Annotated in this window: 48 protein-coding genes and 1 tRNA gene (2 of these 49 only partly in view); 36 read left to right on the forward strand and 13 right to left on the reverse strand. The window is 73.1% G+C overall.

Annotation, left to right across the window (positions count from 1 at the left end; translation table 11 throughout):
* Both ACW14Y_RS32935 and ACW14Y_RS32940 read right to left on the reverse strand, forming a co-directional pair.
* Nucleotides 1-1,272: the 5' portion of an APC family permease gene (locus ACW14Y_RS32935; RefSeq protein ID WP_456984524.1), read on the reverse strand. It extends 426 nt beyond the left edge of the window; only the first 1,272 of its 1,698 coding nucleotides appear in the window; the start codon lies at nt 1,270-1,272; its stop codon lies off the left edge, out of view.
* A 271-nt stretch (nt 1,273-1,543) separates the two neighbouring features.
* Nucleotides 1,544-1,631 (reverse strand) — tRNA-Leu (locus ACW14Y_RS32940).
* A gap of 399 nt (nt 1,632-2,030) precedes the next feature.
* Here ACW14Y_RS32940 and ACW14Y_RS32945 point away from each other — a divergent pair.
* Entirely contained in the window at nt 2,031-2,474 is a 444-nt protein-coding gene (locus ACW14Y_RS32945) for an ATP-binding protein (protein ID WP_380299420.1), read from the forward strand.
* Between the two features lie 68 nt (nt 2,475-2,542).
* Here the strand turns inward: ACW14Y_RS32945 and idi are convergent, their stop codons facing one another.
* Entirely contained in the window at nt 2,543-3,196 is a 654-nt protein-coding gene (idi, locus tag ACW14Y_RS32950; protein WP_456984526.1) for an isopentenyl-diphosphate Delta-isomerase, read from the reverse strand.
* Between the two features lie 348 nt (nt 3,197-3,544).
* Here idi and ACW14Y_RS32955 point away from each other — a divergent pair, with 348 nt between their 5' ends.
* The 15 genes from ACW14Y_RS32955 (at nt 3,545) to ACW14Y_RS33025 (ending at nt 21,576) form a co-directional block, all read left to right on the forward strand.
* The gene (locus ACW14Y_RS32955) at nt 3,545-4,300 is read left to right on the forward strand and encodes a phosphocholine cytidylyltransferase family protein (protein WP_380386800.1); all 756 of its coding nucleotides are present in this window, start codon (nt 3,545-3,547) and stop codon (nt 4,298-4,300) included.
* Nucleotides 4,288-5,361, forward strand: a complete 1,074-nt coding sequence (locus ACW14Y_RS32960) for an iron-containing alcohol dehydrogenase family protein (protein ID WP_380299411.1) — start codon at nt 4,288-4,290, stop codon at nt 5,359-5,361. The genes ACW14Y_RS32955 and ACW14Y_RS32960 overlap by 13 nt, the downstream gene beginning before the upstream one ends.
* 88 nt (nt 5,362-5,449) lie before the next feature.
* On the forward strand, nt 5,450-6,187 hold the full coding sequence (locus tag ACW14Y_RS32965) for a CDP-alcohol phosphatidyltransferase family protein (RefSeq protein WP_340632584.1): 738 nt from the start codon (nt 5,450-5,452) through the stop codon (nt 6,185-6,187).
* 56 nt (nt 6,188-6,243) lie between these two features.
* Nucleotides 6,244-7,155, forward strand: coding sequence for a glycosyltransferase family 2 protein (locus ACW14Y_RS32970; RefSeq protein WP_456984528.1), 912 nt, complete (start codon nt 6,244-6,246; stop codon nt 7,153-7,155).
* Nucleotides 7,156-7,322: 167 nt separating this feature from the next.
* Nucleotides 7,323-8,270, forward strand: coding sequence for an ABC transporter permease (locus tag ACW14Y_RS32975; protein WP_380299413.1), 948 nt, complete (start codon nt 7,323-7,325; stop codon nt 8,268-8,270).
* Nucleotides 8,271-8,334: 64 nt separating this feature from the next.
* Nucleotides 8,335-9,111, forward strand: coding sequence for an ABC transporter ATP-binding protein (locus ACW14Y_RS32980; protein WP_380299421.1), 777 nt, complete (start codon nt 8,335-8,337; stop codon nt 9,109-9,111).
* A 369-nt stretch (nt 9,112-9,480) separates the two neighbouring features.
* Nucleotides 9,481-10,446, forward strand: a complete 966-nt coding sequence (gene hpnC, locus ACW14Y_RS32985; RefSeq protein ID WP_456988316.1) for a squalene synthase HpnC — start codon at nt 9,481-9,483, stop codon at nt 10,444-10,446.
* A 41-nt stretch (nt 10,447-10,487) separates the two neighbouring features.
* Entirely contained in the window at nt 10,488-11,345 is an 858-nt protein-coding gene (gene hpnD, locus ACW14Y_RS32990; protein WP_051742930.1) for a presqualene diphosphate synthase HpnD, read from the forward strand.
* A gap of 166 nt (nt 11,346-11,511) precedes the next feature.
* On the forward strand, nt 11,512-12,948 hold the full coding sequence (gene hpnE / locus ACW14Y_RS32995; RefSeq protein WP_380438520.1) for a hydroxysqualene dehydroxylase HpnE: 1,437 nt from the start codon (nt 11,512-11,514) through the stop codon (nt 12,946-12,948).
* Nucleotides 12,949-13,118: 170 nt separating this feature from the next.
* Nucleotides 13,119-14,207 (forward strand): polyprenyl synthetase family protein, encoded by a 1,089-nt coding sequence (locus ACW14Y_RS33000; protein WP_380299423.1) that lies wholly within the window; start codon nt 13,119-13,121, stop codon nt 14,205-14,207.
* A gap of 64 nt (nt 14,208-14,271) precedes the next feature.
* Nucleotides 14,272-16,305 (forward strand): squalene--hopene cyclase, encoded by a 2,034-nt coding sequence (shc, locus tag ACW14Y_RS33005; protein ID WP_380299424.1) that lies wholly within the window; start codon nt 14,272-14,274, stop codon nt 16,303-16,305.
* Nucleotides 16,302-16,997 carry a 5'-methylthioadenosine/S-adenosylhomocysteine nucleosidase family protein gene (locus tag ACW14Y_RS33010; protein WP_380386794.1) on the forward strand — a complete coding sequence of 232 codons (696 nt, stop codon included), beginning with the start codon at nt 16,302-16,304 and terminating at the stop codon, nt 16,995-16,997. Before shc ends, ACW14Y_RS33010 begins: the two co-directional genes overlap by 4 nt.
* A 2-nt stretch (nt 16,998-16,999) precedes the next feature.
* Nucleotides 17,000-18,025 carry an adenosyl-hopene transferase HpnH gene (gene hpnH / locus ACW14Y_RS33015; protein WP_266273340.1) on the forward strand — a complete coding sequence of 342 codons (1,026 nt, stop codon included), beginning with the start codon at nt 17,000-17,002 and terminating at the stop codon, nt 18,023-18,025.
* Nucleotides 18,026-18,164: 139 nt separating this feature from the next.
* Nucleotides 18,165-20,165: a 1-deoxy-D-xylulose-5-phosphate synthase gene (dxs, locus tag ACW14Y_RS33020; RefSeq protein ID WP_456984532.1), complete on the forward strand. Its 2,001-nt coding sequence runs from the start codon at nt 18,165-18,167 to the stop codon at nt 20,163-20,165.
* Nucleotides 20,155-21,576, forward strand: coding sequence for an aspartate aminotransferase family protein (locus tag ACW14Y_RS33025; RefSeq protein ID WP_380438525.1), 1,422 nt, complete (start codon nt 20,155-20,157; stop codon nt 21,574-21,576). Before dxs ends, ACW14Y_RS33025 begins: the two co-directional genes overlap by 11 nt.
* Before the next feature lie 156 nt (nt 21,577-21,732).
* Here ACW14Y_RS33025 and ACW14Y_RS33030 read toward each other — a convergent pair whose 3' ends face one another.
* The gene (locus ACW14Y_RS33030) at nt 21,733-22,005 is read right to left on the reverse strand and encodes a DUF6343 family protein (protein ID WP_266273337.1); all 273 of its coding nucleotides are present in this window, start codon (nt 22,003-22,005) and stop codon (nt 21,733-21,735) included.
* A gap of 228 nt (nt 22,006-22,233) precedes the next feature.
* Between ACW14Y_RS33030 and ACW14Y_RS33035 the strand changes: the two genes are divergently transcribed.
* Complete coding sequence (locus ACW14Y_RS33035; RefSeq protein ID WP_380299418.1) at nt 22,234-22,422, forward strand: I78 family peptidase inhibitor; 189 nt, start codon at nt 22,234-22,236, stop codon at nt 22,420-22,422.
* Between the two features lie 292 nt (nt 22,423-22,714).
* Here ACW14Y_RS33035 and fabG read toward each other — a convergent pair whose 3' ends face one another.
* Nucleotides 22,715-23,482 (reverse strand): 3-oxoacyl-ACP reductase FabG, encoded by a 768-nt coding sequence (gene fabG / locus ACW14Y_RS33040; RefSeq protein ID WP_030392182.1) that lies wholly within the window; start codon nt 23,480-23,482, stop codon nt 22,715-22,717.
* Nucleotides 23,483-23,998: 516 nt separating this feature from the next.
* On the opposite strand from fabG, the gene ACW14Y_RS33045 reads away from it, so the two are divergent.
* Nucleotides 23,999-24,895: a MarR family winged helix-turn-helix transcriptional regulator gene (locus ACW14Y_RS33045; RefSeq protein WP_051742929.1), complete on the forward strand. Its 897-nt coding sequence runs from the start codon at nt 23,999-24,001 to the stop codon at nt 24,893-24,895.
* A gap of 213 nt (nt 24,896-25,108) precedes the next feature.
* Here ACW14Y_RS33045 and ACW14Y_RS33050 read toward each other — a convergent pair whose 3' ends face one another.
* Nucleotides 25,109-25,972 (reverse strand): aldo/keto reductase, encoded by an 864-nt coding sequence (locus ACW14Y_RS33050; protein WP_456984535.1) that lies wholly within the window; start codon nt 25,970-25,972, stop codon nt 25,109-25,111.
* Nucleotides 25,973-26,242: 270 nt separating this feature from the next.
* On the opposite strand from ACW14Y_RS33050, the gene ACW14Y_RS33055 reads away from it, so the two are divergent.
* The 11 genes from ACW14Y_RS33055 (at nt 26,243) to ACW14Y_RS33105 (ending at nt 37,201) form a co-directional block, all read left to right on the forward strand.
* Nucleotides 26,243-28,057 (forward strand): ABC transporter transmembrane domain-containing protein, encoded by a 1,815-nt coding sequence (locus ACW14Y_RS33055; protein WP_456984537.1) that lies wholly within the window; start codon nt 26,243-26,245, stop codon nt 28,055-28,057.
* Nucleotides 28,058-28,148: 91 nt separating this feature from the next.
* A complete protein-coding gene (locus ACW14Y_RS33060; RefSeq protein ID WP_380393828.1) occupies nt 28,149-29,921 on the forward strand; it encodes an ABC transporter ATP-binding protein in 1,773 nt (590 codons plus the stop codon).
* A 150-nt stretch (nt 29,922-30,071) separates the two neighbouring features.
* Complete coding sequence (locus ACW14Y_RS33065) at nt 30,072-30,317, forward strand: lipopolysaccharide assembly protein LapA domain-containing protein (RefSeq protein ID WP_030392187.1); 246 nt, start codon at nt 30,072-30,074, stop codon at nt 30,315-30,317.
* Between the two features lie 74 nt (nt 30,318-30,391).
* A complete protein-coding gene (locus tag ACW14Y_RS33070; protein WP_323182252.1) occupies nt 30,392-31,111 on the forward strand; it encodes an amino acid ABC transporter ATP-binding protein in 720 nt (239 codons plus the stop codon).
* Between the two features lie 10 nt (nt 31,112-31,121).
* Entirely contained in the window at nt 31,122-32,009 is an 888-nt protein-coding gene (locus ACW14Y_RS33075) for a glutamate ABC transporter substrate-binding protein (protein WP_380307950.1), read from the forward strand.
* A gap of 14 nt (nt 32,010-32,023) precedes the next feature.
* Nucleotides 32,024-32,668 carry an amino acid ABC transporter permease gene (locus tag ACW14Y_RS33080; RefSeq protein ID WP_266273330.1) on the forward strand — a complete coding sequence of 215 codons (645 nt, stop codon included), beginning with the start codon at nt 32,024-32,026 and terminating at the stop codon, nt 32,666-32,668.
* Nucleotides 32,665-33,534: an amino acid ABC transporter permease gene (locus ACW14Y_RS33085; protein ID WP_380307947.1), complete on the forward strand. Its 870-nt coding sequence runs from the start codon at nt 32,665-32,667 to the stop codon at nt 33,532-33,534. Before ACW14Y_RS33080 ends, ACW14Y_RS33085 begins: the two co-directional genes overlap by 4 nt.
* 138 nt (nt 33,535-33,672) lie before the next feature.
* A complete protein-coding gene (locus ACW14Y_RS33090) occupies nt 33,673-34,587 on the forward strand; it encodes a LysR family transcriptional regulator (protein WP_045943776.1) in 915 nt (304 codons plus the stop codon).
* Between the two features lie 167 nt (nt 34,588-34,754).
* Nucleotides 34,755-35,321 carry a cysteine dioxygenase family protein gene (locus ACW14Y_RS33095; protein WP_030392193.1) on the forward strand — a complete coding sequence of 189 codons (567 nt, stop codon included), beginning with the start codon at nt 34,755-34,757 and terminating at the stop codon, nt 35,319-35,321.
* Between the two features lie 7 nt (nt 35,322-35,328).
* On the forward strand, nt 35,329-36,387 hold the full coding sequence (locus ACW14Y_RS33100) for a YeiH family protein (RefSeq protein WP_456984540.1): 1,059 nt from the start codon (nt 35,329-35,331) through the stop codon (nt 36,385-36,387).
* Between the two features lie 106 nt (nt 36,388-36,493).
* Nucleotides 36,494-37,201 carry a spermidine synthase gene (locus tag ACW14Y_RS33105; RefSeq protein WP_456984541.1) on the forward strand — a complete coding sequence of 236 codons (708 nt, stop codon included), beginning with the start codon at nt 36,494-36,496 and terminating at the stop codon, nt 37,199-37,201.
* 232 nt (nt 37,202-37,433) lie between these two features.
* Here ACW14Y_RS33105 and ACW14Y_RS33110 read toward each other — a convergent pair whose 3' ends face one another.
* The 4 genes from ACW14Y_RS33110 to ACW14Y_RS33125 form a co-directional block, all read right to left on the reverse strand.
* On the reverse strand, nt 37,434-39,740 hold the full coding sequence (locus ACW14Y_RS33110) for a glycosyl hydrolase family 18 protein (protein WP_456984542.1): 2,307 nt from the start codon (nt 39,738-39,740) through the stop codon (nt 37,434-37,436).
* 350 nt (nt 39,741-40,090) lie between these two features.
* Complete coding sequence (locus ACW14Y_RS33115) at nt 40,091-41,971, reverse strand: hypothetical protein (protein ID WP_456984543.1); 1,881 nt, start codon at nt 41,969-41,971, stop codon at nt 40,091-40,093.
* A gap of 144 nt (nt 41,972-42,115) precedes the next feature.
* Nucleotides 42,116-42,853 carry a TetR/AcrR family transcriptional regulator gene (locus tag ACW14Y_RS33120; RefSeq protein ID WP_380390523.1) on the reverse strand — a complete coding sequence of 246 codons (738 nt, stop codon included), beginning with the start codon at nt 42,851-42,853 and terminating at the stop codon, nt 42,116-42,118.
* 271 nt (nt 42,854-43,124) lie between these two features.
* Entirely contained in the window at nt 43,125-43,634 is a 510-nt protein-coding gene (locus ACW14Y_RS33125) for an NUDIX hydrolase (RefSeq protein ID WP_266273324.1), read from the reverse strand.
* Nucleotides 43,635-43,720: 86 nt separating this feature from the next.
* Here ACW14Y_RS33125 and ACW14Y_RS33130 point away from each other — a divergent pair, with 86 nt between their 5' ends.
* The gene (locus tag ACW14Y_RS33130; RefSeq protein ID WP_380306161.1) at nt 43,721-44,941 is read left to right on the forward strand and encodes a serine hydrolase domain-containing protein; all 1,221 of its coding nucleotides are present in this window, start codon (nt 43,721-43,723) and stop codon (nt 44,939-44,941) included.
* A 37-nt stretch (nt 44,942-44,978) separates the two neighbouring features.
* Here the strand turns inward: ACW14Y_RS33130 and ACW14Y_RS33135 are convergent, their stop codons facing one another.
* From ACW14Y_RS33135 to ACW14Y_RS33145, 3 genes are all read right to left on the reverse strand, one after another.
* On the reverse strand, nt 44,979-45,302 hold the full coding sequence (locus tag ACW14Y_RS33135; RefSeq protein WP_380306163.1) for a nuclear transport factor 2 family protein: 324 nt from the start codon (nt 45,300-45,302) through the stop codon (nt 44,979-44,981).
* A 284-nt stretch (nt 45,303-45,586) separates the two neighbouring features.
* A complete protein-coding gene (exaC, locus tag ACW14Y_RS33140; protein WP_456984545.1) occupies nt 45,587-47,110 on the reverse strand; it encodes an acetaldehyde dehydrogenase ExaC in 1,524 nt (507 codons plus the stop codon).
* Between the two features lie 288 nt (nt 47,111-47,398).
* Nucleotides 47,399-48,346, reverse strand: a complete 948-nt coding sequence (locus tag ACW14Y_RS33145) for a terpene synthase family protein (RefSeq protein ID WP_051742927.1) — start codon at nt 48,344-48,346, stop codon at nt 47,399-47,401.
* A 293-nt stretch (nt 48,347-48,639) separates the two neighbouring features.
* On the opposite strand from ACW14Y_RS33145, the gene ACW14Y_RS33150 reads away from it, so the two are divergent.
* The 6 genes from ACW14Y_RS33150 to ACW14Y_RS33175 all read left to right on the forward strand — a co-directional run.
* A complete protein-coding gene (locus ACW14Y_RS33150) occupies nt 48,640-51,735 on the forward strand; it encodes an ATP-binding protein (RefSeq protein WP_380438537.1) in 3,096 nt (1,031 codons plus the stop codon).
* 211 nt (nt 51,736-51,946) lie between these two features.
* Nucleotides 51,947-53,032, forward strand: a complete 1,086-nt coding sequence (locus ACW14Y_RS33155; RefSeq protein ID WP_456984547.1) for an aldose epimerase family protein — start codon at nt 51,947-51,949, stop codon at nt 53,030-53,032.
* A gap of 309 nt (nt 53,033-53,341) precedes the next feature.
* Complete coding sequence (locus tag ACW14Y_RS33160) at nt 53,342-54,619, forward strand: extracellular solute-binding protein (protein WP_380306171.1); 1,278 nt, start codon at nt 53,342-53,344, stop codon at nt 54,617-54,619.
* Nucleotides 54,620-54,730: 111 nt separating this feature from the next.
* The gene (locus ACW14Y_RS33165; RefSeq protein ID WP_030392207.1) at nt 54,731-55,735 is read left to right on the forward strand and encodes a carbohydrate ABC transporter permease; all 1,005 of its coding nucleotides are present in this window, start codon (nt 54,731-54,733) and stop codon (nt 55,733-55,735) included.
* Between the two features lie 36 nt (nt 55,736-55,771).
* A complete protein-coding gene (locus ACW14Y_RS33170) occupies nt 55,772-56,686 on the forward strand; it encodes a sugar ABC transporter permease (RefSeq protein WP_456984548.1) in 915 nt (304 codons plus the stop codon).
* Between the two features lie 56 nt (nt 56,687-56,742).
* A protein-coding gene (locus ACW14Y_RS33175) for a glycoside hydrolase family 13 protein (protein ID WP_380306175.1) crosses the window boundary here: on the forward strand, nt 56,743-57,671 show its 5' portion. The gene runs 778 nt beyond the window's last position; 929 of the gene's 1,707 nt are visible here — the first part of the coding sequence; it begins with the start codon at nt 56,743-56,745; its stop codon lies off the right edge, out of view.

Consider the following 57,671-nt stretch of genomic DNA (forward strand, 5'->3'; position numbering starts at 1 on the left):
GAGCGAGCCGAAGATCATGGCGATCGGGGCGATCACCGGCATCGCGCGCAGCCGGACCGGCCGGGGCAGCTCGGGGGCCAGGCGGCGCAGCGCCATCACGGCGACCGGTCCGGTGATGTAGGAGATCACGGTGGCCACCGAGACGATCTCGGCGAGCGAGCCCCAGCCGCGGAAGACCGCGAGGAAGCAGAAGGCGACGACCAGGTTGAGCACCAGCGCCGGGCGCGGGATGCCGGTCTTCGGGTCGACCCGGCCGAAGACCTTCGGCAGGTGGCCGTTCTCCTGGACGCCGTGGATCATCCGGGAGGTGGTGGCGGCGTAGATCATGCCGGTGCCGCTGGGGGAGACGAAGGCGTCCGCGTAGAGCAGCAGGGCGAGCCAGTTCAGGCCCCAGGCGATGGCCAGGTCGGCCAGCGGCGAGGTGTAGCCCAGGCCGCCCCAGCCGTTGGCCAGGTCGGCGGTCGGGACGGCGCCGAGGAACGCGATCTGCAGCGCGACGTAGATCACCAGGGCGATCAGGATCGAGCCGATCACGGCCTTGGGCAGCGACTTGCCGGGGTCGCGGGCCTCACCGGCCAGGTTGAGCGGCGACTGGAAGCCGTTGAAGGCCCAGACGATGCCGGAGACGGCCACCGCCGTGAACACCGCGCTCCAGCCGTTCGGCGCGAAGCCGCCGTGGTCGGTGAAGTGCGCGGTGTCGAAGTGCGCCAGCAGCAGGGCGCCCGCGGTGAGGGTGGGGACGACGACCTTGAACACCGTGATCGCCGTGTTGGTCTTGGCGAACAGCGTGATCGCGAACCAGTTCAGCGCGAAGTAGACGAGCAGCAGCACACTGGCCACGGCCACGCCGCTGACGGACAGCTCCTGTCCGTCGAAGAGGCCCTTGGCCCAGCCGAAGTCCCAGGAGCTCATGTACTGCACCGAGGCGGTGGCCTCGCCGGGGATGACCGAGACGATCGCGATCCAGTTGGCCCAGGCGGCCAGGTACCCGGCCAGCGAGCCGTGCGAGTACTGGCCGTAGCGGACCATGCCGCCGGCCTTGGGGAACATCGAGCCGAGCTCGCTGTAGGTGAGCGCGATGGTCAGGGCGACGGCCGCGCCGATCACCCAGGCGACGATCGAGGCCGGTCCGGCCAGCCGGGCGGCCCGCTCGGCGCCGAAGAGCCAGCCGGAGCCGATGATCGATCCGAGTCCGACCGCGGTGAGGCTGATGGTGCCGAGCGAGCGGCGGTAGTGCTGATGGGATGCCGTCGTCGACTCGGGCTCACTCACCGTATCGGTCCTCTGTCTCGTCGTGTCACTTTGTTTTCCGGACAAACGGGAAGAGCCTAAGGGTCGAAATCGGGCGAAACCTCAGCTGGACCTCAGATTCACCGCAAAACACCCGATCGTTGCCATCTCGTGTCCGAACCTCTGACCTTCGGCGGGGGCGCGCGGGGACGACCGGAGGGGAGCGCGCGGGCGCCGGGAAGGGGCCGTCGAGGGCTCCGGGGCAAAAAGAAATTCCCCGTGGGAACTCTTGCGAGTTCCCACGGGGAATCGATGGTGTCCGAGGGGGGACTTGAACCCCCACGCCCGATAAAGGGCACTAGCACCTCAAGCTAGCGCGTCTGCCATTCCGCCACCCGGACGGGGTGTGTGCTTCGGGGGTTTTCTGCTCGCCCCCTCGGCGACAGAGAGAACATTACCAGGGTTTCGGAGTGCTTCTCACCTGCGTTTCCCCGGTCGGGATGGTGGGGGGCGGCGGTACGGATCGCTGCTGTGCGCGAACCGGTGGTTCAAGGACGGTAAACGGTCGAGTTGCGGCGGATGAACGATCGGTACCGATCGGCTCTGGTCCGACACGGGCAAGTTGTCGACGGTGCCACAGCCCCGGGGGTGGCTCTCCTAGCCTCTGTGGACCGAGGGCGCCATGAGCGGAACGCCTGATTCCCGGGGTCGCGGACGAAGGGCGGCTGGACGTGGAGCGGATCAGCGAGGAAGAGACGGTGCCGACGGCGCCGGAGAAACGGGTGACCGCCGCGTCGGCGGTGGCGCGCGGCGGTCCTGTCGAGGGGGTGTGGCGCTTCACCGTGCCCGCCGAGCAGGCCTCGGTCCCGCGCACCCGGCACGCCGTGCGTGACCGGCTGCTGGCCCAGGGCATGGCGGAGATCCGCTACCAGGAGCTGGTGGACGACCTGCTGCTGATCGTCTCGGAGCTGGTCGGCAACGCGGTGACCCACGCCGCCGAGCTGTCGCCGGAGGTGACCACCGAGCTGGCGGTGCGGGGCGGCTGGGTGCGGGTCTCGGTCGAGGACGGCGACCCGTACCGGCCGAAGGCCCTGGCGGCCGACACCGGGCGGACCGGCGGGCGCGGGCTGCTGCTGGTCAAGAGCGTCACGCTGCAGGCCGGCGGGGTGTGCGACGTGGAGCAGGCGGGGCAGGGCGGCAAGGTCATCTGGGCCTCGCTGCCGCTCCCGCGCGAGGCGCCCTAGGCGAGGTCGCCCCGGAGGGGGCCGGGCCGGGAGGCGGGGCCGCTCGCGGCGGCCCCGCCCGGGCTGGTCTACCAGTCCTTGCCGGCGATCTCGCGGATCCCCGGCAGGGCGGCCTCGAAGACGGTCCGGAACCACACCGAGAACGGCCGCTCCGCCTCCAGCTCCCGCAGCTCCTCGGCGGTCACGAAGGCGTAGTCGTCCACCTCGTCCGGGTTCGGCCGCACCGGCGCGGTGACCAGGCCCACGAACAGGTGGTTCCACTCCCGCTCGATCAGGCCGGTGGCCTCGTCCGGCAGGTCGTAGCGGACCGTGCCCGCCTCGCAGAGCAGCGCCGGGGCGACCCCCAGCTCCTCGGCGGTGCGCCGGGCGGCGGCCACGAACGGCGGCTCGCCGGGGTACGGGTGGCCGCAGCAGGTGTTCGACCAGACCCCGGGGGAGTGGTACTTGCCCAGCGCCCGGCGCTGGAGCAGCATCCGGCCCTGACGGTCGAAGAGGAAGACCGAGAACGCCCGGTGCAGCCGCCCGGGCTGCTGGTGCGCCCAGTGCTTCTCCGCGGTGCCGATGGTCACGCCCTCGTCGTCGACCAGCTCCAGCAGGATCTCCTCCGGAGTGCCGGCGGCGGCCGCGGCGGCCTCGACGTCCGTCTCGACGTCGAGGCCGGTGTCGAGACCGGTGTCCAGCCCGGCGGGGGCGGTCGGATCGGTCGGCAGACTCTGGGGCATGAGGCCTCTTTCGGCAGCTTCGGGAGCACGGTGAGCAACCACGGCACGCACCGGTGGCGGCGCGCCCCAGTCTGCCGTACGGGTGGCACGGGCGAGGGGCCCGACGCACAACCCGGCGGCCGAGGGGCTCCCGGCGGCCCGGGACGGGTGTCGGATTAGCAGAACCGTTCGGAATGTGTTCGATGTGTGTTCGAGTGTCCGGCCGCGTTCTGGCAGGTAGTCGTGGTCGCCTACCATCACATAGGACACCGCGGCCGCATCTCGGCCCCGGCGCGCCACCGCCGGTGACCCGGAAGACTCCCGGAGCCGGGCGCGGCCGCGCTCAGCACGACGGATCAGGAGACCCGCATGATCGGCCTCGTTCTGGCAGCCGGCGCCGGCCGCCGGCTGCGCCCTTACACCGACACCCTGCCCAAGGCGCTGGTGCCGGTCGACGGGGAGCGGACCGTCCTGGACCTCACCCTCGGCAACTTCGCCGAGGTCGGCCTGCGCGAGGCGGCGATCGTCGTCGGCTACCGCAAGGAGGCGGTCGAGGAGCGCAAGGAGGCGCTGGAGCGGAAGTACGGCGTCAAGCTCACCCTGGTCGAGAACGACAAGGCCGAGGAGTGGAACAACGCCTACTCGCTCTGGTGCGCCCGTGAGCTCTTCACCGAGGGCCTGCTGCTCGCCAACGGCGACACCGTGCACCCGGTCTCGGTCCAGCGCACCATGCTGGAGGGCAACGCCCGGCTGACCGCCGAGGGCCGCGCGCCCGGCATCCTGCTCGCCCTCGACACGGTGAAGAAGCTCGCCGACGAGGAGATGAAGGTGATCGTCGACCCGGTCACCGGCATGCGCCGCATCACCAAGCTGATGGACCCGGCGGAGGCCACCGGCGAGTACATCGGCGTCACCGTGATCAACCCGGCCGCCGCCGCCGACCTCGCCGACGCGCTGCGCGCCACCTACGAGCGCGACCCGCAGCTGTACTACGAGGACGGCTACCAGGAGATGGTGAACCGGGGCCTGCGGATCGACGTCCAGCCGATCGGCGAGGTCTCCTGGGTCGAGGTCGACAACCACGACGACCTGGCGAAGGCGCGGGAGATCGCGTGCCAGTACTGACCCGGCTGGTGCCGTCGCCGCTCTTCGTCGAGATCCGCCCGGGCGCGCTGGACGCGCTCGGCGGCATCCTCGCCGACCAGCGGCTGTCCGCCTCGGGCCGGATCGCGGTGGCGATCAGCAACGGCTCGGGTTCGGTGCTGCGGGCCCGGCTGGAGCCGGCCCTGCCCGGTGCCGACTGGTACAGCGTGGCGGACGGCAGCCTCGACAGCGCGGTGCTGCTCGCGGACGAGATCCGCGGCGGCGTGCGCGGCGGCCACTACGACACCATCGTCGCCCTGGGCGGCGGCAAGATCATCGACGCGGCCAAGTACGCCGCCGCGCGGCTCGGCCTGCCGCTGGTCTCGGTCCCGACCAACCTGGCCCACGACGGCATCTGCTCGCCGGTCTCCACCCTCGACAACGACGCCGGGCGCGGCTCCTACGGGGTGCCGAGCCCGATCGGCATCGTGATCGACCTGGACGTGATCCAGGGTGCCCCGCCGCGCTTCGTCGCGGCCGGCATCGGCGACATCGTCTCCAACATCTCGGCCTGCGCCGACTGGGAGCTGTCGCACGCCGAGACCGGTGAACCGGTGGACGGACTGGCCGTCGCGATGGCCCGTTCGGCGGGCGAGAACCTGCTGCGGCACCCAGGAAACCTTCAGGATCAGGGCTTCCTCACCGCCCTCGCCGAGGCACTGGTACTGTCCGGCATCGCGATGAACATCGCTGGCAGCACCCGGCCCTCGTCGGGCGCCTGCCACGAGATCTCGCATGCCCTGGACGTGCTGTATCCCAAGCGGTCCGCCCAGCACGGCGAACAGGTCGGCCTCGGCGCCGCCTTCGCCAGCTTCCTGCGGGGCGAGCGCGAGCTGACCGGTCTGATCGTGGAGCGCCTGGCGCACCACGGCCTGCCGGTGACCGCCGCTCAGATCGGCTTCACCGAGGCGGAGTTCACCGAGGCGGTGCACTACGCTCCGAATACCCGGCCGGGCCGTTTCACCATCCTCGAACACCTCGACCTCTCCCCTTCCGCAATCAGGGACGCGTACGCCGACTATGTCCAAGCCGTCAACAGCTGACCGTTCCGCCGCCGGGTCCACGCCTCCGGTCGACCTGACCCGCCGCCCCTCGATCGAGGAGCTGCGCGCGGTCATCCACCCGGAGGGCATGCTCCAGCGCCGCAGTGCCGAGCACTGGGCCGGCCGCCTCTACATGCGGCGGATCTCGCTGCGGATCACCCGGGTGCTCTCCACGGTCACGGCGATCACGCCCAACGGCCTGACCTATCTGATGATGCTCACCGGCATCCTGGCCGGCGTCGCGCTGATCGTCCCCGGGATCGCCGGCGCGGTGCTGGCGGCCCTGCTGATCCAGCTCTACCTGCTGCTGGACTGCGTGGACGGCGAGGTCGCCCGCTGGCGCCGGCAGACCTCGCTCACCGGCGTCTACCTGGACCGGGTCGGCCACTACATGTCCGAGGCGGCCCTGCTGACCGGCCTCGGCCTGCGCGCCACCGACCTGCTGCACCGCGAGGGCAGCGCCGCGCAGTGGGAGTGGGCCTTCCTCGGCACCCTGGCCGCGCTCGGCGCGATCCTGATCAAGTCGGAGACCGACCTGGTCGACGTGGCCCGCGCCCGCAGCGGTCTGACGGCGGTCGAGGACAGCGCCTCGGTGCCGCGCTCGGCCGGTGTCGCCAAGGCCCGCCGGGCGGCCTCGGTGCTCAAGTTCCACCGGCTGGTCGGCGCGGTCGAGGCCTCGCTGTTCATCCTCGCCGCCGGTGTCGCCGACCTGGTGCACGGCGGCCTCTTCTTCACCCGGATCGCGGTGGTCGTCCTGGCCGCGATCGCGATGCTGCAGACCGTGCTGCACCTGCTGAGCATCGTCCTGTCGAGCAGGCTCCGGTGAGCGACGTGACGGCGACGGGTACGACGGGGACGGGTACGACAGGGACAGGGACGGGCATGACGGAGAGGGCCACCGCCGCCACCGGTGCCGACGCCTTCCGGCTCGGCGCGGTGATCATCACCATGGGCAACCGCCCGGACGAGCTGACCGCCCTGATCGAGTCGGTCCGCGCCCAGCAGGGCCCGGCCGTCGAACTGGCCGTGGTCGCCAACGGCGCCCCGCTGCCGCCGCTCCCGTCCGGCGTGCGCTCCGTCGAGCTGCCGGAGAACCTCGGCATCCCGGGCGGCCGCAACGTCGGCATCGAGCTGTTCGGCCGCGACGGCCGGGACGTCGACGCGGTGCTGTTCCTGGACGACGACGGCCGGCTGCCCGGCACCGACTCGGCCCGGCTGCTGCGCGAGGCCTTCACGGCCGACCCCGAGCTCGGCATCGTGAGCTTCCGGATCGCCGACCCGGAGACCGGCGTCACCCAGCGCCGGCACGTGCCCCGGCTGCGCGCCAGTGACCCGCTGCGCTCCTCCCGGGTGACCACCTTCCTCGGCGGGGCGAGCGCGGTGCGCTGCGCGGTGTTCGAGAACGCCGGCCAGCTGCCCGGCGAGTTCTTCTACGCCCACGAGGAGACCGATCTCGCCTGGCGCGCGCTGGACGCGGGCTGGGCCATCGACTACCGGGCCGACGTGGTGCTGCACCACCCCACCACCTCGCCCGCCCGGCACGCCTCGTACTTCCACAACGTGGCCCGGAACAGAGTCTGGCTCGCCCGACGGAACCTTCCGGCCCTCCTTGTACCTCTATACCTGGGAACCTGGTTCCTGCTCACGCTGGCCCGCCGACCCTCCCCCGAGGCGTTCAAGGCCTGGTGGGGCGGGTTCCGGGCGGGCTGGCGCGAACCCTGCGGTACGCGGCGGCCCATGCGATGGCGTACCGTTTGGCGACTGACCAGGCTGGGCCGACCGCCGGTCATCTGATCCGTCCGGCGACCGTCCGGTGACTTGCGGTGACCGGACGGCAGGTCGGTCGTCGGGCCGGTGACCACACACCGGCCGCACTCCCCCCGAGATCCGAGTGGATCCCCATCGGCGCAAGGCCGGCGGACCCCCGTCGACCGGCCCGCCCCGACGATCCCGCGTGAAGGATGAATGTGTCGACAGTGAGTGAACCCGTCAGCCTCTCAGCCCCGAGGGGGGCGGACGCGGGCCTGACCTCCAAGCAGCTTGCCGACAAGTACGGCCTGACGGTGAGCGGCAGAAGGCCCGGCCTGGTCGCCTACTCCAAGCAGCTCTGGGCCCGGCGTCACTTCATCTGGGCCTTCGCCACCGCCCGCCTGGTGGCCCAGTACACCGACGCCAAGCTCGGTCAGCTCTGGCAGGTCGTGACCCCGCTGCTGAACTGCGCGGTGTTCTACCTGGTCTTCGGTGTGATCCTGAAGAGCAAGGACAACTTCCCCGAGGGGACGTACACCGCCTGGCTCTGCATCGGTGTCTTCGTCTTCCAGTTCACGCAGAACGCGGTGCAGTCGGGCACCCGGGCGATCGCGGACAACCTCGGCCTGATCCGGGCGCTGCACTTCCCCCGTGCCTCGCTGCCGATCGCCTTCACCGTGATCCAGCTCCAGCAGCTGATGATCTCGATGGTCGTGCTGGTCGGCGTCGTGCTGGCGAGCGGCATCGAGATGGGTCGCACCTGGGTCCTCGTGCTCCCGGCCCTGCTCCTGCAGTCGGCGTTCAACACCGGTGTGGCCCTGATGATGGCCCGGATCGGTTCCAAGACCAGCGACATCTCCCAGCTGATCCCGTTCGCGATGCGGGCCTGGATGTTCCTGTCCGGCGTCATGTTCAGCATCCAGGACAAGATCAGCACCTGGCCGGAGTTCTGGCAGAAGGTGATGCAGCTCAACCCGGCCTCGGTCTACATGGACCTGGTCCGGCACGCCTTCGCCCCGGTCATCTACAACAAGCACCTTCCGGCGCACCAGGACTTCCCGCCGCACCAGTGGAAGTACGCGATCGCCTGGGCAGTCGGTATGTTCGTCGTCGGATACGTCTTCTTCTGGAAGGCTGAGGAGGAGTACGGCCGTGGCTGACACCGACGTTCGAGGGGCCGACCTGCGCAAGGACCTGGAGGACGCGCTTCCTCCCCGCCGCAAGGTGTTCGACGCCGACGTGGCTCGCGACCCCACGGTCGTGGTCGACGACGTGCACATCGTCTACCGGGTGCACGGGGCCGGCTCCGGCAAGGGCAGCGCCACCTCCGCGCTGAGCCGGATCATCAGCCGCAAGCGGGCGTCCGGCGTCCGCGAGGTGCACGCGGTGAAGGGCGTCAGCTTCACCGCGTACAAGGGTGAGGCGATCGGTCTGATCGGCTCCAACGGCTCCGGCAAGTCCACCATGCTGGCGGCCATCGCCGGTCTGCTGCCGACCGAGAAGGGCGGCATCTACACCAACGGCCAGCCCTCGCTGCTCGGTGTCAACGCCGCGCTGATGAACGAGCTGACCGGTGAGCGCAACGTCGTCCTCGGCTGCCTCGCCATGGGCATGTCGCCGGCCGAGGTGCGCAGCCGCTACCAGGAGATCGTCGAGTTCTCGGGCATCAACGAGAAGGGCGACTTCATCTCGCTGCCGATGCGCACCTACTCCTCCGGCATGGGCGCCCGGCTGCGGTTCGCGATCGCCGCCGCGAAGACCCACGACGTGCTGCTCATCGACGAGGCGCTGGCCACCGGTGACCAGGCCTTCCAGGCCCGCAGCAAGAAGCGGATCGAGGAGCTGCGCGCGGAGGCCGGTACGGTCTTCCTGGTCAGCCACGACAACGCGTCGATCCGCGAGACCTGCGAGCGGACCATCTGGATCGAGGCCGGCGAGCTGATCATGGACGGTGCGACCGAGGACGTCGTCCGCGCCTACGAGCGCGGCGAGCGCCCGTAGGGGCCGTCCGGCACCGCACCCGGCCCGTGTGAAGGGGGCCGGCCCCGGGGGAGACCCGGGGCCGGCCCCCGCCGTTCGTGCGCCCCCGCCCGGCCCCGTCGTGCCCCGGGTGGCCCGCCCCCGCCCGGGTGAGCGCCCCGTGCGCCGGGTGAGGCGCTCTTCTCCCGCGCGGGCGTCGGTGTCAGGCTGTGGGCGCGGGGGTGGTGTGCCGGACGTGACGCCCGTGATCGGACGCGTGTCCGACTCGGGCCGATCACCTGAGCGGTGTAGAACGGGGGAGTGACAGCAGTGTCGGCTTCGGCCCAGCCCAGTAGTGAGTCCCCGCCCGGAGGCGGCCGCCCGGAACCCGGCCCCGGGGGGGCGGCGACCCTGGCGAAGGCGAGCGCGGAGAACTTCCCGGTCGCCCCGTTCTTCCTGCCCGCCGCGTGGCGCGACGACCTCATGGCGGTCTACGGCTTCTGCCGGCTGGTGGACGACGCCGGCGACGGCGACCTCGCCGACCCGGCCGGCACCGCCGCACTGCTCGGCGTCCCCGCGCGGCCGGAGCCGTCCGGGCCCTCGGAGACCCCCGGACTCACCCCTTCGGCCCAGTCCGGCCCGCCCGCCCCCGACCGGCCCTCCCCGGCGGAGACGGCGTTCCGGCTCGCCCTGCTGGACGGCCTCGAGCACGACCTCGACCGGGTCTTCGAGACCGCTCTCGACCCCGCCCGCGGCGAGGCCCCCCGGCACCCGCTGCTGCGCCCGCTGGTCCCCCTGGTCGACCGGCACGGGCTCACCCCGGAGCCGTTCCGCCGGCTGATCGAGGCCAACCGGGTCGACCAGACCACCACCCGCTACCGGGACTACGACGAGCTCATCGCCTACTGCACGCTGTCCGCCGACCCGGTCGGCCGCCTGGTCCTGGCCCTCGCCGGCGTCGCCACCCCCGAGCGGATCGCGATGTCCGACGACATCTGCCGGGCCCTGCAGATCGTCGAGCACCTCCAGGACGTCGCCGAGGACCTCGCCCGGGGCCGGATCTACCTGCCGGCCGAGGACCTCGAACGCTTCGGCGTCACCGAGGCCGACCTCGCCGCGCCGAGCGCCGGGGCGCCGGTCCGCGAGCTGATCCGCTTCGAGGCCGACCGTGCCCGCACCCTGCTCGACCGAGGTGCGCCATTGGTAGGTACGGTTCGGGGGAGGCTTCGACTGCTCCTCGCGGGATTCACCGCGGGCGGGTACGCGGCCCTGGCGGCCGTCGAGGGCGCCGGGTACGACGTGCTCGCCCAGCAGGCGAAGCCGGACAAGCGCCGCCTCGCAGCGAAGGCGGCGGCCATCTTCGCGAAGGGAAGGTGAACGCCCGCGTGGCGGCATCACCACTGGCGTCGGCTCCGGTCATGGCGGCCTACCGGTACTGCGAGGCAGTGACCGGACTGCAGGCCCGCAACTTCAGCTACGGCATCAGGCTGCTGCCCGAGCCGAAGCGGCTGGCCATGTCGGCCCTGTACGCGCTGGCGCGCCGGGTGGACGACATCGGCGACGGCGAGCTCCCGGCCGACCGCAAGGCGGAGGCGCTGCTGCGCACCCGCGAACTGCTCGACGAGATCCGGGCCGGCTCCGTCGCGGAGGACGACACCGACCCGATCAAGGTCGCGCTCGCGGACAGCGCCCGGCGCTTCCCGATCGACCTCGGCGGCTTCGACGAGCTGATCGACGGCGTCGAGATGGACCTCAAGGGCGCCGAGTACCAGACCTACGAGGAGCTCAAGGTCTACTGCCGGTGCGTCGCCGGAGCCATCGGCCGGCTGTCGCTCGGCGTCTACGGCTGCGACGACCCCGAGCGCGGTGCCCGGTACGCCGACACCCTCGGGCTGGCGCTCCAGCTCACCAACATCCTGCGCGACCTGCGCGAGGACGCCCTCAACGGCCGCACCTACCTGCCGATGGAGGACCTCGTCCGGTTCGGCTGCCAGGAGGGCTTCGCCCGCCCCAGGCCCCCGGTCGGGGCCGACTTCGCCGGGCTGGTCTCCTTCGAGGCGGCCCGCGCCCAGGCGGCCTTCGAGGAGGGCCTGCGGCTGCTCCCGATGCTCGACCGCCGCAGCCGGGCCTGCACCGCCGCCATGGCGGGCATCTACCACCGGCTGCTCGGCCGGATCGCCGCCGACCCGGAGTCGGTGCTGCGCGGCCGGGTCTCGCTGCCGGGCTGGGAGAAGGCGTACGTGGCGCTTTCCGGGCTCGCCGGGGGGCGTTCTTGATTCTTGCCACAGTTCTGTCACGCTGTGTCAGCGGGGAATCACTTATGGGTAGAGCCCTGTTGACCGTTGGGTCGGGCCCGGCCGCACTGACCGCGGACCCGACGGCACTGACCAAGGGCGCTCCGGTCACGACCGGACCGGGCGCCGGACGCGAGGGGGAGGTCGGATGACCGGGCGAGCCGACGCCGCGCGCCCGGCCGCAGTCGTGGTCGGCGGCGGCCTCGCGGGCATCACCGCCGCGCTCCGGCTGGCGGAGGCTGGCCACCGGGTCACCCTCGCCGAGGGCCGGCCCCGCCTCGGCGGACTGGCCTTCTCCTTCCGCCGCGGCGAGCTGACCGTCGACAACGGCCAGCACGTCTACCTGCGCTGCTGCACCTCCTACCGGGGCCTGCTGGAGCGCCTCGGCGCCAACCGGCTGGTCCACCTCCAGGAGCGGCTGGACGTGCCCGTCCTGGGCGTCTCCGGGCCCGCCGACGCGCCGGTCCGCACCCTGGGCCGGCTCGGACGCGCCGCGCTGCCGGTGCCGCTGCACCTCGCCGGCAGCCTGGCCCGCTACCCGCACCTGGGCCCGGCCGACCGGGCCCGGGTGGTCCGCGGCGCGCTCGCGCTGCAGCGCCTGGACCTCGCCGACCCGGCCCTGGACGCCGTCTCCTTCGGCGACTGGCTGCGCCGGCAGGGCCAGAACGAGCGGACCGTCGCCGCGCTGTGGGACCTCGTCGGCGTGGCCACCCTGAACGCCAGGGCCGACCGGGTGTCGCTGGCACTGGCCGCGATGGTGTTCAAGACCGGCCTGCTCTCCGACCCCGGGGCCTCCGACATCGGCATGGCCGCCGTCCCGCTCGGCACCATCCACCACGACCGGGCGCTCGCCGAGCTGGAGCGCGCGGGCGTGAAGGTGCTGCTGCGCGCCCGGGTGACCGAGCTCAAGCCCGCCGTCCCCCAGCACACCGTCCGACTGGAGGGCGGCGGCGAGCCGCTCACCGCCGAGACGGTGGTCCTGGCCGGCGCCCAGGACACCGCGCTGGAACTGCTGCCGCCCGACGCGGTGGCCCACCAGGACCGGCTCGCCGGCTTCGGCACCTCGCCGATCCTCAACGTCCACGTGGTCTACGACCGCAAGGTGCTGCGCCGGCCGTTCTTCGCCGCGCTCGGCTCGCCCGTGCAGTGGGTCTTCGACCGCACCGCGCACTCCGGGCTGGCCGGCACCTCGCTCGGCGCGGCCCACCCCGACGCCCAGTACCTGGCGCTCTCGCAGTCCGCCGTGGACGACGAGATCGACCTGCCGGTCGCCGAGCTGCGCCGCCGCTACCTGCCGGAGCTCGCCCGGCTGCTGCCCGCCGCCGGCGGGGCCGAGGTACTGGACTTCTTCGTCACCCGCGAGCGCACCGCCACCTTCGACCCGGCCCCGGGCACCGCCGCGCTGCGCCCCGGCCCGCGCACCGCCGTCCCCGGCCTGCTGCTGGCCGGCGCGTGGACGGCCACCGGCTGGCCCGCGACCATGGAGGGGGCCGTGCGCAGCGGCCACGCCGCCGCCGACGCGGTACCGGCCGCCGACGGCCGGCCCCGGCCGGCCGACCGCGGCGACGGGAGGTGGCCGAGGTGACCGGCACCGCGCTCGCCGGGGACCTCGGCGATCCCGCCAGAGCGGGTGCCCACCCGCTCGGCCCCGGCGGCACCACCACCGCCACCGGCCGCGCCGAGCCCGGCCGCACCACCACCGCCAGCCTCGGGCCGTCCCACGCGGCCAGGCACCACCAGGGAGAGGGAACGTACGTGGAGTCACGCACCGGCACCGTCGGCGGAGGCACGGCACACGCCGGACCGGTCTCGGTGCCGGAACTGCTCAATCGCACCCGCGCGCTCTGCACCCCGCCGCTGAGGGCCGCCGTCGCCCGGCTGGCCGCACCGATGGACACCGTCGCGGCGTACCACTTCGGCTGGATCGACCGGGACGGCACGCCGGTCGCGGGGGACGGCGGCAAGGCCGTGCGCCCCACCCTGGCGCTGCTCTCGGCCCAGGCCGCCGGTGCCCCGGCGGAAGCCGGGGTGCCCGGTGGGGTCGCTGTTGAACTGGTGCACAACTTCTCCCTGCTCCATGATGATCTGATGGACGGTGACGAGACCCGGCGCCACCGGGCCACCGCCTGGACGGTCTTCGGCCCGGCCCAGGCGATCCTGGTCGGTGACGCCCTGGCCACGCTCGGTACGGAGGTGCTGCTCGACGCCGCGACCGCGGGCGGCGCGAGCCCCACCGACGCCGCGCGTGCCGTCCGGCTGCTCAACACCGCCAGCCGCCGGCTGATCGACGGGCAGGCGATGGACGTCGCCTTCGAGCAGCGGGACACCGTCACCGTCGCCGAGTGCCTGGAGATGGAGGGCGGCAAGACCGCCGCCCTGCTCTCCGCCGGCGCCGCGCTCGGCGCCGTCCTGGCCGGGGCCGACGACCGGGTCTCGGCCTCGCTCCAGCGCTTCGGCGACCACCTGGGCCTGGCCTTCCAGGCCGTGGACGACCTGCTCGGCATCTGGGGCGCCACCGAGGTCACCGGGAAGCCGCACTGGGGCGACCTGCGCCAGCGCAAGAAGTCCCTGCCGGTCGCCGCCGCGCTCGCCGAGGGCGGTCCCGCCTCCCGCGAACTGGCCGAACAGCTCGCCGACCCCAAGGGGCGCGGCGAGGAGAGCGAGACCGAACTGGCCGCCCGCGCCCTGCTGATCGAGCAGGCCGGCGGCCGCGCCTGGACCCGGGAGGAGGCCCGCCGCCAGCACACGACTGCCCTCGCCGCTCTGGACGAGGTGCCCATGCCCGATGTGGTGCGCGAGCACTTCGTCGCACTCGCCGAATTCGTGGTGGTACGAGAGAGGTGACGTTACGTTGACAGCAACCGCGGACGGCCGGCTCGACCCTGAGTACGATCCCGAGCCGGTCGCGGTGGGCGGCCTCGCCCCGGCGCTGCTGGGCGCCGGGGAGTGGCAGCCCGAGGGGGCCGCCGCCGCGTCGGCCGACCGGACCGAGCAAGCGCAGAACGGGGCCGCCTCCGCCGAGGAGGCACTGGCCCGCGCCACCACCCACCTGCTCTCCCTGCAGAGTTCCGAGGGGTGGTGGAAGGGCGATCTGGAGACCAACGTCACCATGGACGCCGAGGACTTACTGCTCCGGCAGTTCCTCGGGATCCGGACCGAGGAGCAGACCAAGGCCACCGCCGAATGGATCCGCTCCCACCAGCGCGAGGACGGCACCTGGTCCACCTTCCACGGCGGACCGGCCGAGCTGTCCACCACCGTCGAGGCGTACGTCGCCCTCAAGCTCGCGGGCGACGATCCGGGCGCCCCGCACATGACGGCCGCCGCGCGCTGGATCCGCTCCGCCGGCGGGATCGCCGCCGCCCGGGTGTTCACCCGGATCTGGCTCGCGCTGTTCGGCTGGTGGCCCTGGGAACGGTTGCCGGAGATGCCACCGGAGATCATGTTCCTGCCGAGGTGGCTGCCCCTCAACATCTACGCCTTCGGCTGCTGGGCCCGGCAGACCATCGTCCCGCTGACCGTCGTCTCCGCGCACCGGCCGGTACGCCCGGCGCCCTTCGCGCTCACCGAGCTGCACACCGACCCGGACGACCCCTTCCCCGTCCGGCCGCTCGCCCCGGCCACCAGCTGGGACGGCCTGTTCGAACGCCTGGACAAGGCCCTGCACGCCTACCACCACCGCGCCCTGCGCCCGCTGCGCCGGCTCGCCGTCTCCCAGGCCTGCCGCTGGATCGTCGAACGCCAGGAGGCCGACGGCTGCTGGGGCGGCATCCAGCCGCCCGCCGTCTACTCGCTGATCGCCCTGCACCTGGAGGGCTACGAGCTGGACCACCCGGTGATGCGGGCCGGGCTCGCCTCCTTCGACCGCTTCACCGTGCACACCCCGGACGGCCGGCGCTGGATGGAGGCCTGCCAGTCCCCGGTCTGGGACACCTGCCTGGCCACCGTCGCCCTGGTCGACGCCGGACTCCCCGCCGACCACCCCGCGCTGGTCTCGGCCGTCGACTGGATGATCGGCGAGGAGATCACCAAGCGCGGCGACTGGTCCGTCCAGCGGCCCTCGCTCGCCCCCGGCGGCTGGGCGTTCGAGTTCGAGAACGACACCTACCCCGACATCGACGACACCGCCGAGGTGGTGCTCGCGCTGTGCCGGGTCTCCCACCCGGACCCGGCCAAGGTGGCCGGCTCCGTCGACCGGGGCGTGCGGTGGAACCTCGGCATGCAGTCCAAGAACGGCGCCTGGGGCGCCTTCGACGTCGACAACACCAGCACCCTGGCGAACAAGCTGCCGTTCTGCGACTTCGGCGAGGTCGTCGACCCGCCGTCGGCGGACGTCACCGCCCACGTCGTGGAGATGCTGGCCGAGGTCGGCAAGGCCCGCGACCCGCGCACCCGGCGCGGCGTCGAGTGGCTGCTGCGCAACCAGGAGGCGGACGGCTCCTGGTTCGGCCGCTGGGGCACCAACTACATCTACGGCACCGGCTCGGTGCTCCCCGCCCTGGTCGCCGCCGGAGTGCCCGCCGAGCACCCGGCGATCCGCCGCGCCGTCCGCTGGCTGGAGGACCGCCAGAACACCGACGGCGGCTGGGGCGAGGACATGCGCTCCTACGAGGACCCGGCCCGCTGGGCCGGGCGCGGCGACACCACCGCCTCGCAGACCGCCTGGGCGCTGATGGCGCTGCTCGCGGCCGGGGAGGGGCCGGACGGCCGGGCCAACCCCGCCGTCGAGCGCGGCGTCGACTGGCTGGTGCGCACCCAGCTGCCCGAGGGCACCTGGGACGAGCCCCAGTTCACCGGCACCGGCTTCCCGTGGGACTTCTCCATCAACTACCACCTCTACCGGCTGGTGTTCCCGGTCACCGCGCTCGGCCGCTACCTGCACGGCGGCCCCGCGGCCGGGCGGCCGGTCACCGGCACGGCGCCGATCGGGGCGTCCCGGTGAGCGCTGCCCCGCTGCTGGTCCTCTGCGCGCTCGGCCCCGAGGTGTGGGCCCTGCGCGGCGGGGACTGGCGCGGCGCGGCCGGCGGCCCGCCCGTCGTGGTGCGGACCGGCGTCGGCCGGCGTCGGGCCTCGCTCACCGTCAGACGGCTGCTGACCGCCGCCCCCGGCGGCTACGGGGCGCTCGTGGTGGCCGGCTTCGGCGCCTCCGTCGCGCCGGGCATCACACCCGGCGACGTGATCGTCGCGGACGGGGTCCGTGACGCCGAGGGCAACCACTTCGCCGTCGGCTCGGGGCCCGGACTCGCCCGGGCCCTGGCCGCGCGCGGCCTGACCGCGCACACAGGCGTGCACCACACCGCCGACCACGTGGTGCGCGGCCTGGAACGGCGCGCCCTGCACCTGCAGGGCGCGCTCGCCGTCGACATGGAGGCCGCCGCCGTGCTGGCGGCCCTCAGCGAGCTGCGGCCCGGCCTGCCCGCGGCCGTGCTGCGGGTCGTCGTCGACACCCCCGAGCGGGAACTGCTGCGCCCGGGGACCCTACCGGCCGGCGTCCGCGCCTGGCGGACGCTGCGCGCGACGGTGCCCGCCCTGGTCGACTGGCACCTGCGGAACGACCGGGCGGGCCGGGACCGGCCCTCGCCCGCCACCCTCGACCACCCCACATCCTCGACGCTCCCCCAGGAGGCGAGCTAGCCATGGCCATGCCGTTGCGCCAGACCGTGCGGGTCGGCACCTACCTCATGCAGCAGAAGCTCAAGCGACGCGACAAGTTCCCGCTGATCGTCGAACTGGAACCGCTCTTCGCCTGCAACCTGGCCTGCGAGGGGTGCGGCAAGATCCAGCACCCGGCCGGGGTGCTGAAGCAGCGGATGCCGGTCGCCCAGGCGGTCGGCGCGGTCCTGGAGTCGGGCGCCCCGATGGTCTCGATCGCGGGCGGCGAGCCGCTGATGCACCCGCAGATCGACGAGATCGTCCGGCAGCTGGTGGAACGCCGCAAGTACGTGTTCCTCTGCACCAACGCGCTGCTGATGCGCAAGAAGCTGGACAAGTTCACGCCCTCGCCCTACTTCACCTTCACCGTGCACATCGACGGGCTGCGCGAGCGGCACGACGCCTCGGTGGCCAAGGAGGGCACCTTCGACGAGGCGGTGGAGGCGATCAAGGAGGCCAAGCGGCGCGGCTTCCGGGTGACCACCAACTCGACCTTCTTCAACACCGACACCCCGCAGACCATCATCGACGTCCTCGACTACCTCAACGACGACCTCCAGGTCGACGAGATGATGATCTCCCCGGCCTTCGCCTACGAGAAGGCACCCGACCAGGAGCACTTCCTCGGCGTCGAACAGACCCGCGAGCTCTTCCGCAAGACCTTCGCCGGCGGCAACCGGCGGCGCTGGCGCCTCAACCACAGCCCGCTCTTCCTGGACTTCCTGGAGGGCAAGGTCGACTTCGAGTGCACCGCCTGGGGCATCCCCAACTACTCGCTCTTCGGCTGGCAGCGGCCCTGCTACCTGATGGCCGACGGCTACGTGCCGACCTACCGCGAGCTGATCGAGAAGACCGACTGGGACAAGTACGGACGCGGCAAGGACGCCCGCTGCTCCAACTGCATGGCGCACTGCGGCTACGAGCCGACCGCCGTCCTCGCCACCATGGGCTCCCTCAAGGAGTCCCTGCGGGCGCTCACCGACACCGTCGGCTCCAACCGGGGCCGCTGACCGCACCCGTCGGCGGACGGCCCACCGGCCGTCCGCCCCGTCCGGCCCGGGCCCGAACCCGGGCCGGACCCCACCCCGCGAGGCCGAGGCCCGACCCCGGGGGCACCACCGCACCGCTCCGAGTCGTGAGGTGAAAGCCATGTCACTGCTCTCCAGCGTCACATCCCCGGCGGACCTGAGAGCCCTCCCGGCGACCGAGCTGCCCCGGCTCGCCGACGAGATCCGGGAGTTCCTGATCGACGCCGTCACCCGGACCGGCGGCCATCTCGGACCCAACCTCGGCGTGGTCGAGCTGACCATCGCCCTGCACCGGGCCTTCGACTCCCCGCACGACCGGATCGTCTGGGACACCGGCCACCAGAGCTACGTGCACAAGCTGCTCACCGGTCGGCAGGACTTCTCCGGGCTGCGGACCAAGGGCGGCCTGTCCGGCTACCCCTCGCGCGCCGAGTCCGAGCACGACCTGGTCGAGAACTCGCACGCCTCCACCGCGCTCTCCTACGCCGACGGCCTGGCCAAGGCCGCCCAGCTGCTCGGCCAGCACGACCGGCACACCGTCGCGGTGATCGGCGACGGCGCGCTCACCGGCGGCCTCGCCTGGGAGGCGCTCAACAACATCGCCGCCGCCAAGGACCGGCCGCTGGTCATCGTCGTCAACGACAACGAGCGCTCCTACGCCCGCACCATCGGCGGCCTCGCCAACCACCTCGCCACCCTGCGCACCACCCAGGGCTACGAGCGCTTCCTGTCCTGGGGCAAGGGCACCCTGCAGCGCACCCCGGTGGTCGGCCAGCCGATCTTCGAGGCGCTGCACGGCGCCAAGAAGGGCTTCAAGGACGCCTTCGCGCCGCAGGGCATGTTCGAGGACCTCGGGCTCAAGTACCTCGGCCCGATCGACGGCCACGACCTCGCCGCGCTGGAGTCCGCGCTCGGCAAGGCCCGCGGCTTCGGCGGCCCGGTCATCGTGCACTGCCTCACCGTCAAGGGCCGGGGCTACCGGCCCGCCGAACAGGACGAGGCGGACCGCTTCCACGCCGTCAACCCGATCGACCCCTACACCTGCCTGCCGATCTCGCCCAGCACCGGCGTCTCCTGGACCTCGGTGTTCGGCGACGAGCTGCTGGCCGTCGGCGCCGAACGCCCGGACGTGGTGGCGATCACCGCCGCCATGCTCCAGCCGGTGGGCCTGGCGAAGTTCGCCAAGGCGTACCCGGAGCGCACCTTCGACGTCGGCATCGCCGAGCAGCACGCCGTCACCAGCGCGGCCGGCCTGGCCACCGGCGGACTGCACCCGGTGGTGGCGGTCTACGCGACCTTCCTCAACCGGGCCTTCGACCAGGTGCTGATGGACGTCGCCCTGCACCGGCTCGGCGTCACCTTCGTGCTGGACCGCTCCGGCGTGACCGGGCCGGACGGCGCCTCGCACAACGGCATGTGGGACATGTCGATCCTCCAGGTCGTCCCCGGGCTGCGGCTGGCCGCCCCGCGCGACGCCGACGAGCTGCGCGCCCAGCTGCGCGAGGCGGTGGACGTCGCGGACGCCCCGACCGTGGTGCGCTTCCCCAAGGCGACCATCGGCCCGGCCGTCCCCGCGATCGAGCGGATCGGCGGCGTGGACGTGCTGCTGCGCACCGGGGAGCGGCCGGAGATCCTGCTGGTCACCGTCGGCACCACGGCCGCCGCCGGGCTGGACGCGGCCCGGCTGCTGCTGGCCGAGGGGTTCACCGCGACCGTGGTCGACCCGCGCTGGGTCAAGCCGGTCGACCCGGCCCTGCCGGAGCTCGCCGCCCGGCACCGGCTGGTGGTCACGGTCGAGGACAACGGCCGCGCCGGCGGCGTCGGAGCGGCGATCGCCCAGGCGCTGCGGGACGCCGACGTGGACGTTCCGGTGCGGGTGCTGGGCCTGCCGCAGGAGTTCCTCGGGCACGCCGCGCGCGGGGAGATCCTGGAGGAGACCGGGCTGACCGGCACCGGGGTCGCCGCCCAGACCGCCGCCTTCGCCAAGCACCTGCTTCCGGCCGGTGGAGCGCCGGACCGGGAGCGTCCGGACTGGCAGTCCACCGGGCGGGACCTTCCGAACCGGGACCTTCCGAACCGGGACCTTCCGAACCGAGGAGCGAACCAGCGCCATGCCGGCTGACCCCGACGACCGCACCGAAGCCCGCGCCGACGCCCGGTTCGACCTGGCCGCCCTGCTCGCCGAGCGGGGCAAGGAGCGGTACGAGCTGCAGAGTCGCTATCTGAATCCGCAGCTGGCCCGGATGCTGCACACCATCGGTTTCGACAAGTACTACGAGCGGGCCCGGGGCCAGTACTTCTACGACGCCGAGGGCAACGAGTACCTCGACATGCTGGCCGGCTTCGGCATCTTCGCGCTGGGCCGCCACCACCCGGTGGTCCGCTCGGCCGTCCAGCAGGTGATGGACCTCGACCTGCCGGACCTGGTCCGCTTCGACTGCTCGCCGCTGCCGGGCCTGCTCGCCGAGCGGCTGCTGTCGTACACGCCCGGGCTGGACCGGGTGTTCTTCGGCAACAGCGGCACCGAGGCGGTGGAGACGGCGCTGAAGTTCGCCCGGTACGCCACCGGCCGCCGCCGGATCCTGTACGCGGACCACGCCTTCCACGGGCTGACCACCGGCTCCCTGTCGGTGAACGGCGAGAACGGCTTCCGCAAGGGGTTCGACCCGCTGCTGCCGGACACCGCGATCCCGCTCGGCGATCTCGGCGCGCTGGCCAAGGAGCTGAAGCGCGGTGACGTCGCGGCGCTGATCGTCGAGCCGATCCAGGGCAAGGGCGTGCAGGCGCCGCCGCCCGGCTGGCTGCGGGCCGCCCAGGACCTGCTGCACGAGCACAAGGCGCTGCTGATCTGCGACGAGGTGCAGACCGGGATCGGGCGCACCGGCGAGTTCTTCGCCTACCAGGACGAGGAGGGCGTGCTGCCGGACCTGGTGTGCGCGGCCAAGGCGCTGTCCGGCGGCTATGTGCCGGTGGGGGCGACCCTCGGCAAGGGCTGGATCTTCGAGAAGGTGTACTCCTCGATGGACCGGGTGCTGGTGCACTCGGCCAGCTTCGGTTCCAACGCGCAGGCGATGGCGGCCGGTCTGGCGACCCTGGAGGTGATCCGGGACGAGCAGGTGGTGGAGAACGCCCGCAAGGTGGGCGACTACTTCCGGGCCCGGCTGACCGCGCTGGTCGACCGGTACGAGCTGCTCGCCGAGGTGCGGGGGCGCGGGCTGATGATCGGGATCGAGTTCGGGCGGCCGAGGTCGCTGAAGCTGCGGACCGGCTGGACGGCCCTGCAGGCGGCCCGCAAGGGGCTGTTCGCCCAGATGGTGGTGGTGCCGCTGCTGCAGCGGCACCGGATCCTCACCCAGGTGTCCGGGGACCATCTGGAGGTGATCAAGCTGATTCCGCCGCTGATCATCACCGAGCGGGACGTGGACCGGTTCGTGGAGGCGTTCACCGAGGTGATGGAGGACGCGCACCGGGGGAGCGGCCTGATGTGGGACTTCGGGCGGACGCTGGTGAAGCAGGCGGTCGGCAGCCGCTGAGTCCGCGTGGGGGCGCGTTCCGTGGGGGCGCGTTCCGAGGCGATGTGTTCCGTGGGGATGTGTCGCGCGGGGTGGGGGCGGGGACGCGTTCCGCGGGGTGGGGCCGGGCCGCCGCAATGCCGGTCGCCGGGTTCCCACCCCGCGGGAGAGCGGGGGTCAGAGCTCGGTCCGGCGGCGCCGGACCACGACGACGAGATCGACGGCGGCGAGCAGGGTGAGGATCCCGCAGGCCACGGCGAAGCCGGTGAGGGTGCCCCGGCTCGGCGCGCCGAACGCGGGGGCGTTCGCGGCCCAGACCGCGAACCCCGCGGTGGCCAGCGCGAACAGCGGGGTGAAGGTCAGCGAGAGCAGGTAGCGCAGCTTGAGGTCGCTGCGGGCGGTGGCGGGTTCGGTGCCGCTGTGCCACCGCCGCGGGGTCGTGGCGGGCATCCGCGGTCACCTCCCGGTCCTGGCCGGCCCCCGGTTCCGGGCCGCGCGTCGCACACGGCGTCGGGGCCGCGCGTCGTGTGCCGCCCGTCGGGGCCGCGCGTCGTGTGCCGCCCGTCGGGGCCGCGCGTCGTGTGCCGCGCGTCCTGGGCCGCCCGTTCGTACCGGCGGTCCTCGTACGGGCGGTCTACGATTCCAGCGTACGTCTGCTGGGCGAGCCGGGGAGGGGCGATGACGGAGACGGACGCGGAGGGTTACGCGGGGCTGCGGGTCGAGCGGGCCGAGGAGCTGGCCCGTCGGCACGGGTGGGCCTCGGTGCGGGTCCTGCCGCCGGGGGCGGCGATGACGATGGACCACCGGGAGGGGCGGCTCAACCTCGCGGTGCGCGACGGACTGGTGGTGCGCAGCTGGGAGGGCTAGGGCTCGGGCAGGGGTGAGGCTCGGGGGCGGGGGCTTTTCCAGATCCTTCGCGGACGGTCCGGCCGTAACCGCCCGAATGGGCCCGAGAGCATTACCGGGGGCATTCGGAATTCCTCGGCAAAGGTGTTCTCCGATCGGCCGAGGTCGTTCCGGGTCGTTCCGGAGACGTTTTCGGATCGAATGTCCGTATGGCGTTCGTGTGCCTTCTCCCAAATTCAGGCAAAAAAATACGGAGTGGGAGACCGGCCGGGCCGGTTCCCACCCCGTGGTAACCCTGCGTAGGTTCGGAGGGTCAGTCGAGGGGACCGCCGGCCACGTAGACCACCTGACCGGAGACGAAGCCCGCGCCCTCGCCGGCGAAGAAGGAGATGGTGTTGGCCACGTCCTCCGGCTCGCCCACGCGCCGCACCGGGATCTGGGTGGCGGCGGCGGCCTTGAACTCCTCGAAGCCCATGCCCACCCGGGCCGCGGTGGCGGCCGTCATGTCGGTGGCGATGAAGCCGGGGGCGACCGCGTTGGCGGTGATGCCGAACTTGCCGAGCTCGATGGCCAGGGTCTTGGTGAAGCCCTGCAGACCGGCCTTGGCGGCCGAGTAGTTGGCCTGACCCCGGTTGCCCTGGGCCGAGGAGGAGGAGAGGTTGACGATCCGTCCGAAACCGGCGTCGACCATGTACTTCTGGACCGCCCGGGTCATCAGGAACGCGCCGCGGAGGTGCACGTTCATGACCGTGTCCCAGTCGGATTCGGTCATCTTGAAGATCAGGTTGTCCCGCAGCACGCCCGCGTTGTTCACGAGGACGACCGGGGCGCCGAGCTCGGCGACGATCCGGTCGACCGCGGCCTGCACCTGGGCGGCGTCCGAGACGTCCGCGCCGACCGCCAGGGCCCGGCCGCCTGCGGCGGTGATCCGCTCGACGGTCTCCCGGCCGGCCGACTCCTCCAGGTCGAGCACGGCGACGGCGTAACCGTCGGCGGCCAGGCGAACGGCGGTGGCGGCGCCCAGGCCGCGGGCGGCGCCGGTGACGACGGCGACCCGCGGGGACGTGGTCTGCTCGGTCATGCTCGGTCTCGTCTCTCTCGGAGGTCCGCGGACGTCGGAGCGGGTCCGCGGATGTCGCTCGGGTGTCGGTCGGGGGTCACCCCGGTGACCGGCCGGACGCGGTTCCGTTCCGGAACGCGGTACTCAGGGAACTCCCAGGAACCGTACGGCGGGCTCTCGGGTTCCGCCGGGCCGATCCGGCGGGCGGATCCGTCCGGGTGGCCATACCCTACCGGCGAGTAGGGAGCGCGGCCAGGGCGAAGGTGCAGGTGACCGAGGGTAAGGACCGACCGGTCGGCTTTCTCCTGCGAACGGGTTACCGGCGGGTCGGCACGGCGAGTAAATATGCCAATGTTGCCGAACCTGCGTCTACTATCCGCCCCTGCCTGCCAGCGAGGGCCTGCCGTTTGTATAGTGTCCGCCAGCAGCCACCGGCTGCACGGCTGGAGCGCCCTCCCTCACAGCGGGACGCCCACTCGCCGTTACTGCCCCACCCGGGTGTCCCACACACACCGGGTGTGACATCGGGACGGATACATGGTGCTGGGGGAGATCCCGACGACCCGCGTGTCCGCGCGACTGCAGCAGTCGCCCGGACACCTCATCCGCGTTGCACAGCAGGTCCACACTCGACTGTGGTCCGAACATGTCGGGGCCGATCTCACGGCCCCGCAGTTCGCGGTCCTGTTGGTTCTCGCCCTCGAACCGGGCGCCGACCAGAGGACCGTCGGGGAGCGTGCCTCGCTCGACAAGGCCACTATGGCCGAGATGGTCGCCCGGCTGGTCCGGCGCGGCCTGGTGCTTCGGCGCCGAGACCCGGCCGACGGCCGGCGCAAGCTGCTCGCTCTCTCGCAGAGCGGCGCCCAGGCTGTCCGCGAGGCCACCGGCGGAGTGGTCCGTGTGCAGCGCACGCTCTTCGAGCCGCTCACCTCGGAGGAGCAGCTGGAGATTGTCCGTGTCATGGCCAAGATAGCCAGACTGGAGCCGGCCCAGGTCGCCGTCCTGACGGACGCGCGACCGATGCTGGACGCCCAGAGGGCGATCGGCTACCTGATCAGGGTGAGCCAGCAGGTGCACACCAAGCTCTGGTCGGAGCACGTCGGTTCGGAGCTGACGGCGCCGCAGTACGCGGTGCTGGACGCGCTCGAACTGGAGCCGGGCGCCGACCAGCGCACGGTGGGCGAGCTCGCCTCGCTGGACAAGGCCACGATGGCGGAGATGGTCAGCCGGCTGGTCCGGCGCGGCCTGGTCCAGCGTCGCCGCGACCCCTCGGACGGGCGGCGCAACCTGCTGTCGCTCTCGCCGGCGGGTCAGGACCTGCTGCACCGCTCCTCCGCGGGCGTGGCGCAGGTCCAGCGGTTGCTGCTGGCTCCGCTGGAGGAGCACGAGCACGAGGCGGCGCTCGCGCTGATCGCCAAGGCGGCGCGGCTGTAGGCGGAAGCCTCGGCCGTCCGGCAAAACGATTCGCCATCCGGTCGCTCCGCGGTCGTCCGTCGCTCACCCGTCGGTCGGCCGTCCTCGACCGTGGGCCGTCGGCCCCGGACCGGTGACGGTCCGCGGGTCAACACGGCGAAGGCCGCCCTCCCCGATGCGGGAGGGCGGCCTTCGCCGTTGACGGGCGCGGGGCGGGCGGTGCCGCCCGTCCGGTCAGTTCCAGTCGAAGCCCTGCGGGTCCGGGCCGATCCGGGTGCCGGTGGCGACACCGGCGATCGCGGCGAGGTCCTCGGCGTCCAGCTCGAAGCCGGCGACGTCGAGGTTCTCCTTGATCCGCGAGGGGGTGACCGACTTCGGGATCGCGATGATGCCGCTCTGCAGGTGCCAGCGGAGCACCACCTGGGCGACGGTGCGGCCGTGCTTCTCGGCGATCCGGACCAGGGCCGGCTCGCCGAGGAGGTCCTTGCCCTGGCCGAGCGGGCTCCACGCCTCGGTGGCGATGCCGTGCTCGGCGTGGAAGGCGCGCAGCTCCTCCTGCGGGAAGTACGGGTGCAGCTCGACCTGGTTCAGCACCGGGACGAGCGAGGACTCCTCGGCCAGCCGGGTGAGCTGCTCGGTGCCGAAGTTGGAGACTCCGACCGAGCGGACCCGGCCGTCGGCGCGCAGCTGCTCCAGGGCCTTCCACACATTGGCGTAGCTGCCGTGCATCGGGCGCGGCCAGTGGATCAGGTAGAGGTCGAGGTACTCCAGGCCGAGCCGCTCCAGGGAGGCGTCGAACTCGCGCAGCACCGCGTCGCGGCCGTGCTCGCCGGACCAGTCGCGGGTGCCGGAGTTCCACAGCTTGGTGGTGATGTAGAGGTCCTCGCGGGCGATGCCGCCGGCCAGCGCCTCGCCGACGGCCTTGCCGGTGCCGGTCTCGTTCTCGTAGATCGCGGCGGTGTCGATGGAGCGGTAGCCCGCCTCGATCGCGGCGCGGACGGCGGCGGTGGCCTCCGCGTCCGGCACCTGCCAGACCCCGAAGCCGAGCTGGGGGATGAGGTTGCCGTCGTTGAGCTCGAGGCTCGGGATGTTGCTCACGGAAGGAGTGCCCTCTCCTGGTCGTCCACGGTTCCTAGGGGGCAACCGGTGCGGGCGACGGATTTGTTCCCCGCTTCCGGAGAAATTTTCCGACGCGCGCTACCGGCGCTTGCAGCAGCCTACGGGGTGGGCCCGGCGGGCGGAAAACCTGTTGCGCAGATCACATTCGGGTTGGCAGTCTCGCTGCCATGACCTCCTGACCGACCCACGGCCGTGACCCTACCGGCCTCCCCCCTCGCCCTCCGCCCGCGCCGCCTCCAACGGAGCGTCATGCTGCTCAAAACCCTCCCGCTGGCCGACCCCGGCCGTCCGGAACTCTCCTCCCCGCTCGGATTCCTGCGCTGGCTCCAGCGCGGCCAGCGGCGCGGTCAGGTGCTCGCCACCTGCTGGTCGCTGCTGGAGATGGGCTGCCAGGCGGCCCTGCCGCTGCCGGTCGGCCTCGGCGTCCAGGCCGTCGTCGACGGGGACTCCGGCGCCCTGTGGCGGGCCGGCGCGCTCGCCCTGGCGCTGGCGGCGGTCTCCGCGGTCGGCACCGTCCTGCTGCACCGCCAGGCGGTCTGGAACTGGATCCACGCCGCCTGCCAGGTCCGGCAGCTGGTCGCCCGTCAGGCCTCCCACCTCGGCTCCGGGCTGTCCCGGCGGATCGCCACCGGCGAGATCGTCGCGGTCGGCAGCGGGGACGTCGAGAAGATCGGCTGGTACGTCGAGCTCGTCGCCCGGCTGCGCGGGGCGATCGTGGTCTGGCTGGGGGTGAGTGCCGCGGTGCTGGCCACCGAGCCGGTGCTGGGGCTGGCCGTGCTGCTCGGCGTGCCGGTGCTCGCCGCCTCGGTCTGGCCGCTGCTGGGGCCGTTCGAGCGCCGCTACACGGAGCAGCGCGCGCTCGGCGGCAAGGCGACCGAGCTGGCCGCCGACACGGTGGCCGGCCTCCGGGTGCTGCGCGGCATCGGCGGCGAGGAGCTCTTCCTCGACCGCTACCGGGCGGCCTCCCAGAAGGTCCGGGCGGCCGCCGTCCGCTCGGCCCGGATCTGGTCCCTGATGCAGGCCCAGCAGGTGCTGCTGCCCGGGCTGTTCGTGGTCGGGATCACCTGGTACGGCGCCCGGCAGGCGGCCGAGGGGCGGATCTCGATCGGCACCCTGGTCGCGGTCTACGGCGCCACGGCCTTCCTGGCCGCGCCGCTGCGGATCCTCGGCGAGGCGGCGCACGCCTGGAGCGTCGCCAGGGTCTCGGCCGGGCGGGCGGTCCGGGTGCTCTCGCTCACCCGGACCGACGGCGACGGCGCCGGTGCGAACGCTCTCGCCGAGCCGGCCCGCTCCGACCTGTACGACCCGGTCACCGGGCTGACCGCCCGGGCCGGGGAGCTGACCGCGGTGGTCTGCGGCGACCCGGACTTCGCCGGGGCGCTGGCCGAGCGGCTCGGCGGGCACGTCCCGGTCGCCGAGGGCGGGCAGGCGGAGCCCTCGGTCCGGCTCGGCGGCGTCGAGCTCGACACCGTGCCGCTGGCCGAGGCGCGGGCCGCGGTGCTGGTGCACGACAAGGAGCCGGTGCTGCTCTCCGGCACCCTGGCGGCGCTGTTCGACATCCCCGCCTCCGGCCGGGTCGACCCCGCCGAGGCGCTCGCCGCCGCCCGCGCGGAGGACGTGCTCGACGCCCTGGTGGACGGCTCGGCGGGCCTGACCGGCCGCGGCGAGGCGATGCGGGCGGAGATCACCGAGCGGGGCCGCTCGCTCTCCGGCGGCCAGCGCCAGCGGCTGGCGCTGGCCCGGGCCCTGCTGGCCGACCCGCCGGTCCTGGTGCTGGACGAGCCGACCAGCGCGGTCGACGCGCACACCGAGTCCCGGATCGCCGCCGGGCTGCGGAAGAACCGCGAGGGGCGCACCACGGTGGTCCTCGCGACCAGCCCGCTGCTGCTCGACCGGGCGGACCGGGTGGTGCTGGTCCGGGACGGCCGGGTGGCCGCGAGCGGCTCGCACCGCGAGCTGATGCGCGGCGAGCCGGCCTACCGGGCGGTGGTGACCCGCGAGGAGGAGCCGGCGCGGGTCGGGCCGGGCGCCGGGGTACCGGCGCCGGTGGGGGAGCGGTCATGAGGCGCCGCCCGTCCGGGCCGGCCGGGGCCGCCCGCCCCGCCGCCGCGTCCCGGTGGAACCGTCCGATCCCGTCCGAGCCGAGGAGTGACGCATGAAGCCCCCCGTCCAGCAGGAGCAGGGGCCGGCCACCACGCTGCCGGTCGGCTCCCCGGCCGCCGTGCGCGGCTACCTCCGGGTGCTGGCCCGGCGCCACCGCGGGGCGTTCTCGGCGGTGGTCGGGCTGCACACGGTGGCCACCGTGGCCGGGCTGGTCGGGCCGTGGGTGCTCGGCACGCTGGTCGAGTCGCTGGCCACCGGCACCGCCGGGTCCACCATCACGGTGGCCGTGGCCTGGTACCTGCTCGCGCTGGCGGTGCAGTCCGCGTTCACCTGGTGGTCGCGGCTGCGCGGCGCCGTGCTCGGCGAGCGGGTGCTGGCCGACCTCCGGGAGGACTTCCTGGTCCGCTCGGTGGCGCTGCCGACCGGTGTGCTGGAGCGGGCCGGCACGGGCGACCTGGTCTCCCGCGGCACCACCGACATCGACCGGCTGGACAAGTCGGTGCGCGAGGCGGTGCCGGAGCTGGCGGTGGCGATCGTCTCGCTGCTGCTGGTCCTCGGCGCGCTGGTGGTCACCTCGCCGCTGCTCGCGCTGACCTCGCTGCTCGGCCTGCCGCTGCTGCTGGCCTCCTCGCGCTGGTACTTCCGGCGCGCCCCGCAGTCCTACCGGAACGAGTCCGCCGGGTACGCGGCGGTCAACTCCGTGCTGGCCGAGACGGTGGACGCGGGCCGGACGGTGGAGTCGCTGCGGCTGGGCGAGCAGCGGGTCCGGCTGACCGACCGCAAGCTGGCGGAGTGGATCGCCTGGGAGCGGTACACCCTCTGGTTGCGCTCGGCGTGGTTCCCGACCATCGACGCGGTGTACACCCTGGCGGTGCTCGGTCCGCTGGTGCTCGGCGGGCTGTTCGCGCTGCGGGGCTGGATCTCCGTGGGCCAGCTGACCACCGGGGTGCTGTACGCGCAGGCGCTGGTGGCCCCGGTCGACCTGATCCTGCGGTGGTACGACGAGCTGCAGATCGGGCAGGCCTCGCTGGCCCGGCTGGTCGGTGTGCACGAGGTGCCGGTGGCGGAGAACGACGACGAGGTCCGGCCGAGCGGGCGGCGGGTCGAGGCGCGGGACGTGCGCTTCGGCTACCGGGAGGGCGCCGATGTGCTGCACGGCATCAGCCTGGACGTCGCCCCGGGCAGCCGGGTGGCCCTGGTCGGGCCGTCCGGGGCCGGGAAGTCCACCCTGGGCCGGCTGCTGGCCGGGATCTACGCCCCGGGCCGGGGCAGTGTGACCCTCGGCGGGGCGGCGCTGTCCCGGATGCCGGCCGAGCGGGTGCGCTCCGAGGTGGCGCTGGTCAACCAGGAGCACCACGTGTTCGTCGGGACGCTCCGGGACAACCTGCTGCTGGCCGCGCCCGGGGCGGACGACGCCGAGCTGCGCGGGGCGCTGGACGCGGTGGACGCCGGGGAGTGGGTGGACGCGCTGTCGGCCGGTCTGGACACCGAGGTCGGCTCCGGCGGCGCCGCGCTGACGCCGCCGCAGGCCCAGCAGCTGGCACTGGCCAGGCTGGTGCTGGCGGATCCGCACACCCTGGTGCTGGACGAGGCCACCTCGCTGCTGGACCCGCGGGCCGCCCGGCACCTGGAGCGTTCGCTCTCCCGGGTGCTGGAGGGCCGTACGGTGATCGCCATCGCGCACCGGCTGCACACCGCGCACGACGCGGACGTGATCGCGGTGGTCGAGGACGGGCGGATCAGCGAGTACGGCAGTCACCCGGAGCTGGTGGCGGCCGGTGGTCCGTACGCGGCGCTGTGGCGCTCCTGGCGGGACGAGGGGTGAGCCCGTCCTGATGACGGGTCATGACGGACCATGACGGGTCATGACGGAGTGTGACGGGAGGTGGCCCGGCGCGGGGAGGGGTTGCCCCGTGCGGGTTACTCCCGGGCGCGTGGCGGGGCAAACCCGCCCATTCGCCCGCAGACTGCACGGGTGACCAAGATTTCGGACGGCGCCTCCGGCACCAAGCGCAGTGAGATCGGTGGGATTCCCACCCGGTACATCGGGATCGGCGTCATCGTCGTCCTCGCGGTGTGGTTCCTGTTCGCCAACCTCGACAAGGTGCAGATCCAGTTCTGGGTCTTCACCGTGACCGCTCCGCTCTGGATCGCCCTGCTGGGCACCCTGATCGCCGGCGCGGCCCTCGGCTGGCTGCTGAAGGGGCGGCGCGGACGGTGAGCACCGCCGAGCCACCGCCCGGGCCCGGACCGGTTCCCGGTTCCGGGCCCGGCGGCTTCGCCCCGCTGATCGAGATGCGCGGGGTCAACAAGCACTTCGGCGCGCTGCACGTGCTCCAGGACATCGAGCTGACGATCGGTCGCGGCGAGGTCGTGGTGGTGATCGGGCCGTCCGGCTCCGGGAAGTCCACGCTCTGCCGGGCCGTCAACCGGCTGGAGCCGATCGAGTCCGGCACCATCCTGATCGACGGTCGACCGCTGCCCGAGGAGGGCAAGGGGCTGGCCCGGCTGCGGGCCGAGGTCGGGATGGTGTTCCAGTCCTTCAACCTGTTCGCGCACCGGACCGTGCTGCAGAACGTCTCGCTGGCGCAGATCAAGGTGCGCGGGCGGGCCAGGGGCGAGGCGGACGCCAAGTCCCGGGCGCTGCTGGAGCGGGTCGGACTGGCCGACCAGGCGGACAAGTACCCGGCCCAGCTGTCCGGGGGCCAGCAGCAGCGGGTGGCGATCGCCCGGGCGCTGGCGATGGACCCGAAGGCGCTGCTCTTCGACGAGCCGACCTCGGCCCTGGACCCCGAGATGATCAACGAGGTGCTGGACGTGATGCGCCTGCTGGCGCACGAGGGCATGACCATGGTCGTGGTGACCCACGAGATGGGCTTCGCCCGCTCCGCCGCCAACCGGGTGGTCTTCATGGCGGACGGCCGGATCGTCGAGGACCGCGCGCCGGACGAGTTCTTCGACGCACCGGAGAGCGAGCGCGCCCGGGACTTCCTCTCCAAGATCCTGAAGCACTGAGGCCCGGCCCGTGAAGAAGACCGTCACCCTGCTGGCCGCGGCCCTGCTGCTGGCCGGCTGCGGCAAGCCCGGCACCCCGCCGCCCAAGGGGCCGCAGCCCAGCGCGCTGCCCAGCTACCAGGTGGCGACCGGGAGCCCGGTCAGCGGCTCCCCGACCCTGGACGGCGCCCGGGCCCGGGGGCACCTGGTGGTCGGCGCCAAGGAGGACCAGCCCTACCTCGGCCAGAAGAACCCGGCCACCGGCCAGTACTCCGGCTTCGACATCGAGATCGCCAAGATGGTCGGCGCCGACCTGGGCTTCGGCCCGGACCGGATCGAGTTCCGCACCATCGCCTCGGCCAACCGCGAGACCGCGCTGCAGAACGGCCAGGTCGACTACTACGTCGGCACCTACACCATCAACGACAACCGCAAGAAGCTGGTCGGCTTCGCCGGGCCGTACTACCTGGCCGGGCAGTCGCTGCTGGTGCGCAAGAACAACAAGGACATCAACGGGCCGCAGGACCTGGACGGCAAGAAGGTCTGCTCGGCGGCCGGCTCGACCCCGTACCAGCGGATCCAGAAGCAGTACCCGAAGGCGGAGCTGATCGGCTACGACACCTACTCGGCCTGCGTGGACAACCTGATCACCTCCCAGGTGGACGCCGTCACCACGGACAACACCATCCTGATGGGCTACGCGGCCAAGGTGCCGGACGAGCTCAAGGTGGTCGGCCCGCTGTTCTCCCAGGAGCCGTACGGGATCGGCACGCCCAAGAACGACACCGTGCTGCGCGGCGCGCTGAACGACGCGCTGGCGCACCACGAGGAGAACGGCGACTGGAAGAAGGCGTACGACGCGACCCTCGGCCTGTCCGGGATCCCCGCGCCCACGCCGCCGCCGATCGACCGGTACTGAGGGAGGGGCCGGCTGTGAAAACGCTGACCGACAACTGGTCGACCTACTGGGAGGGCTTCCTCGGGACCCTCTCGCTGTTCGTGGTGAGCGCGGTGCTGGCCCTGGTGCTCGGGGTGCTGATCGCGAGCTTCCGGGTCTCGCCGGTGAAGCCGCTGCGGGTGTTCGGCACCACCTGGGTGACGCTGCTGCGCAACACCCCGCTCACCCTGCTGTTCTTCATCGTGGTGCTGGGCCTGCCGCGCTTCGACATCACCCTGCCGTTCTTCACCTTCGCGGTGCTGGCGCTCGGCTGCTACACCTCGGCCTTCGTCTGCGAGGCGATGCGCGCGGGCGTGAACACCGTGCCGGTCGGCCAGGGCGAGGCGGCGCGCAGCCTGGGCATGACCTTCGGCCAGACGATGGGGCTGGTGGTGCTGCCGCAGGCGTACCGGTCGGTGGTGGCCCCGATCGGCAGCGTGATGATCGCGCTGGCGAAGAACACCGCGATCGCGGGCTCGTTCAGCGTCACCGAACTGCTCGGCACCTACCGGACCATCAACGAGCTGGGCTACAGCATCGTCTGGACCTTCGTCTGGATCGCCGTCGGCTACCTGATCATCACCCTGGCCGTCAGCCTCGTGTTCAACCTGCTGGAACGACGAGTGGCGGTGGCGCGATGACGGTGGAATCCTCGGCGCTCTACGACATCCCGGGCCCGAAGGCGCTCGCCCGGCACCGGCTGTACGGCGGGATCGCGCTGCTGGCGATCGCCGCGCTGCTCGGCTGGATCGTCTACATGCTCTTCCACACCCAGCAGTTCACCGAGTCCAAGTGGATGGCCTTCGAGTACAAGGGCGTCCAGGAGCTGCTGCTGCGCGGGCTCGGCAACACCCTCAAGGCCTTCGGCTGGACGGTGCTGTTCGCGCTGCCGTTCGGTGCGCTGTTCGCCGCCGGGCGGCTCTCCGACCACCGGCCGGTGCGGATGCTGTCCACGCTGGTGGTGGAGTTCTTCCGGGCCATGCCGCTGCTGGTGATGATCTTCTTCATCTTCGTCGCGCTCAAGGTCGCCCCGCTCTGGGCGCTGGTGGCGGGACTGGTGCTCTACAACGGCTCGGTGCTGGCCGAGGTGTTCCGGGCCGGGGTGCTGGCGGTGCCCAAGGGGCAGAAGGAGGCGGCCTTCGCGCTCGGCATGCGCAAGACCCAGGTCATGGCGTACGTGCTGGTACCGCAGGCCAACCGGGCGATGCTGCCGGCCATCATCAGCCAGCTGGTGGTGGCGCTCAAGGACACCTCGCTGGGCTTCCTGATCACCTACGAGGAGTTCCTGCACGCGGGCAAGCTGATCGCCACCAACCTGGACTACGACCTGCCGTTCATCCCGGTGGTGATGGTGATCGCGCCGATCTACATCGGGATGTGCCTGTTGCTGTCCTGGTTCGCGCGATGGGTCGAGCGGCAGGGCCGGCGCCGGCCGAGCATGCGGGGCGGGGCGCCGGTGGCCAGTGCCGAGGTGGCGATGGGGCTGCCGCCGACCGCGCAGCGGTGATCCCGCGGCCCGGTCGCCGGGGGTGCGAGGGGCGTCCGTTCCCGGAGTGAACCATAGGTACGAACGGGGGTCGGCTCGATACCTCCAAACTCTGCTTATGATTGCCGGGCAGTGGCACGGCGTCCGGGCGGAGGCACAGTGGAGCCGGTATTCGACTCGCGGCACATCCGGACCTTCCACGAGGTCGTCCGGGCCGGCTCCTACTCGGCGGCGGCCCGCGAACTCGGCTACACCCAGCCCGCCATCACCCAGCAGATGAAGGCCCTCGAACGCAGCGTCGGCCTGCCGCTGTTCACCCGGGCCGGGCGCGGGCTGCGGCTCACCGAGGCGGGCGAGGCGCTCTCCCGGCACGCCGAGCAGATCCTCGGCAGCCTCTCCGCCGCCCAGCAGCAGCTGGCCGCGCTGGCCCGGCTGCGCGCCGGACGCGTCCGGGTCTGCGCCTTCCCGAGCGCCAACGCCACCCTGATACCCGAGACCATGGCCCGGCTGCTCGCCGAGCACCCGGGCGTCCGGGTCGAACTGCTGGAGGCCGAGCCGCCCGACTCCGTGCAGCGGCTGCTGCGCGGCGAGTGCGACATCGCGCTGGCCTTCCGTTATCCCGGCGCGCCGGCCGAGGTGCCGCCGGAGCTGGACGAGATCCCGCTGATGGAGGACCTGCTGACGGTGCTGCTGCCGGTCGGCCACCCGCTCGGCCGCCGGCACGCCGTCCGGCTCGCCGACCTCGACGGCGAGCGGTGGATCGCCGGCTGCCCGCGCTGCCGGGCCAACCTGCTGCACGTCTGCGCGGAGGAGGGCTTCGCGCCCGACATCGTGTTCTCCACCGACGACAACCTCGCGGTTCAGAGCCTGGTCGCCGCCGGGGTCGGGATCGCGCTGATGCCCGCGCTGGTGCTCTCCTTCATGTGCCACCGCAAGGTCACCGGCCGGGCCGTGGAGCCGCACCTGCGGCGGCAGGTCAGCGCGTACGTGCTCCGCGAGCACCGGCGGATCCCCGCCACCGCGCTGGTGCTCGACCAGCTGCGGCAGGCCGCGGCCGCCCGCGTCGGGTGCTGATCCGGGCGGTCGGGCGTCGAACCCGGGTCGGCCGAGCCCGCGCCGACCGGTACCGCGCCGATCGGGCCGGGGTCGGTCACTCCCGAGCTGATCGATAAGCAATGGTTGGGGGAGGGCGAAAGAACCCTCCTTGGACGTGATAGGTCGCGCGGGGCGACGCTACCGCCATGACAACGTCAGCCACGGTCGGCAGCGGCCGGCTCACCGAGCGTATGAGCGCCCTCGTCGGCGAGATCCGCGCCGTGGTGGACCGCGGCCTGCCGCCGGAACTCACCGCCTACCTGGTCGGGGAACGCCTCGCCCCGCACCTCGGCGACAGCGAGCTGCTCACCGCCGAGCAGCGCGAGGGCGACCCGGACCGCTACCGCCAGCACGTCCTGCACGCCGAGGAGGACGGCTCCTTCTCGGTCGTCGCGCTGGTCTGGCTGCCCGGCCAGCGGACCCCGATCCACGACCACGTCTCCTGGTGCGTGGCCGGCGTCCACCAGGGCCAGGAGAGCGAGACCCGCTACCGGCTGGTGTCCGACGGACGCACCGCCCACCTGGTGGAGACCGAGCACGTGGTCGGCCCGGCCGGCACCGTCGCCGCGTTCGCCCCGCCCGGCGACATCCACCTCGTCCGCAACGCGTGCGGCTCCACCGCCATCTCCGTCCATGTCTACGGCGCCGACGTCGCCAAGCTCGGCACCAGCATCCGGCGCGTCTACCGGCTGCCCGCCGGCGAACAGCGGTGAGCCCCGTATGGCCCTGATCCTCCGGGACCGCCGGGTCCGGCCGGTCCGCACCCGCATCCTGCCCCCGCTCGGCGGCGACGCCCCCGGCCTGCTGCTCGCGGTGCTCGGCGTGGCCGCCGCGATCGCCGTCCACCAGGCCGTCCCCGCCGTGCCCAAGCTCACCGCGGCCGTCGTGCTCGGCATCGCCGCCGCCCACCTGCCCGGGCTGCGACCGGTGGTGCGCGGCGTCGCCCGGCCCGGGCTCTCGACGGCCGGCAAGCGGCTGATGCGGATCGGCATCGTGCTGCTCGGCCTCAAACTGAGCCTCGACGACGTGCTCGGCCTCGGCTGGGCCACCGTCGCCATGGTGCTCACCGTGGTCGGGGCCACCTTCGCCGGCACGCTCTGGCTCGGGAAGCGGCTCGGACTGCCCGGCGACCAGCCGCTGCTGGTCGCCACCGGCTACTCGATCTGCGGCGCCTCGGCGATCGGCGCGGTCAGCCAGGCCGCCGGCAGCGAGGAGGAGGACGTCGCCGCCTCCGTCGCCCTGGTCACCCTCTGCGGGACCCTGGCGATCGCCGTCCTGCCGCTGCTCCAGCAGCCCCTCGGCCTCGACCCCAGCGGCTTCGGGCGCTGGGTCGGCGCCAGCGTCCACGACGTCGGGCAGGTGGTCGCCACCGCGCAGACCGGCGGCGCGGGAGCGCTGCGCGAAGCCGTGCTGGTCAAACTGATGCGGGTGGTCCTGCTGGCACCGCTGGTCGCCGGGGTCGCGGTGGCCGTCCGGCGCTCGCACCGGCGGGCCGGCACCGCGCCGACCGCCGGCAAGCGGCCGCCGCTGCTGCCGCTGTTCGTCGCCGGGTTCCTGGCCATGATCGTGCTGCGCACCACCGGGGTACTGCCCGAGCGGGCCCTGACACTCGCCGGGGACACCCAGGAGCTGCTGCTCGCGGCCGCCCTGTTCGGGCTCGGCAGCGCTGTCCACCTGCCGACCATGGTGCGCACCGGCGGCCGGATCGCCCTGCTCGGGCTCGGCTCCTGGCTGGTGGTGGCGGGGGTGTCGTACGCCGGAGTGCTGATCACCACGTAAATCGGGCGCCCGCCGGGGCCGGCTGGGTTATCGTCGGGCGGGTGGTCCGGCCCTCGGAGGCCGACCCGCGTGTCCGTGCCCCCGACTCCGCGGAGGAACCCGCCGCATGTACAGCGCACTGCCCGAACGGGACGGCACCGCCGCCGTCGTCACGCTGGACCGGCGCGAGGGTCCGTTCGGGGAAGTGGCGCTGCGCCGTCGCGGGCGGGACTACGAGATCATCGCCAACGGCTGCTTCCTGATGGACACCGCCGACGGGCGCTCCGAGCGGCTGCTGATCGCGGTGGCGCTGGAGGAGCTCGACCGGACCGCGCCGGTGACGCGGCCGTCCGTGCTGATCGGCGGGCTCGGGGTGGGGTTCTCGCTGGCGCACGCGGCGGCCGAACCGCGCTGGGGCCGGATCGCGGTGGTGGAGCGCGAGAGCGCCATCATCGACTGGCACCGCGACGGTCCGCTGGCCGCGTTCTCGGCCGGGGCGCTGGAGGACGAGCGGGTCGAGGTGCTGCACACCGACCTGCTGGAGTACCTGGCCGGGGCCGACGGCGCCCGTTACGACGCGCTGTGCCTGGACATCGACAACGGGCCGGACTGGACCGTCACCGACGGCAACGCCGGGCTGTACGGCGCGGACGGACTGGCGGTGCTGCGCCACCGGCTGGAGCCGGGCGGGGTGCTGGCGGTCTGGAGCGCCCGGCCGTCGACGGCCTTCGAGGAGGAGCTGCGGGCGGCCGGCTTCTCCGACGTGGTCACCCACGAGATCGAGGTCGCTCGGGGTGTGCCCGATGCCGTGCACCTGGCCCGCCGCGCACGGTGAGCGGGCCCGCCCCGCTCGCCGCTCCTCCGCACTTTGCAAAGTCCGCACTTTGCAAAGTGCATGAGTCGGGGCGGAGCGAGGGTGGGCCAGGTGCCCGACGTCGGGCACCTGGCCACCGCATGCGCTGAGCGGGGCTCGACCGCCCGCCGCTCTCCCGCACTTTGCAAAGTCTGGACTTTGCAAAGTGCGGGAGGTGGTCCGTCGGGTGCGGGCCGGGGCGTGACGGACGGGGCTACTTGAGGCCGTTGTCCACCGCGGCCATCAGCTCGCCGTTCGGGGTGTCACCGTCGAAGGCCCAGATCATCGCGCCGGCCAGCCCCTGGGACTTGATCCAGGCGGTCTTGCGGGCGATCTCGGTCGGGTCGTCGTAGGAGTAGAACACCGAGCCGTTGTAGATGTAGGCGTACCCGGCGACCGGGTCCCGGTAGATGGTGTAACCACCGCCGGTGGCCATCTGCTTGAGCTTCTTGTAGTCCTCGAAGCCGGCCTCGTAGGTGCCCGGGCCGGGGCCCGTCGCGGTCTGGAAGAGGCCGTTGGTGGTGCCGCGCGGGACGCCGGTCCAGCCTCGGCCGTAGAACGGGATGCCCAGCGTGAGCTTGCTCTTCGGGGCGCCGCCGGTGACGTACGCGCCGATCGCGACCTCGGAGCTGAACTGCCGGGCCGGCGGGTTCGGGTCGCCCGCCGCGACCTTGATCGCGGACTGCTGGTTGGTGACCATCTCCCAGCCGCCGTGGTAGTCGTAGCCCTGGATGGTGGCGAAGTCGAAGGCGCCGAACAGGCCGGGGATGTCGATGCCGGCGGTGACCTTCGCCGGGTCGGCCGGGAGGAAGGCGCTCAGCGTGTAGTGCTTGCCGGTGGTGGCGCCGAGGGCGTCCAGCTGGCGGCGGAACTCCTGGGCCAGCAGGGTGTAGTTGGCCTTGTCGGCGGGCCGGAAGATGTTCCCGGTGTGCCCGTCGGAGTTCGGCCACTCCCAGTCGAGGTCGATGCCCTCGAAGATGCCCGCCGCGCTGCCCGCGCCGCCGCGGCCGTCGATCACCGGCAGGTTGCCCTTGATGTACATGTCGATGCAGGAGCTGACCAGCGCCTTGCGGGAGGCGTCGGTGGCCGCCGCGTCGGAGAACCACTTGCTGTACGACCAACCGCCCAGCGAGATCTGGATCTTGAGGTTGGGGTACTTGGCCTTGAGCTGCTTGAGCTGGTTGAAGTTGCCGGCCAGCTTCTGGTCCCAGGTGTCGGTGGTCCCGGCCACCGAGTTGCCCGCGTCCCAGCCCTTGCCGAAGTCGGCCCAGGCGTCACCGGCGCCGTCGCCCGCGTTCGGGTCGTTGTCCGGCCCGGCCGCCTTGTTGGTGATGAAGCACTGCTTGGTGCTCGGGTGGATGTTGGCGAAGGCGTAGTTGAGCGTGGTGAGCTTGCCGGCCGAGCCCGAGGTGTCGAGCTGCTTCACGCTGTAGCCGCGGGCGTAGATGCTCCACTGGGTGAAGTAGCCGATCTTCATCGCGGCCGGGTTGCTGCCGCCGGGCTTGGTCTTCCCGGTCACTGGGCCGGAGGCGGGCGAGACGTTGCCGGCCGCGTCGCGGGCCTTGACGGTGAAGGTGTACGAGGTGTCCGGCGCCAGGCTGCCGACGGTCGCGGCGGGGGACGTCACGGTCACGGCCAGCGCGGTGCCGTTGTACACGTCGTAGGCGGTGACGCCGACGTTGTCGGTGCTCGGGGCCCAGCTCAGCGAGACGGAGTTGGCGTCCGAGCCGGTCACGGCGGGGGTGCCCGGCGTGCTGGGCGCCTCGTGGTCCTCGACCGGGGCACTGGTGGTGGCGCTCACCGGTCCGGCCGCCGCGGAGCGGTTGCCCGCCGCGTCGAAGGCCTGGACGGTGAACTGGTAGGCGGTGCCCGCGGTCAGGCCCTGCACGGTGACACCGGTGGTGGCGCCGTCGGCGGTGGCCACCTTGGTGCTGCCCTGGAAGACGTCGTAGCCGGTGACGGCCACGTTGTCGGTGCTGGCGGTCCAGGACAGGTCGACCGAGGTCTGGGTGACGGTGCCGGTCCTGAGGTTGCCGGGGACGGTCGGCGCGGTCTGGTCGCCGCCGCTGCCGTCGCACGGCTGGCCGTTGATCTTGCAGTTCTTCAGCGGCTGGTAGCTGCCGGAGTAGGCGATGTTGAAGCCGACGTTGTAGGTGCCGCCGACCGGCAGGGTCGCGGCCCAGCCGGGGTTCTTCACCGTGACGTGGGAGGCCGAGGTGGTGTAGCTGGCGTTCCAGAGGCCGGCCACGGTGTTGCCGGTCGGGAGGTCGAACTCCAGGGTCCAGCCGTTGACCGGGGCGCTGGAGCCGTTGGTGACGGTGTAGCTGCCCTCGTAGCCGGTGCTCCAGTCGCTGCCCTTGGCGAAGGCCGCGGTGAGGGACCCGGCGGCGGCCTCGGCGGCCGAGGCCGCGGCGCGCTCGGCCGCGGCGCTGGCCATGGTGGCGGGGAGAGCGGCGGCGAGGACCGGGACGAGCAGGGTCCCGGCCGCCAGTAGCGGCAGGCTGATCCGACGTCTGCGCATGGATGTGGCTCCTGTCCTGGGGTCCCGGGGCAGGCCCGGACGCCCCGTTACCCGTGGGGAGGTGTCAGGTGCGTGGAGCTGTGTGTGCTCCGGGCCATGGGGGCGGCGCGGAACCGGTCCTCGGGCCGTCGGGGTGCCACGGAGGATCCTGTGCCGAGGGTAGGGAGCGGACCGGCAACTGGCAATAGGTCTGTACCAGTTGGTGGTCGTGGGCATGACGGACGGCGCGCGCGGCCGCCCGGCCCGCCGCTGGTGGGGCGGGTTCGGGCGGCCGCGCGCGGGGCGGGCCGGAGGTGCCGACGGCCGGGGCGCGGACGGTCGGGGTCGGTCGGCCGGGGCGCGGCGCGGACTCAGCCGAAGGGGTCGCGCTCCGGCGCCGGGACGCTCGGCGGGGCGGTCGGCGGCGGCGGGACGGACTGCGGGCCGGGCACGGTGGTGCCGAACGGGTCGGCGGCCCGCTCGGCGGCGGTCACCGTACCGAAGGGGTCGGCGGCGGCGGGCCGGGGCGCGTCGGCCGGCGGTGCGGTGGGGGGCGCGGCGGCGGGGGTGCCGAGGATGCCGAAGGGGTCGAAGTCCGGGGGCGGCACCGTGACGGGTGTGCCCTTGAGGGGCGCCGGGGTCTCGGCGGGGCTCTCGGTGGCGGGTGCGGCGGCGGGGGTGCCGAGGATGCCGAAGGGGTCGAAGTCCGGCGGGGGCACCATGACGGGCGTGCCCTTGGGTGCGGTGGCCGCGGCGGGCGCGTCCTCGGGGATCAGGATCGGCTGCGCCGGGGTCGGGTCGGCGACCGGGGCGAAGGGGTTGAAGTCGGCCGGGGGGACGCGGACCGGGGTGCCGCGCAGGTGCACCGGGAGTTCGGTGGCGGCGTCCTCGGTGACGGGAGGCGCCGTCGGGGCCGCCGGGGCCGAGGGGGCCGCGGGGGGCAGCGGGGGCGCCGCGACGGGGGCCGGGGGTGCGGCCGGGGGTGCGGCGGGCGCCGGTTCGGCGGCCGGGACGAGGAGCACGGTGGCGGCCGGCGGAACGGCGGCCACCGGGGCGGCCGGAGCGGCCGGAGCGGCGGGGACGCCGTCCCAGCCGAACTGCACGGACTTCAGCAGCTCGGCGAAGACGTCCGTGTACAGCTCCCAGTCCTGCGGCTGGGCGGTGGTCAGCTGGACGCAGAGCACCGAGGCGCCGTCCGGCAGCGGGACGAACGCCTCGACCACCGAGGTGACCGCCCAGCGCCGCACCCCGTCGGCGGCCAGCGGACCCGGGACGGGCACGCTGCGGCCCTCGACCAGCACGGCCGCCGGTCCGGCGGGCAGCAGCACCGTCCACACCTCGGCGTGCCGTCGCACGGTGGCGAGTTCGGTGGCCAGGCCGGTGATCGGCAGCGGGTGGCGGGCCAGCGAGACGACCAGCGTCGCGTCGGCCGCCCTGCCGTCCACCTGGACCGCCGCGACGCCCGCGTAGACGGCGCCGGAGGAGGTGACGACATCGGCCAGGGCGGCGGCGATCAGCGCGAACTCGCGGCGGTCGGCCGGGGCGGTGCCGCTGAACAGCTCCTCGGCGGTCTCGGCCAGGTGGGCCGTCAGCTCGGCGGCGGCCGCGCCGGTGGCCGGGGCGATCCCGCGGCCGGCCGGGATGCCGTCGACGACGCCGGTGGACACGGTCCGGGCGGAGACCCCGGGCGGGCCGCCGGGCGCCGTGAGGGCGTGGAAGCCGGGCGGGACGACCAGCCGGACCTCGGCGCCCGCGCCGGTCGGCAGCTCGACCGGCTGCCGGGTCTGCTGCCCGGCCGCGAGGGCGGCCAGCGGCGCGGCGAACGCGGGGCGGAGCTTGGGGTCGGCGGGCTCGCCGGTCACCGGGAGGTCGAAGTGCCCGGCGGTGAGGGCCTCCGGGGAGCCGCCCGCCGCGCCCCGGACCGGGCCGGTCGCGCCGTAGCGGGCCAGCAGTCCGCCGATCGCCAGCGGGGCGAGCGCGGCGCCGGTGCCGGGGCGGGTGGTGCCGGCGGTGACCACGGTGCCGAGCCGTCCGACGGCGGTGTGCACCGGCCCGTTGGGCGCCAGCGGCAGCTGGAACAGGGCTTCGGCGGCCGGGTGCGCGATGGTCCGCAACCGCGTCAGCACGGCTGCGGGGTGGCGCGAGGCGCGGGCGTCGAAGAGCGCGTCGGTGAGGCTGCCGAGCGTCGCGGAGACCCGCTCCGCCGCCGCGAAGGGAGTCGCCTCCGCGCTGAACTGGCCGTCCTGGGTCAACTGTTGAGCCCCCCGCTCTGCTCGCTGTGCGTTCGCTGGTGCGGATCCCGGCCCGAGGGTGCCCGGTGGGCCGTCGGATCCGTGCACATTCCTATCAGAGGCCACCGATACGGCAGAACCGGCCGTCGGCGGCGCGGCCCGTGCTCAGAGCCGTTCCCGGGGCTCCTCCGGGGCCGGTGGGACGGCCAGCACGGCGAGGGTGTCGGCCAGGCCGGGGACGGCCAGCAGGCCCGCGAGGTCGCGGACCAGCTTGCCGGTCGGGCCGTCCGGCCGCTCCCCGGCGAAGAAGCCGGCCAGCTCGGCGGCGAGCGCGGGCTCCCGGGCGGCGGTCAGGGTGAGCGAGGCGACGAACTCCTGCACCAGGTGCAGCTGCAGATCCTCCAGCGGCACCGAGCGGTCGGCCAGCCACTCCAGCGAGGTGATCTCGGCGTTGGCGATCCAGGCCCGGACGGTCAGCCGCAGCCCGGGGCTGGGCGAGGGCAGCGCCAGGTGGCCGAGGATCTGCTCGTGCGCGGCCCTCCGGACCTCGTCGATCACCGCCGAGGTGTTGGTGCTGGCGGTCACCGAGCCGCCGCGCAGCAGCGCGGCGAAGCCGGGGCCGTGGCTCTGCACGAAGTCCAGGTAGCGGCCCATCACCCGGTGCAGCCGCTCGGACAGCGGGCCGTCGGCCGGCTCCTCGAACCGGGCGGCCAGCTCCCGGCCGGCCCGCCGCAGCGACTCCTCGTAGATCGCCTGCTTGCCCGGGAAGTAGTGGTAGACCAGCGGCCGGGAGGCGCCCGCGGCGGCGGCGATGTCGTCGATCGACACCTCCTCCGGCGGGCGGTGGCTGAACAGCTCCAGCGCGACGGCGATCAGCTGCTCGCGCCGCTCGTCGACGCTCAGCCGCCGGCGCGGCCGTCCGGCCTTGTCCGGCCCGACCGCCTTGCCCGCCTTGCCCGGCCCGACCGCCTTGTCCGGCCCGACGGCCTTGCCTGCCTGGCCCGCCTCGTCGGCTCCGCCCGCCTCGCCCGTCGGTTCCGGTGTGCCGGGCCGCGCGGACCGCCCGGTGCGCTCCGGACGGTCGCCGCGCGCGGGCGCGGAGGAGGGGGCAGACGGCGTGCGGGATGCCATGCGCGCCACCCTATCGGCCCGGGTCGGGCCAGGTCCGGCCCGGTCAGGCCCGGTGGTGCTCCAGGTAGCGGCGGTACGCCTCGCGCCCGTCCGGGACGAACTCGTCCCGGGCCAGGCGTTCGGCCAGCTCGGCCGGGGTCAGCCAGGCGTGCCAGGCCACCTCGGACTCCTGCGGGTCCACCGGACCGTCCCACTCGGCCTCGTGCACATCGGACCACCAGGCGAGGCCGTCGCCCCGGAAGACGAAGCGGAACAGCGGGCGCGGGACGATCCCGGTCACGCCCAGCTCCTCCTCGGCCTCCCGGACGGCGGCCTCCTCGTACGTCTCGCCGGCGCCCACCACGCCGCCGACGAACATGTCGTGGGCGCCCGGGGCGAACAGCTTGGTGTCGGTCCGCCGGTGGACGAAGATCCGCCCGGCCGGGTCGCGGACCAGGACGAAGACGCACCGGTGCAGCAGCCCCCGCCGGTACACCTCCCCGCGGGTCTCGGTCCCGATCACCCGGTCGTGCTCGTCGACGACGTCCAGCAGCTCTTCGGCAGGATTGGTCATGACCGACAGGTTAGGGTTTCCGGGCGATTCACGGACACACGAACGATGGACGTACGAACGACCGACGAGGACGGGGACGACGCGCGGTGGTGGAGATCTGGGGCGAGACGGCCGGGGGCTTCGAGCCGGTGCGGGAGGCCTTCGCCCGCAACTTCCGGGACCACGGCGAGCTCGGCGCGGCGTTCGCGCTGTACGTGCGGGGCCGGAAGGTGGTCGACCTGTGGGGCGGCGACGCCCGGCCGGAGGTCGGCGGCCGGCCCGCGCCGGCGGTGCCGTGGACGGCCGACACCGCGCAGGTGCTGCGCTCGGTCACCAAGGGCCTGACGGCGACCACCGCGCTGCTGCTCGCCGAGCGCGGGTTGCTCGACCTGGACGCCCCGGTCGCCTCCTACTGGCCGGAGTTCGCGGCGGCCGGCAAGGGCGGGGTGCCGGTGCGCTGGCTGCTGTCGCACCAGGCGGGCGTGCCCGCGCTGGACGTGCCGCTGCGGCTGGAGGACGTGCTCACCTGGGAGCGGGCGGCGGCCGCGGTGGCCGCCCAGCGGCCCGCGTGGGAGCCGGGGACGGCGCACGGCTACCACCCCTACACCTTCGGCTGGCTGGTCGGCGAGGTGGTGCGCCGGGTCTCCGGACGGACCGTCGGCCAGTACTTCGCCGAGGAGATCGCCCGGCCGCTCGGCCTGGACCTGTGGATCGGGCTGCCGTCCGGCGCCGCGCCCAGGGTCGGCCGGCTGGTCGACCTGCCCGCGCCACCGTCGGCCAGGACCGGCCCGAGCGGCCTGCGGCTGCGGCCCAAGCAGTCGGTCCGGGACGCCTACCAGGACCCCTCCTCGCTGACCGCGCGGGCCTTCGCCTCGGTGCGCCCCGGGGTGGACCTCAACGACCCGGCGGTGCAGGCCGCCGAGATCCCCGGTGCGGGCGGGATCGGCACCGCGCGTTCGGTGGCCCGGTTCTACGCGGCGCTGATCGGCGCGGCGGACCGGTACGGCGGTGGCGGCGGGACGCTGCCGCCGCTGCTGGGCCCGGAGGTGCTGGCCCGCGCGGTCGGGCCGGTGGTGAGCGGCCCGGACCGGGTGCTGATCGTCAACTCGACCTTCGGGCTGGGGTTCTTCCGGCACAGCCCGACCGCGCTGATGGCCTCGCCGGCCAGCTTCGGGCACCCCGGCCGGGGCGGTTCGCTGGGCTTCGCCGATCCCGGGCTCGGGATCGGCTTCGGCTACGTCACCAACGGCATGCAGCCCGGGGTCACCGGGGACGTCCGCTCCCGCGCGCTGATCCGGGCGGTGCGGGAGTCGCTCGGGGCGGTCTGACCCGCCCCGGCCGTCCCCGGTGACGGGGCTCCGGGGGTCAGGCCTGGCCGGTCTCGAAGCGGTCGATCCGGCCGTGCTCGACGGTGAAGCGCCAGGCGGTGCGCATCTCGCCCCAGGTCTCGTTGCGGAAGTCGGCGACCAGCGCCCGGCCGCCGTCGGACTCGGAGCGGACCTCCATGTGGCCGCGCACGGTGAAGATCTCCCGGTCGATCCAGTCCTGGAGGTCGCGGTCGGAGCCGTCGTCGGACATCGTGGCGCCGGGGGTCAGCAGGTCCACGAAGGCCTGCCGGTCGCCCGCGTTGATCGCGGTGACGGCGGCGCGCACGGTCGGGTCGGTCAGTTTGGCGGTGGCGATGGCCATCCGGTCTCCCAGGAGTCGAAGCGGTGGGGACTCCTGTTTAGGGCGTCGGACGGGACACGCCGCGCATGTCGGCGGCGCGTCGGAGATTTCCGGTGATTCATGTGCTTACATCCCGATACGGGTGATTTGCCCTCAGGGGTCCCCGAGACCGGGCCACGGGGAGTGGCGTACGGAGTGGGAAGTCGGCCGGACCGACTTCCCACTCCGCGTTCCCGGCCCCGTCGGCAGCGCCCCGTCGGCAGTGCCTCGTCGGCAGCGCTCCGCGGGCATGTGGGGCCGGTCGGTCAGAAGAGGCCCAGGGCCTTCGGGGAGTAGCTGACCAGGAGGTTCTTGGTCTGCTGGTAGTGCTCCAGGAGGGCCTTGTGGTTCTCCCGGCCGATGCCCGAGTTCTTGTAGCCGCCGAAGGCCGCGTGGGCCGGATAGGCATGGAAACAATTGGTCCACACCCGGCCCGCCTGGATGGCGCGGCCCGCCCGGTGGGCGGTGGTGCCGTCGCGGGTCCAGACGCCCGCGCCGAGGCCGTACTGGGTGTCGTTGGCGAGCGCGATCGCGTCGTCGAAGTCCTCGAAGCGGGTCACCGCGACGACGGGGCCGAAGATCTCCTCCTGGAAGATCCGCATCCCGTTGACGCCCTCGAAGACGGTCGGCGTCACGTAGTAGCCGCCGGCCAGCGCGCCCCCGAGGTCGGCCCGCTCGCCGCCGGCCAGCACCTTGGCGCCCTCGGCCTGGCCGATCTCGATGTAGGAGAGGACCTTGCGCAGCTGCTCGTCGCTGGCCTGCGCGCCGACCTGGGTCTCGGTGTCCAGCGGGTTGCCCTGGCGCATCGAACGGACCCGCTCCAGGCCGTCCGCGAGCAGCCGGTCGTAGATCGAGGACTCGATCAGCGCCCGGCTCGGACAGGTGCAGACCTCGCCCTGGTTGAGGGCGAACATCGCGAAGCCCTCGACCGTCTTGTCGTAGAAGGCGTCCCGCTCGGCGGCGACGTCGGCGAAGAACAGGTTGGGGCTCTTGCCGCCCAGCTCCAGCGAGACCGGGATGAGGTTGCCGCTCGCGTACTGCGAGATCAGCCGGCCGGTGGTGGTCTCGCCGGTGAAGGCGATCTTCCGGATCCGGTCGCTGGAGGCCAGCGGCCGGCCGGCCTCCAGGCCGTAGCCGTTGACCACGTTCAGCACGCCCGGCGGCAGCAGGTCGGCGATCAGTTCGACCAGCAGCAGGACGGAGGCCGGGGTCTGCTCGGCGGGCTTCAGCACGACCGCGTTGCCCGCCGCGAGGGCCGGGGCGAACTTCCAGACCGCCATCAGGATCGGGAAGTTCCACGGGATGATCTGGCCGACCACGCCCAGCGGCTCGTGGAAGTGGTACGCCACGGTGTCCTCGTCCAGCTGGGAGAGGCCGCCCTCCTGGGCGCGCAGCGCGCCGGCGAAGTAGCGCAGGTGGTCGACCGCGAGCGGCAGGTCGGCGCCCAGGGTCTCGCGGACCGGCTTGCCGTTCTCCCAGCTCTCCGCGACGGCGAGCCGTTCGAGGTTCTGCTCGATCCGGTCGGCGATCCGCAGCAGGACCAGGGCGCGTTCGGCGGGCGGGGTGCGGCCCCAGGCCGGGGCGGCGGCGTGGGCGGCGTCGAGGGCGGCCTCGATGTCCTCGGCGGTGCCGCGGGCGACCTCCGTGAAGACCTCGCCGGTGACCGGGCTGGGGTTCTCGAAGTACTGGCCGAGGACCGGCGGCGTCCATCGGCCGCCGATCCAGTGCTCGTAGCGGGGGCGGTACTCGACGATGGATCCGGGCCGTCCGGGGGGCTGGTAGACCGGCATGCTCTGGTGCCTCCTCGCGCTGTCGGGGCGCCGCACCGGCGCGTGGGCCGGGCGGTGCGCCGGGCCGTGCTGGGCGGCCCGGCGGAGGGTACGGACACACACGCGGGTCGGGCGTGCCCCGCTCCGGGGGCGCCCGCCGAGCAGCACCCTAACCGGCGGGCGGCCGGTTCGGCTACGGTCCGTACGGCGCCCGTCCACGGAGGGTGGCGCATTCCGGCCGCCGCGCTTCGGCCCCCGGCGCCCGGTCGTCGTCGCCGGAGGGGAGCGGCCGGAGCGGGCGAGTACCCCTCACGCCTCCTGGTAGCGGCCGGTGCGGCGTTCCCAGCTCAGGTAGCCGGCCAGCCAGGTGACCAGGCCGTCGGCGTAGCGCTGGGCGACGATCCGCTCGACCCGGGCCAGCCCCAGCTCCCGGTACACGTCGGGGAGCCGCTCGTACAGCTCGCGGCAGCGCTCGGCCATCAGCTGGGCCTCGGCCATCACCACCGCGCAGGCCGACTCGGCCGAGCAGTCCCGCTCCCGCTGGACGATCATCACCAGGTTGTTGACGTCGCCGCGCGGGGCCTCCAGCGGGAAGGACCGGACGTCGTTGGTGAGCGAGGGGATGTCGGCGGCGAGCTGGCGGATCTGACGCAGCACCGGGTGGTGCAGAACGGCCGGCGGGACCTCGAAGTGGCCGAGCCGCTCGACCATGTCGAAGATGGTCTCCATCGCGGCGGTGCCGCGCCGCAGCACCTGGTACCCGGCCCGGTCGGGCGGACGCGGGCTTATCCGGCCGGCCGCCTCCGCGGGGTGACTGGCCAGGTAGTACTCCCAGTTGTACGCGGCGCGCGCCTGCCAGCGCGCCGGCATGCCCTGGACGCTGCGCTCCCAGAGGTCGGCGAACGCCGTCTCCACGGGGGAGTCCCGGTCGGGCCGGGCGCCGTGCAGGACGGCCACCAGCCGGTCGCAGATGGGGGCGACCTCGGCGGGGCGGCGGCCGAGCGGGCCGTCGAACTGGTCGTCGAAGAGGAAGTAGAAGCCCATCAGGTCGGCGGCCAGGGCGAGTTCGTCCGGCCCGGCGTCGGGGTAGCCGAGGGCGGCGAGGTCGACGACCTCCCAGTGCGCGTACGACGGGTGGGTCGGGTCGGCCAGCAGCGGGTGGCGGGTGAGCCAGGCGCGGTGCAGTTCGGTGGCGTACGGCCCGTGGGCACTGCGACGGTACGGGAACGGAATCTGAAGTGAGGTGTCGTCAGACATCGGACTCCCGGAGCTGCGGAGGGTGGGGGCGCTTAAGGTATTGCTGCTGTCGGTGGGGGAGTTGGGGTTGCACGGCCGGGTGGTGACGGATTGTCACGACATGATCAACTCGGCGTGCGGGCCGTAGAGTATCCGATGCAATGATCCGACGTTAGGGATATAGGGCAATTGCCCTCGGCAAGCCCGCCGAACCCTCGATCTCGGCCCCCGCCTGCGTGAATGCGCTCCACCGCACCCCCGGCGGCGCTACTCTCGGCTCCACGGGCAGGGAACGGCGAGGTGGAGGCGCGACGGTGACCGAGCGGGACAGCGAATTCCGAGCGGAGGCGACGACCGGCGCGCGGGAGGCGGAAGGCGCCCCCAACCGGGTCAGGTTGCGTGACCGCGACGCCGAAATCCGCTCCGCCGAGGCGGCGGTGGACAAACTCTGCCGTGACTTCGCGGCCGGCGGCACCGAGATCGGCGAACTCCTCACCTTCTCCGGCCGGCCCGGCATCGGCAAGACCACCCTGCTGCACGAGGTCCGCCGGATCGCCAAGCTGCGCCCCAACGCCACCGTGCTGTTCGCCCGCGGCGGCGAGCGCCAGTTCAACGAGCCGTACCACGTGCTGCGCCAGCTCCTCCAGCCGGTGCTCGGCAGTCTCGGCCCCGGCGAGTTCCGCCAGGTGATGGGCACCTGGGAGGAGGTCGTCGGACCGGCCATGGGCCTCAAGCAGCCCAAGAAGGGCGCCCGCCGCCTCGACCCGCAGGGCGTCCGGGACGGCCTGGACTTCGTCCTCACCCAGCTCGCCCCGCGCCGCGCCCCGCTGGTGATGGTCGTCGACGACCTGCACTGGGCCGACCTCGAATCCCTCAGCTGGCTGGCGCAGTTCGCGGTCCGGGCCCGCGAACTGCCGGTGCTGCTGGTGTTCGCCTACCGCGACGACACCGCCGACTGGCAGCAGGAGTCCCAGGACCATCACCGCGCCGTCGCCTCCCTGGCCACCCGCCGGCACCAGCTGAGCCGGCTCTCGCTGGTCGCCGTCACCGACATCATCCGCGCCGAGCTGGGCGACCGGGCCGAGGACGCCTTCTGCTACGAGTTCTGGAACGTCGTCAACGGCAATCCGTTCGAGGCCGTCGCCCTGCTCGACCAGGTCCGCGACCAGGAGCTCGACCCGGTCGAGGAGAACTCGGTCCAGCTCCGCGAACTCGCCGTCGACGCCACCGGGATGACCCTCAAGTCCTGGCTGGACCGGCTCGGCGCCGCCACCCTGCGGTTCGCCTGGGCCGCCGCGATGCTCGGCACCGACATCCGGCCCGACCTCGCCACCCGGATCTCCGCCCAGTCCACCGAGGGCGCCCGCGAGTCCGTCAAGGAACTGCGCAAGCAGCGCGTCCTGACCGCCACGCCGAACGGCAACCTCGAATTCGTCCACCCGCTGATCGCCAGCTCGATCTACAACACCATGCCCGAGGCCACCAGGACCGGGATGCACGGCGTGGCCGCCGCCGAGATCGAGAACGCCGGGCTCGGCCTGCTCGCCGCCTCCCGCCACCTGGTGGAGACCTTCGCGGGCGAGGGCGACGACCGCACCGTGCGCAAACTCCGCCGGGCCGCCTCCGAACACCTGCTGATCGGCGCGCCCGAGGCCGCCCAGCGCTGTCTGCACCGCGCGCTCGCCGAACCGCCGGACGACCAGGACCGCGCCGAGGTGCTCTACGAGCTGGGCTGCTCGGCCCTGCTGACCGACCCGGTCGCCACCGTCAACCAGCTGAAGCTCGCGCTCGACCCGGAGGAGGGACCGCTGCGCCCCTCGCTCCGGGTGGACGCCACCTTCCGGCTCTCCGAGGTGCTGGCGCACAGCGGTGAGCTGCGCGAGGCCGCCCTGGTCTGCCAGCAGGAGGCCGAGCACACCTTCGGGGACCCGGCGGGCCGGCTGCGGCTGGAGGCCGCGTCGTTCATGTGGCACGCCTTCCGCAAGTCCGAGGAGGACGGGCCGGCCCGCTCCGCCCGGCTGGGCGCCCTGTGCGAGAGCCTCACCGGGCGCGAGGCCGCCGACCGGGCGGTGCTGGCGCTGCGGGCCTGGGACCTCACCCTGCGCGGCGCTCCCTCGACCGAGGTGCTGCGGCACGCGGACGACGTGCTGGACAACGGGCGGCTGCCCAAGGGGCTCGGCTGGACCGACAACATCTGGGGCTTCGAGCTGCCCGCCACGCTCGGCCTCTCCTACACCTACAACGACCGGATCGCCCAGGCCGAGCGGTTGTTCTCGGACGCCATCGTCCAGTTCGAGGTGGCGGGCTGGTCCGGTGCCCACCGGGGTTTCGCCTACTTCCTGATGGGCCTGGCCCGGTTCCGGCGCGGTCTGCTCGCCGAGGCCGAGGACTTCCTGCGCCGCGCGCTGCGGCTCTCCGAGCGGATCGGCTCCAAGCTGCCGCTGGCCTGGGACGCGGTCGGCGTGCTGATCGACACCCTGATCGCCCGCGGCCGCAGCCAGGAGGCCTGGGAGCTCGCCCTCGACTTCGGCTTCCACCCGCCGTACCACGCGACCGCGATGGTGCTGCCGGACGCCGCCTCGCTGTACGGCAAGCTGCTGCTCGCCGTCGGCCGGCCCGCCGGCGCGGCCGCGGCGCTCACCGAGGCCGGCGCCCAGCTGGACATCCGGGGCTGGCACAACACGGTCTGGGCGCCCTGGGCCGCCCACCTGGCCATCGCGCTCGCCGAGGACGAGCCGGAGCGGGCCCGCGAGTACGCCCGCCGCTCGGTCGCCGACGCGGAGCGGTTCGGCACCGCCTCGGCGATCGGGACGGCGCTGCGGCTGCACGCCCAGATCGAGGACGGCCAGCAGGCGGTCGAGCTGCTGGAGCGGGCGGTGGCCCACCTCGGCCAGTCGCCGGCCGGCTACGAGCACGCCGTGGCGCTGGTCGACCTCGGGGCCGCGCTGCGCCGGGTCGGCCGGCTGGAGGACGCCCAGGAGTACCTGTACCAGGGCATCGAGCTGGCGCAGCACTGCGCCGCGGACGGGCTGGTCGACCGGGCCCGGCGCGAGCTGGCCAACTACGGCCTGCGGCCGAACCGGCTGGGCGACGTGCGGGAGACGCTCAGCCAGCCCGAGTGGGACGTCGCCGAGCTGGCCGTCCGGGGTGTGCCGCCGCAGCGGATCGCCGACCGGCTGGCGCTGCCGCTGAGCCTGGTCAACCGGCGGCTGGCCGCGGTCTACCGCAAGGCGGGCAGCGGGCCCGACGGGCTGGCCGCCGCCCTCGGGCTGGCGCCGGAGCAGCGGTCGGCCGAACCGTGGGCGCCGGTGCCGCGGGACGGCTCGGACCCGGCGGAGCCCGTGGCGCTCCCGGAGCTCCGGGCGCGTCCGGAGCTTCCCGAACGGTCGGACCGGCGCGACCGTTTCTGACGGTTGCCGTTGGGGTGCTGACCGGTTTCGACCGGTTCCGACCGCTCGGGTCCTCCCGCCCGGGCCCGGGCGGCGCGCGCGGGCCCGATGAGCGCCCTGCCGGGCCCGCGGCTGACTAGGCTTGACGCCGACCCGGGCCCGTACAGGGTCCGGGCGGTACCCCGGTCAAGGGTGGGCGCGCACCCCGTGGCCCGCCAGTGAGGAGCAGGTCATGGCGACGCCCCCGGCGAACGGGTCGCGGACCACCAGCGTGCGGCGCGAGCCCCTGGACCCCTCGGGGGCGGGCTCCGCGATCGAACGGTGGACGCTTCGGGCCGGCCCGTACGAGGCGAGCGTGCTCACCCTCGGCGCCACCCTGCACACCCTGGTCGGCCCCGACCGGGACGGCCGCCCCGGCCAGGTGCTGCTCTCCAGCGACCGGATCGCCGACATCCTCGGCCCGGCCCGGCACTACGGCACCGTGGTCGGCCGGTACGCCAACCGGATCGCCGACAGCCGGGTCGGCCTCGACGGCGAGGAGCACCCGCTCGCCCCGACCGGCGGCGGGGTCACCCTGCACGGCGGCCCGGACGGCTTCGCCAACCGGATGTGGGCGGCCGAGGAGCTGCCCGACGGCGTCCGGCTGCGGCTGCACAGCCCGGACGGCGACCAGGGCTTCCCGGGGGCGCTGGACGTCACCGTCGACTACACCCTCGACGCCTCCGGCGAGCTGGCGATCCGCTACCGCGCGGTGACCGCCGCGCCGACCGTGGTCAACCTCACCAACCACGCGTACTTCAACCTGGGCGGCGAGGGCTCCGGGGACGTCCTCGGCCATCTGCTCACCCTGGACGCCGACGGGTACACCCCCGCCGACGGGCGGCAGATCCCGTACGGGCGGATCGAGCCGGTGGCCGGTACGCCGTTCGACTTCACCACCGCCCGGCCGATCGGCAAGTCGGTGCACGACGAGCACCCGCAGCTGACCGGCCCGGGCGGCTACGACCACAACTGGGTGCTGCGCCCCCGCCCGGCGGACGGCGCCCCGGCCCCGGCCGCGCGGCTGGAGGACCCGGTCAGCGGGCGGACCCTGGAGGTGCTGACCACCGAGCCGGGGATCCAGGTCTACACGGCCAACGGCTTCCGCGGCGCGGTCAGCGGCGCGAGCGGGGTGCCGTACGGGCCGTTCTCCGGGGTGGCGCTGGAGACCCAGCACTTCCCGGACTCCCCGCACCACCCGGACTTCCCGAGCACCGTGCTGCGGCCGGGGGAGGAGTTCCGTTCGACCACGGTGTTCCGGCTCGGCAACACCGGCTGACGGGGGCGCTGCAAGAGCCTTTCACCACGGAGGGTGGCCCCGGCGGCAGCTGTCGACCGGGGCGAACCGGACAAAGCGCCACAACTTCCTTGCCTGTCAACTACCGTGCGGCAACGTGAAGGACACGTGGGTGTAACGATCGCTTTTTCTTGCAGAAACTTGCTGCAAGGGCTTTCCGCGACTGTTGCCCCGCTGTTAACTTCCTTCCCGAGCCCGGCGGCAGCAACGGTGCGGTCGGCGCGAGGCAAGGCAGCCATTATGCGCCTGTCTCCCACTATTTCGGGCACCCCCACCCTCCAAGGAGTTCTCATGCGGCGTGGCATCGCGGCCTCTGCCCTCGTTGTGGCCCTCGCGGTCTCGATGGCTGCCTGTGGCAGCAGCGGCTCCAGCTCGGACGGCAAGGCCGACGGGCCGGTCACCCTCACCTACTGGGACACGTCGAACGCCACCAACGAGGCGCCGAACTACCAGGAGCTCGTCAAGAAGTTCGAGGCGGCCAACCCGAACGTCAAGGTCGACTTCGTCAACGTGCCGTTCGACCAGGCGCAGAACAAGCTCCAGACCGCCATGGGGGCCAAGGGCGCGCCGGACGTGTTCCGTTCCGAGGTCGGCTGGACCGCCGCCTTCGCCAAGGCCGGCTACCTGGAGCCGCTGGACGGCACCCCGGCCGCCGCCGACTCCGCCAAGTTCCAGCCCAGCCTGATCCAGCAGGCGAGCTACCAGGGCAAGCTCTACGGCGTGCCGCTGGTCACCGACACCCTCGGCCTGCTCTACAACAAGGAGCTCTTCGCCAAGGCCGGCATCACCGCCGCCCCCACCACCTGGGACGAGCTGAAGACCGTCGCCGCCACGGTCAAGGACAAGGCCGGCGTGGACGGCTTCTGGCTGAAGGCCGCCGACGGCTACTACGCGATGCCGTTCCTCTTCGGCGAGGGGACCGACACCGTCGACGCCAAGGGTAAGAAGATCACCGTGGCCGGCCCCGAGGCCGTCAAGGGCATCGAGACCTACAAGTCGCTGTTCACCGCGCCCGGCACCGCCAAGGCCGACGTCACCACCGACGCCTACGCGCACATGATGGACGCCTTCAACAGCGGCAAGGTCGCGGCGATCGTCCAGGGCCCCTGGGAGATCACCAACATCTACAAGGGCTCGGCCTTCGCCGACAAGACCAACCTCGGCATCGCCCCCGTCCCGGGCGGCTCGGCCGGCAAGGGCGGCGCCCCGACCGGCGGCCACAACATCTCCGTCTACGCCGGTGCCGACGCGGCCCACAAGGCCGCCGCCGAGAAGTTCGCCGCCTTCATGACCTCGGCCGAGAGCCAGGCGTTCATCGCGCAGAAGAACTCCACCCTGCCGACCCGCGACGACGCCTTCACCCCCGAGGTCAAGGCCGACCCCGGTATCGCCGGCTTCCAGTCGGTGCTGTCGAGCGCCAAGCCGCGCCCCGAACTGCCCGAGTACAGCTCGCTGTTCGCCTCGCTGGGCACCAACCTCGGCAAGGTCGTCCAGGGCACCTCGACCCAGGACGGTCTGAACACCGTCGCCACCGACTACGCCAAGCTCCTCCCGGGCTTCGCCAAGTAGTCCGTCCCCCACCGCCGTCCGGCCCGCCGACCCCCGGCGGGCCGGGCGGCCGGACCCGTAGCAGCAGTCGCCGAAGCGAGGCGGCGGACCTCCCCCGAGAAGGTGTCGAACATGTCAGTCGCCGTGCAGGGCGCCACCGGCCAGGGCAGCCGGCAGCGCGATCCGCGTCCGGGCCTGATGGAGCGCCTCAAGCGCTCGTACGCCAAGCACTGGTACGCCTATGCGATGATCGCGCCGGTCGTGCTCGTCCTCGGCGTCCTGGTGCTCTACCCGCTCGCCGAGGGACTCTGGCTCACCCTCACCGACGCCAACAGCCTCAACGCGGCCAGGAAGATCGGCGTCAACGAGATCCCGGCGAGCTACCACTTCGTCGGCCTCGACAACTACGCCGACATCCTCTGGGGCCCCGGCTCCTACGACCGCTTCTGGTCGCACTTCGTCTGGACCATCTCCTGGACCGCGCTCTGCGTCGGCCTGCACTACACCATCGGCCTCGGCCTCGCCCTGCTGCTCAACCAGAAGCTCCGCGGCCGCGCCGTCTACCGGATGCTGCTCATCCTGCCCTGGGCCGTGCCGACCTTCGTCACCGTCTTCTCCTGGCGGCTGATGCTCGCCGACGGCGGCGCCGTCAACGGCCTGCTCTCCGCGCTGCACCTGCCCGAACCCGGCTGGCTGGACGACCCGCTGGCCCAGAAGGCCGCCGCCGTCCTGGTCAACACCTGGGTCGGCGTGCCGTTCATGATGATCTCGCTGCTCGGCGGCCTCCAGTCGATCCCGGCCGAGCTGTACGAGGCCGCCGAGATGGACGGCGCCACCGCCTGGCAGCGGTTCCGCCACGTCACCCTGCCCGGGCTGCGCACCGTCTCCTCGACCGTCGTGCTGCTCGGTGTGATCTGGACGTTCAACCAGTTCGCCGTCATCTTCCTGCTGTTCGGCGCCAACGGCGCGCCGGACGCCCAACTGCTGGTCACCTGGGCCTACCGGCTCGGCTTCGGCCAGCAGCCCCGGGACTACGCGCAGTCCGCCGCCTACGGCGTGATCCTGCTCTCCATCCTGATCGTCTTCACCGGCTTCTACCGCCGCTGGCTCGCCCGCAACGAGCGCGCGAACGGCTGACCCGGCGAACCGCACGACCACGAAGGAGGCACCTCGATGAGCACCACCACCGACCGACCCACCCCCCGCACCGCGGCCCGCGCCGCCGTCCCCGCCGCCCGGCCCGCCAAGGTCCGCGGCCGCGGCGAGAGCGGACCGCTCGCCAAGACCCTGATGCACGGCGCGCTGATCCTGGCCAGCCTGGTCGCCCTGTTCCCGGTGGCGTGGATCCTCTACGTCTCGCTCGGCCCGGACAAGACCGACTACCTGCACCCCGGCGCGATCCTCGACAAGATCACCTTCTCCAACTACCGCACGGTGCTGTTCGACACCGACTTCGCGAGCTGGTTCGGCAACGCCTTCCTGGTCTCCGGCGTCACCACCGTGTTCGGCGTGATGATCGCCGCCTCCACCGGCTACGCCGTCTCCCGGATGCGCTTCCCCGGCCACAAGCCGCTGATGTGGTCGCTGCTGGTCACCCAGATGTTCCCGATCGCGGTGCTGATCGTGCCGATGTACACGATCCTGTCCCGGCTCGGCCTGCTGGACAGCTACCTCGGCCTGATCCTGGTCTACTCGACCACCACCGTGCCCTACTGCGGCTGGCTGCTGAAGGGCTACTTCGACACCATCCCGGTGGAGATCGACGAGGCCGGCCGGGTCGACGGGCTCTCCCCCTTCGGCACCTTCTGGCGGCTGGTGCTGCCGCTCGCCCGCCCGGGCCTGGCGGTCGCCGCCTTCTACTCCTTCCTCACCGCCTGGGCCGAGGTCGCCTTCGCCTCCACCTTCATGCTCAGCTCCGACAAGTACACGCTGGCCGTCGGCCTGCAGACCTTCGTCAGCGAGCACGACGCCCAGTGGAACCTGATGGCCGCCACCGCGGTGCTGATCGCGATCCCCTCCTCGGTCCTCTTCTACCTGGTGCAGCGCCACCTGGTGACCGGGCTGACCGCCGGCGCCTCGAAGTCCTGACCGTCGGCGCCCGCACCTCCTGACCGCTCCTCCTCCACCCCCAAGGGATACCGTCCATGACCCAGAACCTGGCCGACACCTCCCGGCCCGCCGCCGACGCCACCGCTCACGAGGCCGGCGCCGGCGCGGACAGAGGCTGGTGGCGGGACGCGGTCATCTACCAGGTGTACCCGCGCAGTTTCGCCGACTCCAACGGCGACGGCATGGGCGACCTGCCCGGCATCCGCAGCCGTCTGCCCTACCTGCGCGACCTCGGCGTGGACGCCGTCTGGCTGTCGCCGTTCTACGCCTCCCCGCAGGCCGACGCCGGCTACGACGTGGCCGACTACCGGGCGGTGGACCCGATGTTCGGCACCCTGCTGGACGCCGACGCGCTGATCCGCGACGCCCACGCGCTGGGCCTGCGGATCATCGTGGACCTCGTCCCCAACCACTCCTCGGACCAGCACGAGTGGTTCCAGCGCGCCCTGCGCGAGGGCCCCGGCTCCCCGCTGCGCGAGCGCTACCACTTCCGTCCCGGCAAGGGCGAGAACGGCGAACTGCCGCCCAACGACTGGGAGTCCATCTTCGGCGGCCCGGCCTGGACCCGCTCGGAGAACCCGGACGGCACCCCCGGCGACTGGTACCTGCACCTGTTCGCCCCCGAGCAGCCCGACTTCGACTGGGACAGCCCGGCCGTCGCCGACGAGTTCCGCTCCATCCTGCGGTTCTGGCTGGACATGGGCGTCGACGGCTTCCGGATCGACGTCGCCCACGGCCTGGTCAAGGCCCCCGGCCTGCCCGACCTCGGCGGCGGCGACCAGCTCAAGCTGCTCGGCAACGACGTCATGCCGTTCTTCGACCAGGACGGCGTGCACGAGATCTACCGCAGCTGGCGCAGGATCCTCGACGAGTACCCCGGCCAGCGGATCGGCGTCGCCGAGGCCTGGACCCCGACCGTCGAGCGCACCGCCAACTACGTCCGCCCCGACGAACTGCACCAGGC

The organism is Kitasatospora sp. cg17-2 (assembly GCF_054031055.1).

Bases quoted from the DNA above. Each gene is read 5' to 3' on its own strand.
- ACW14Y_RS33035 (WP_380299418.1), top strand. From the start codon at position 22,234: ATGACGGAGACGGACGCGGAGGGTTACGCGGGGCTGCGGGTCGAGCGG.
- ACW14Y_RS33045 (WP_051742929.1), top strand. From the start codon at position 23,999: ATGGTGCTGGGGGAGATCCCGACGACCCGCGTGTCCGCGCGACTGCAG.
- ACW14Y_RS33105 (WP_456984541.1), top strand. From the start codon at position 36,494: ATGTACAGCGCACTGCCCGAACGGGACGGCACCGCCGCCGTCGTCACG.
- ACW14Y_RS33160 (WP_380306171.1), top strand. From the start codon at position 53,342: ATGCGGCGTGGCATCGCGGCCTCTGCCCTCGTTGTGGCCCTCGCGGTC.
- ACW14Y_RS33060 (WP_380393828.1), top strand. From the start codon at position 28,149: ATGAAGCCCCCCGTCCAGCAGGAGCAGGGGCCGGCCACCACGCTGCCG.
- ACW14Y_RS33085 (WP_380307947.1), top strand. From the start codon at position 32,665: ATGACGGTGGAATCCTCGGCGCTCTACGACATCCCGGGCCCGAAGGCG.
- ACW14Y_RS33055 (WP_456984537.1), top strand. From the start codon at position 26,243: ATGCTGCTCAAAACCCTCCCGCTGGCCGACCCCGGCCGTCCGGAACTC.
- ACW14Y_RS33145 (WP_051742927.1), bottom strand. From the start codon at position 48,346: ATGTCTGACGACACCTCACTTCAGATTCCGTTCCCGTACCGTCGCAGT.
- ACW14Y_RS33165 (WP_030392207.1), top strand. From the start codon at position 54,731: ATGTCAGTCGCCGTGCAGGGCGCCACCGGCCAGGGCAGCCGGCAGCGC.
- ACW14Y_RS33155 (WP_456984547.1), top strand. From the start codon at position 51,947: ATGGCGACGCCCCCGGCGAACGGGTCGCGGACCACCAGCGTGCGGCGC.
- hpnE (WP_380438520.1), top strand. From the start codon at position 11,512: ATGACCGGGCGAGCCGACGCCGCGCGCCCGGCCGCAGTCGTGGTCGGC.
- fabG (WP_030392182.1), bottom strand. From the start codon at position 23,482: ATGACCGAGCAGACCACGTCCCCGCGGGTCGCCGTCGTCACCGGCGCC.
- ACW14Y_RS32970 (WP_456984528.1), top strand. From the start codon at position 6,244: ATGACGGAGAGGGCCACCGCCGCCACCGGTGCCGACGCCTTCCGGCTC.
- ACW14Y_RS32965 (WP_340632584.1), top strand. From the start codon at position 5,450: ATGCTCCAGCGCCGCAGTGCCGAGCACTGGGCCGGCCGCCTCTACATG.
- idi (WP_456984526.1), bottom strand. From the start codon at position 3,196: ATGCCCCAGAGTCTGCCGACCGATCCGACCGCCCCCGCCGGGCTGGAC.
- ACW14Y_RS33170 (WP_456984548.1), top strand. From the start codon at position 55,772: ATGAGCACCACCACCGACCGACCCACCCCCCGCACCGCGGCCCGCGCC.
- exaC (WP_456984545.1), bottom strand. From the start codon at position 47,110: ATGCCGGTCTACCAGCCCCCCGGACGGCCCGGATCCATCGTCGAGTAC.
- ACW14Y_RS33100 (WP_456984540.1), top strand. From the start codon at position 35,329: ATGGCCCTGATCCTCCGGGACCGCCGGGTCCGGCCGGTCCGCACCCGC.
- ACW14Y_RS33135 (WP_380306163.1), bottom strand. From the start codon at position 45,302: ATGGCCATCGCCACCGCCAAACTGACCGACCCGACCGTGCGCGCCGCC.
- ACW14Y_RS33030 (WP_266273337.1), bottom strand. From the start codon at position 22,005: ATGCCCGCCACGACCCCGCGGCGGTGGCACAGCGGCACCGAACCCGCC.
- ACW14Y_RS33095 (WP_030392193.1), top strand. From the start codon at position 34,755: ATGACAACGTCAGCCACGGTCGGCAGCGGCCGGCTCACCGAGCGTATG.
- ACW14Y_RS32975 (WP_380299413.1), top strand. From the start codon at position 7,323: ATGAATGTGTCGACAGTGAGTGAACCCGTCAGCCTCTCAGCCCCGAGG.
- hpnD (WP_051742930.1), top strand. From the start codon at position 10,488: ATGGCGGCCTACCGGTACTGCGAGGCAGTGACCGGACTGCAGGCCCGC.
- ACW14Y_RS32955 (WP_380386800.1), top strand. From the start codon at position 3,545: ATGATCGGCCTCGTTCTGGCAGCCGGCGCCGGCCGCCGGCTGCGCCCT.
- dxs (WP_456984532.1), top strand. From the start codon at position 18,165: ATGTCACTGCTCTCCAGCGTCACATCCCCGGCGGACCTGAGAGCCCTC.
- hpnH (WP_266273340.1), top strand. From the start codon at position 17,000: ATGGCCATGCCGTTGCGCCAGACCGTGCGGGTCGGCACCTACCTCATG.
- ACW14Y_RS33070 (WP_323182252.1), top strand. From the start codon at position 30,392: ATGCGCGGGGTCAACAAGCACTTCGGCGCGCTGCACGTGCTCCAGGAC.
- ACW14Y_RS33025 (WP_380438525.1), top strand. From the start codon at position 20,155: ATGCCGGCTGACCCCGACGACCGCACCGAAGCCCGCGCCGACGCCCGG.
- ACW14Y_RS33125 (WP_266273324.1), bottom strand. From the start codon at position 43,634: ATGACCAATCCTGCCGAAGAGCTGCTGGACGTCGTCGACGAGCACGAC.
- ACW14Y_RS33110 (WP_456984542.1), bottom strand. From the start codon at position 39,740: ATGCGCAGACGTCGGATCAGCCTGCCGCTACTGGCGGCCGGGACCCTG.